The sequence below is a fragment of the Pseudoalteromonas sp. XMcav2-N genome, assembly GCF_024124545.1.
Lineage (GTDB): Bacteria > Pseudomonadota > Gammaproteobacteria > Enterobacterales > Alteromonadaceae > Pseudoalteromonas.
The window spans coordinates 115,343-173,013 of the sequence record NZ_JAMXSF010000010.1; the positions used below are offsets into that span (position 1 = coordinate 115,343).

Annotated in this window: 49 protein-coding genes and 1 pseudogene (2 of these 50 running past the window's edge); 22 read left to right on the forward strand and 28 right to left on the reverse strand. The window is 47.7% G+C overall.

Annotated elements, in window-relative coordinates:
* The 5 genes from NH568_RS14195 to NH568_RS14215 form a co-directional block, all read left to right on the forward strand.
* On the forward strand, positions 1 to 78 hold the 3' portion of the coding sequence (locus NH568_RS14195; protein WP_253048306.1) for an ATP-binding protein. 1,320 nt of this gene lie to the left of the window's left edge; 78 of the gene's 1,398 nt are visible here — the last part of the coding sequence; the start codon falls outside the window, past its left edge; the stop codon is at positions 76 to 78.
* A 402-nt stretch (positions 79 to 480) separates the two neighbouring features.
* Positions 481 to 750, forward strand: a complete 270-nt coding sequence (locus tag NH568_RS14200) for a RebB family R body protein (protein ID WP_253048307.1) — start codon at positions 481 to 483, stop codon at positions 748 to 750.
* Positions 751 to 850: 100 nt separating this feature from the next.
* The gene (locus NH568_RS14205) at positions 851 to 1,855 is read left to right on the forward strand and encodes a hypothetical protein (RefSeq protein ID WP_253048308.1); all 1,005 of its coding nucleotides are present in this window, start codon (positions 851 to 853) and stop codon (positions 1,853 to 1,855) included.
* Positions 1,856 to 1,884: 29 nt separating this feature from the next.
* The gene (locus NH568_RS14210; protein ID WP_253048309.1) at positions 1,885 to 2,676 is read left to right on the forward strand and encodes a hypothetical protein; all 792 of its coding nucleotides are present in this window, start codon (positions 1,885 to 1,887) and stop codon (positions 2,674 to 2,676) included.
* 9 nt (positions 2,677 to 2,685) lie between these two features.
* Positions 2,686 to 3,609, forward strand: a complete 924-nt coding sequence (locus tag NH568_RS14215; RefSeq protein ID WP_253048311.1) for a hypothetical protein — start codon at positions 2,686 to 2,688, stop codon at positions 3,607 to 3,609.
* A gap of 111 nt (positions 3,610 to 3,720) precedes the next feature.
* Here the strand turns inward: NH568_RS14215 and NH568_RS14220 are convergent, their stop codons facing one another.
* The 10 genes from NH568_RS14220 to NH568_RS14265 form a co-directional block, all read right to left on the reverse strand.
* Entirely contained in the window at positions 3,721 to 4,830 is a 1,110-nt protein-coding gene (locus NH568_RS14220) for an FAD-dependent oxidoreductase (RefSeq protein ID WP_253048313.1), read from the reverse strand.
* A gap of 55 nt (positions 4,831 to 4,885) precedes the next feature.
* Positions 4,886 to 7,336, reverse strand: coding sequence for a LodA/GoxA family CTQ-dependent oxidase (locus NH568_RS14225; protein ID WP_253048314.1), 2,451 nt, complete (start codon positions 7,334 to 7,336; stop codon positions 4,886 to 4,888).
* A gap of 47 nt (positions 7,337 to 7,383) precedes the next feature.
* Complete coding sequence (locus NH568_RS14230; RefSeq protein ID WP_253048315.1) at positions 7,384 to 7,764, reverse strand: RidA family protein; 381 nt, start codon at positions 7,762 to 7,764, stop codon at positions 7,384 to 7,386.
* A gap of 281 nt (positions 7,765 to 8,045) precedes the next feature.
* Positions 8,046 to 8,642, reverse strand: a complete 597-nt coding sequence (gene wrbA / locus NH568_RS14235) for an NAD(P)H:quinone oxidoreductase (protein WP_253048317.1) — start codon at positions 8,640 to 8,642, stop codon at positions 8,046 to 8,048.
* A gap of 184 nt (positions 8,643 to 8,826) precedes the next feature.
* Positions 8,827 to 9,141: a DUF3325 domain-containing protein gene (locus NH568_RS14240; protein WP_253048319.1), complete on the reverse strand. Its 315-nt coding sequence runs from the start codon at positions 9,139 to 9,141 to the stop codon at positions 8,827 to 8,829.
* Positions 9,135 to 10,703 (reverse strand): PepSY-associated TM helix domain-containing protein, encoded by a 1,569-nt coding sequence (locus tag NH568_RS14245; protein ID WP_253048321.1) that lies wholly within the window; start codon positions 10,701 to 10,703, stop codon positions 9,135 to 9,137. The genes NH568_RS14240 and NH568_RS14245 overlap by 7 nt, the downstream gene beginning before the upstream one ends.
* Positions 10,700 to 10,996 carry a hypothetical protein gene (locus NH568_RS14250; RefSeq protein WP_156202450.1) on the reverse strand — a complete coding sequence of 99 codons (297 nt, stop codon included), beginning with the start codon at positions 10,994 to 10,996 and terminating at the stop codon, positions 10,700 to 10,702. Before NH568_RS14250 ends, NH568_RS14245 begins: the two co-directional genes overlap by 4 nt.
* A gap of 81 nt (positions 10,997 to 11,077) precedes the next feature.
* Entirely contained in the window at positions 11,078 to 13,195 is a 2,118-nt protein-coding gene (locus NH568_RS14255) for a TonB-dependent receptor (RefSeq protein WP_253048324.1), read from the reverse strand.
* A gap of 114 nt (positions 13,196 to 13,309) precedes the next feature.
* Entirely contained in the window at positions 13,310 to 14,617 is a 1,308-nt protein-coding gene (locus tag NH568_RS14260) for a sensor histidine kinase (RefSeq protein ID WP_253048325.1), read from the reverse strand.
* A gap of 32 nt (positions 14,618 to 14,649) precedes the next feature.
* Positions 14,650 to 15,333, reverse strand: a complete 684-nt coding sequence (locus tag NH568_RS14265; RefSeq protein WP_253048326.1) for a response regulator transcription factor — start codon at positions 15,331 to 15,333, stop codon at positions 14,650 to 14,652.
* A gap of 208 nt (positions 15,334 to 15,541) precedes the next feature.
* On the opposite strand from NH568_RS14265, the gene NH568_RS14270 reads away from it, so the two are divergent.
* The 4 genes from NH568_RS14270 (at position 15,542) to NH568_RS14285 (ending at position 18,574) form a co-directional block, all read left to right on the forward strand.
* Complete coding sequence (locus NH568_RS14270; RefSeq protein ID WP_253048328.1) at positions 15,542 to 15,796, forward strand: RebB family R body protein; 255 nt, start codon at positions 15,542 to 15,544, stop codon at positions 15,794 to 15,796.
* Positions 15,797 to 15,957: 161 nt separating this feature from the next.
* Positions 15,958 to 16,971, forward strand: a complete 1,014-nt coding sequence (locus NH568_RS14275) for a histidine kinase (protein ID WP_253048329.1) — start codon at positions 15,958 to 15,960, stop codon at positions 16,969 to 16,971.
* Positions 16,965 to 17,666 (forward strand): LytTR family DNA-binding domain-containing protein, encoded by a 702-nt coding sequence (locus tag NH568_RS14280; RefSeq protein WP_253048330.1) that lies wholly within the window; start codon positions 16,965 to 16,967, stop codon positions 17,664 to 17,666. The genes NH568_RS14275 and NH568_RS14280 overlap by 7 nt, the downstream gene beginning before the upstream one ends.
* Positions 17,667 to 17,728: 62 nt before the next feature.
* Positions 17,729 to 18,574 (forward strand): acyl-CoA thioester hydrolase/BAAT C-terminal domain-containing protein, encoded by an 846-nt coding sequence (locus NH568_RS14285; RefSeq protein WP_253048331.1) that lies wholly within the window; start codon positions 17,729 to 17,731, stop codon positions 18,572 to 18,574.
* 63 nt (positions 18,575 to 18,637) lie between these two features.
* Here NH568_RS14285 and NH568_RS14290 read toward each other — a convergent pair whose 3' ends face one another.
* Complete coding sequence (locus NH568_RS14290; protein ID WP_253048332.1) at positions 18,638 to 19,771, reverse strand: alpha/beta hydrolase-fold protein; 1,134 nt, start codon at positions 19,769 to 19,771, stop codon at positions 18,638 to 18,640.
* A gap of 236 nt (positions 19,772 to 20,007) precedes the next feature.
* Here NH568_RS14290 and NH568_RS14295 point away from each other — a divergent pair, with 236 nt between their 5' ends.
* Positions 20,008 to 22,008 (forward strand): winged helix-turn-helix domain-containing protein, encoded by a 2,001-nt coding sequence (locus NH568_RS14295; protein ID WP_253048334.1) that lies wholly within the window; start codon positions 20,008 to 20,010, stop codon positions 22,006 to 22,008.
* 72 nt (positions 22,009 to 22,080) lie between these two features.
* Positions 22,081 to 23,928: a peptidase S41 gene (locus tag NH568_RS14300; protein WP_253048335.1), complete on the forward strand. Its 1,848-nt coding sequence runs from the start codon at positions 22,081 to 22,083 to the stop codon at positions 23,926 to 23,928.
* Positions 23,929 to 24,121: 193 nt separating this feature from the next.
* Here NH568_RS14300 and NH568_RS14305 read toward each other — a convergent pair whose 3' ends face one another.
* The 6 genes from NH568_RS14305 to NH568_RS14330 form a co-directional block, all read right to left on the reverse strand.
* Entirely contained in the window at positions 24,122 to 25,339 is a 1,218-nt protein-coding gene (locus NH568_RS14305) for an Nramp family divalent metal transporter (RefSeq protein ID WP_253048336.1), read from the reverse strand.
* A gap of 50 nt (positions 25,340 to 25,389) precedes the next feature.
* A complete protein-coding gene (locus tag NH568_RS14310) occupies positions 25,390 to 27,054 on the reverse strand; it encodes a methyl-accepting chemotaxis protein (protein WP_253048337.1) in 1,665 nt (554 codons plus the stop codon).
* A gap of 27 nt (positions 27,055 to 27,081) precedes the next feature.
* Positions 27,082 to 27,903, reverse strand: a complete 822-nt coding sequence (locus NH568_RS14315) for a transporter substrate-binding domain-containing protein (RefSeq protein ID WP_253048338.1) — start codon at positions 27,901 to 27,903, stop codon at positions 27,082 to 27,084.
* A 95-nt stretch (positions 27,904 to 27,998) separates the two neighbouring features.
* A complete protein-coding gene (locus tag NH568_RS14320; RefSeq protein ID WP_253048339.1) occupies positions 27,999 to 30,629 on the reverse strand; it encodes a TonB-dependent receptor in 2,631 nt (876 codons plus the stop codon).
* A 372-nt stretch (positions 30,630 to 31,001) separates the two neighbouring features.
* Complete coding sequence (locus NH568_RS14325; protein ID WP_253048340.1) at positions 31,002 to 32,870, reverse strand: M6 family metalloprotease domain-containing protein; 1,869 nt, start codon at positions 32,868 to 32,870, stop codon at positions 31,002 to 31,004.
* A 106-nt stretch (positions 32,871 to 32,976) separates the two neighbouring features.
* On the reverse strand, positions 32,977 to 34,032 hold the full coding sequence (locus NH568_RS14330; RefSeq protein WP_253048341.1) for a tetratricopeptide repeat protein: 1,056 nt from the start codon (positions 34,030 to 34,032) through the stop codon (positions 32,977 to 32,979).
* 532 nt (positions 34,033 to 34,564) lie between these two features.
* Here NH568_RS14330 and nudB point away from each other — a divergent pair.
* Positions 34,565 to 35,005: a dihydroneopterin triphosphate diphosphatase gene (nudB, locus tag NH568_RS14335; RefSeq protein WP_253048342.1), complete on the forward strand. Its 441-nt coding sequence runs from the start codon at positions 34,565 to 34,567 to the stop codon at positions 35,003 to 35,005.
* 8 nt (positions 35,006 to 35,013) lie between these two features.
* Here the strand turns inward: nudB and NH568_RS14340 are convergent, their stop codons facing one another.
* Positions 35,014 to 35,634, reverse strand: coding sequence for a class I SAM-dependent methyltransferase (locus tag NH568_RS14340; protein WP_253048343.1), 621 nt, complete (start codon positions 35,632 to 35,634; stop codon positions 35,014 to 35,016).
* A 286-nt stretch (positions 35,635 to 35,920) separates the two neighbouring features.
* Here NH568_RS14340 and NH568_RS14345 point away from each other — a divergent pair, with 286 nt between their 5' ends.
* The 7 genes from NH568_RS14345 to NH568_RS14375 all read left to right on the forward strand — a co-directional run bounded on the left by NH568_RS14345 (position 35,921) and on the right by NH568_RS14375 (position 43,648).
* Entirely contained in the window at positions 35,921 to 37,030 is a 1,110-nt protein-coding gene (locus NH568_RS14345; protein ID WP_253048344.1) for an alanine racemase, read from the forward strand.
* 58 nt (positions 37,031 to 37,088) lie between these two features.
* A complete protein-coding gene (locus NH568_RS14350; RefSeq protein WP_253048346.1) occupies positions 37,089 to 38,048 on the forward strand; it encodes a slipin family protein in 960 nt (319 codons plus the stop codon).
* Positions 38,045 to 38,506 carry an NfeD family protein gene (locus tag NH568_RS14355; RefSeq protein ID WP_253048348.1) on the forward strand — a complete coding sequence of 154 codons (462 nt, stop codon included), beginning with the start codon at positions 38,045 to 38,047 and terminating at the stop codon, positions 38,504 to 38,506. The genes NH568_RS14350 and NH568_RS14355 overlap by 4 nt, the downstream gene beginning before the upstream one ends.
* A 220-nt stretch (positions 38,507 to 38,726) precedes the next feature.
* A complete protein-coding gene (locus tag NH568_RS14360) occupies positions 38,727 to 39,173 on the forward strand; it encodes a GNAT family N-acetyltransferase (RefSeq protein ID WP_253048349.1) in 447 nt (148 codons plus the stop codon).
* Positions 39,174 to 39,299: 126 nt separating this feature from the next.
* The gene (locus tag NH568_RS14365) at positions 39,300 to 41,714 is read left to right on the forward strand and encodes an ATP-binding protein (protein WP_253048350.1); all 2,415 of its coding nucleotides are present in this window, start codon (positions 39,300 to 39,302) and stop codon (positions 41,712 to 41,714) included.
* Positions 41,707 to 42,942 (forward strand): hybrid sensor histidine kinase/response regulator, encoded by a 1,236-nt coding sequence (locus NH568_RS14370; protein ID WP_253048351.1) that lies wholly within the window; start codon positions 41,707 to 41,709, stop codon positions 42,940 to 42,942. The genes NH568_RS14365 and NH568_RS14370 overlap by 8 nt, the downstream gene beginning before the upstream one ends.
* A gap of 238 nt (positions 42,943 to 43,180) precedes the next feature.
* Positions 43,181 to 43,648: a helix-turn-helix domain-containing protein gene (locus NH568_RS14375; protein WP_253048352.1), complete on the forward strand. Its 468-nt coding sequence runs from the start codon at positions 43,181 to 43,183 to the stop codon at positions 43,646 to 43,648.
* A gap of 35 nt (positions 43,649 to 43,683) precedes the next feature.
* On the opposite strand, the gene NH568_RS14380 is transcribed toward NH568_RS14375, so the two are convergent.
* From NH568_RS14380 to NH568_RS14410, 8 genes and pseudogenes are all read right to left on the reverse strand, one after another.
* The gene (locus NH568_RS14380; RefSeq protein WP_253048353.1) at positions 43,684 to 45,945 is read right to left on the reverse strand and encodes an ATP-binding protein; all 2,262 of its coding nucleotides are present in this window, start codon (positions 45,943 to 45,945) and stop codon (positions 43,684 to 43,686) included.
* A 235-nt stretch (positions 45,946 to 46,180) separates the two neighbouring features.
* The gene (locus tag NH568_RS14385; RefSeq protein WP_253048354.1) at positions 46,181 to 46,378 is read right to left on the reverse strand and encodes a transporter associated domain-containing protein; all 198 of its coding nucleotides are present in this window, start codon (positions 46,376 to 46,378) and stop codon (positions 46,181 to 46,183) included.
* A gap of 21 nt (positions 46,379 to 46,399) precedes the next feature.
* Positions 46,400 to 46,678 carry a CBS domain-containing protein gene (locus NH568_RS24205; protein WP_253048355.1) on the reverse strand — a complete coding sequence of 93 codons (279 nt, stop codon included), beginning with the start codon at positions 46,676 to 46,678 and terminating at the stop codon, positions 46,400 to 46,402.
* Between the two features lie 8 nt (positions 46,679 to 46,686).
* Complete coding sequence (locus NH568_RS24010) at positions 46,687 to 46,809, reverse strand: hypothetical protein (RefSeq protein WP_290444251.1); 123 nt, start codon at positions 46,807 to 46,809, stop codon at positions 46,687 to 46,689.
* Between the two features lie 54 nt (positions 46,810 to 46,863).
* Positions 46,864 to 47,442: pseudogene (locus NH568_RS14395) on the reverse strand (CNNM domain-containing protein).
* Positions 47,443 to 47,555: 113 nt separating this feature from the next.
* Positions 47,556 to 48,320, reverse strand: coding sequence for a helix-turn-helix domain-containing protein (locus NH568_RS14400; RefSeq protein ID WP_253048356.1), 765 nt, complete (start codon positions 48,318 to 48,320; stop codon positions 47,556 to 47,558).
* The gene (locus NH568_RS14405; protein ID WP_253048357.1) at positions 48,283 to 48,726 is read right to left on the reverse strand and encodes a carboxymuconolactone decarboxylase family protein; all 444 of its coding nucleotides are present in this window, start codon (positions 48,724 to 48,726) and stop codon (positions 48,283 to 48,285) included. Before NH568_RS14405 ends, NH568_RS14400 begins: the two co-directional genes overlap by 38 nt.
* Before the next feature lie 97 nt (positions 48,727 to 48,823).
* Positions 48,824 to 49,897: an SGNH/GDSL hydrolase family protein gene (locus tag NH568_RS14410; protein WP_253048360.1), complete on the reverse strand. Its 1,074-nt coding sequence runs from the start codon at positions 49,895 to 49,897 to the stop codon at positions 48,824 to 48,826.
* Between the two features lie 238 nt (positions 49,898 to 50,135).
* Between NH568_RS14410 and NH568_RS14415 the strand changes: the two genes are divergently transcribed.
* The 3 genes from NH568_RS14415 to NH568_RS14425 all read left to right on the forward strand — a co-directional run bounded on the left by NH568_RS14415 (position 50,136) and on the right by NH568_RS14425 (position 52,831).
* Positions 50,136 to 50,705 carry a hypothetical protein gene (locus NH568_RS14415; protein WP_253048361.1) on the forward strand — a complete coding sequence of 190 codons (570 nt, stop codon included), beginning with the start codon at positions 50,136 to 50,138 and terminating at the stop codon, positions 50,703 to 50,705.
* Positions 50,706 to 50,792: 87 nt separating this feature from the next.
* Positions 50,793 to 50,987 carry a hypothetical protein gene (locus NH568_RS14420; RefSeq protein WP_253048362.1) on the forward strand — a complete coding sequence of 65 codons (195 nt, stop codon included), beginning with the start codon at positions 50,793 to 50,795 and terminating at the stop codon, positions 50,985 to 50,987.
* Positions 50,988 to 51,232: 245 nt separating this feature from the next.
* Complete coding sequence (locus tag NH568_RS14425; RefSeq protein ID WP_253048363.1) at positions 51,233 to 52,831, forward strand: SUMF1/EgtB/PvdO family nonheme iron enzyme; 1,599 nt, start codon at positions 51,233 to 51,235, stop codon at positions 52,829 to 52,831.
* Between the two features lie 46 nt (positions 52,832 to 52,877).
* On the opposite strand, the gene NH568_RS14430 is transcribed toward NH568_RS14425, so the two are convergent.
* Together NH568_RS14430 and NH568_RS14435 are read right to left on the reverse strand one after the other, a co-directional pair.
* Entirely contained in the window at positions 52,878 to 54,692 is a 1,815-nt protein-coding gene (locus NH568_RS14430) for a winged helix-turn-helix domain-containing protein (RefSeq protein WP_253048364.1), read from the reverse strand.
* 137 nt (positions 54,693 to 54,829) lie between these two features.
* Positions 54,830 to 57,671: the 3' portion of a carboxypeptidase-like regulatory domain-containing protein gene (locus NH568_RS14435; protein ID WP_253048365.1), read on the reverse strand. Its footprint extends 497 nt past the window's final position; 2,842 of the gene's 3,339 nt are visible here — the last part of the coding sequence; the start codon falls outside the window, past its right edge — the gene reads right to left on this strand; its stop codon occupies positions 54,830 to 54,832.

Here is a 57,671-nt window from a genome sequence, read left to right on the forward strand (position 1 = left end):
CGCAAAGAGATACAACTTAAAGATATCAAAGACGGGATAGCCCGCCTGTCAGAGCATCAAACCTCGCTGAGGTGGTAACACGGTGAGCGGCTGTCTCCACATTTGGCAGTACACACGGTGATATCAATATACAATGCCTCTTATGCACTAATCGTAACTTTTACCAAGTTGGTAAAAGCACTCAGGGGTATAGTTAGAAACGCCAACATATGTTGGAAATGTCAATTGAGTTACTAGCCCTGTTGCGTGGAATTATGGAGCCCCGTATCGGGGCTACTTTGTTTCTTTGCCAATGCTTGTCACTGCACCAGATAGAGCAAGTATTAAAAACCGACGATATACTGTTAAAACTGAGCGTCTAAAAAGCCATTAAATATACCACTAGTTCAACAAGTTAAACCAAAACTTCACCGTCACAACACGCTAAATTATTCCTTACTTATTAACGCAAAACAGCAACTAACCATTAAGGAATAAATCATGGCATTTCCAACTTCAGTAAACGACCAAATCACAGATTCTGTTACTCAGGCCAATGTCAAAGTGCTGGGTGATGCGCCTGCTATGTCGATGGGTAATCTGTTTCAGGCTACCTCTCAGGCACTCGCCAATGCAGCGCATAACGCAACCACTGCACAGCAACAAATGGCAGTGACAGCGCAGGCAGCTACAACCATGGGCGTCACAACACTATATTCAATTGACACTGCGTCTACAGGGATTGCAACTACAAAGATCCTGGGTAGTTAACCACTCACCAAACCTGTATTTAGCCTAATGAATTTAGAGGCATTACACTCACTGAAGTGCTGTGCTCCATCAGCACTTCCTCACTCCCGGAGAGAAAATTATGAACGAATTGAACACCGACGGAGCTGCTGTTGACCCGCCTGCCCATCCTGAAAAAAACACAGCTCCACAGTCAACTCACTCAGTTCAAGTGACAGACCCTCAAGTGGACGCAGAGCAAACATGTGACGCTGAAAACGATCTAAAGCATGACAACAAACAGCCTGTTCAGCGTCAGCCAGAAGAAAAGCTCGCTGAGCAAACTCTGCAACGTAACACTTATGACTACATTTATGCATTGGGTCAGGTAGATATCGTCTTCCCCAATGAAGGGATCAAGCGACAATTTCTAAGTGCTGCGACAGAGTTAGGCGTTGACGACAAAGCCTACTATGCCGTGTTCACCAACCTATCTCAGCCAGTTGATAGCCCCTCGAGGAACAGGTACTTGTATCTGGCAGAACAGGTAGACTGGGTATTGTCAATCAAGCAAGCGCACAGCTATGTGTTAAACCCGGCAACACCCGCTGAGTTACAGGCGCTTATTGAAGCATTACAGCCTCCTAAGAATACGCTGGAGACGGTTTATACCTGTGTGATTGGCCATATCACTAGCAGCCATAGCTCGCTGGATTTACCCGAGGTGGTCTGTCAGCAAATTTACCATCACACTTTATCCCAGTTGCACCACACCATTCAAAAAATATCGAGAGCTGAGACCAACGCCATTCAAGATGTCATCAGAGCGCTGGAGGTTGAGCCAAACCCGGGGCGTAGCGATTTCGACAGAGCCAAAAACTTCGTTGCCTTTCGATACCCCGATATCTATGCTCAAACGCATAAAATGAACGCAGGGGCTAATTCACTCCCCAGCGCATCTCTCGTTAGGATCACCTTTAGCCGATTTGATGCGCTGTCCGACCACCGAATTGTGGATATCACACTGACCTATAAAGAAAATACCTCCACCAGGCACCATTATTATTTCTGTCGGGTCGATGTCAGTGGTCTGTATCCCTTTATCAATACAGAAATACAGTCATTCATGCCGCTTCAGACTATGTAGCGACAGATTTTCGGCTAAGGAAACTCACAATGAATACGCCCACTAACCATTCCGCGCCAGTGCAGCGCGTTGCAGAGTATGATAGCGGTGAGCTTATCTATGCAATCGGAAAAATACAGCCCAGCTTCCCTACTTTAAACCTCGAAAAACAATATGAAGCTGCGGCACAGTCAATCAAAGCCAGCCCGGACGACTTTCACACCGTCTTTAATTATCAGGTTAAAACTGATAATCAGCCGCAACTAACATATCGGCCATTTTTGTACCTGGCACAGCAGGCAACCTGGGTACTGACAATTAATCTGATCGATACTTATGTCCTTACCCCCGATACACCCACTCAACTGGATGCACTCATCAATACCACCAGTCAGGCGCAAGCAACCTACATTGTAAATGGCCAAATGACCGGGCTCGATATCCCGTATTACAGCGATGGCACCGCTCTGCCCATGGTCTGTGTCAAGCACCTGATTGACAGTGCAGATATCACAGTGCCAACATTAACCGACGGCCAATTGGCCAGTAGCCAGTTGCCATTACCAGTCCTTAAACCCAATGTGGGTTTGAGCGCTAAAGACAGAGCCAGTAATTATTTCCTGAGTCACTTCTATCAGATTGTGATCACTAACGAACGCACTTTACTGCTTCAGGATGTGCAAGCGATTCATGTTCAGCCTTCAAGTGCAGAACCCGCGCGGCACAGTTTTGAGTTTATCATGACCAGTTCAGAGCGCATGCGTTATGCCTGTAGCATTGATGTCACCAATCAATATCCTTTTGTCTCATCACGGCTTTCGCCGTTTGCAAAAAGTAATTAAGGAGGTCCTATGACTTTAACTATTACCGATCAGCAAAATACGCCGTTACTTCATTCGGATACAGCTCAGCGTATGTTTGCTGCGGATCCCGATATGCAAACACCACGACAACCCGACCAGTACGCCTATGCCGTTGGGTTTATAAACGCAAAGTTCCCCAATCTAAACCTGGAAAAAGAGCTCTACCAGAATAGCCTCCTCGGCAGCAACGAAACCCAGTTACCTATGCTTGAAAACATCAATGATGACATCGCACTGCAACGATTGAATCGAAATAACCAGCTATACCAAACGCTGTTTAAGGGGTTAAATCAGGCTAAAAATCGGTATATTGCTTATAGCATGCAGTGGGTGCTGGACAATCGCTATAATGAACAAATGTATACTCTGCTCATCCCAACGGATGAACTGCTTACACAATGCATTACGGCACTTGGGCGGGCACAAAACGATGAAGCGGCTCAAATGGTGGTTATTGGGCAATTACAACCCTATAACACCATACAGGTACAGGCCATCGTGCCAGTCAGTGCACTCCCCTTTGGTGACGTGTTACACGGAGATAACCACGGCAAAGAGCAATTTCAAAATCTGGTAACAGAGATCACCTCACTCGACATATCCGCAGGTGATACCGATGCAACACGCGCGCTTAATTATACGCTGTACAATAACCCGACTGTTTATCAGCAGTCTTACCACTTGTGCTATCAGAGTCGCCGGGATGGTCCCAACCCCAATGGCTACCAATTGGTGAATGTAGACGTGCAAACCAGTCAAAGTGGCGACAGACTGGTCGCCGATGTGATCTTTGCCTACCAGGGCATTAACACAGGCGCGCTGCAATTCTGGCGTAGCAGGGTTGATGTCACCGGAGAATATCCGTTTATGGTATCATCCTGGGAGCAATACCTGCCAAGCAGCCAACAATAATTGTTTAACTGCCGCGGTCCTCTTCCATGACTAAGAAATATCGTGGCAGGTCAGTTATGCATTCTGTATCAATTGGTGCAGTTCGGGTTACCTGACGTCTTTTCGGCATTACTAGCCAATCACGTTACGGACCTCGGGCTGTTGAATACCTTGCTTACTTCTCCAGAATTCTGAGTCGGGAAAGCGTTGTTCACGACGATAATACCCAAACAGCTCATTGAGATAACTGTTGTAGATTTCAGTCATGGACTTACTGTATAGGTGTAAAGCAGTAGTTTCACCGTTGAGTGCCGCTAATATAGCCTGCGACGCTTTTTCTGCCATATAGATTGCCGTTGTCATACCATGAGAAGACAAAGGATCAAAAGCCATGGCAGCATCACCTGCCAGCAACCAGTTCTTACCATTCAAACGTCCCATTATATGACTACTTGCATTGATGGCTTTTACCGTAAAAGGCTGTTCGGGCAATGCGTTGTAAAAGCATGGCGTGTTGACTGCTATATCATGCCAGTTACGACTATGTTTGAGTTGACTAAAACCGGGAGTATGCTGATTGCAGAAAATTGCCAACATACTTTGCTCTGCATTCAGGCGAGATATCAGCGTCCAGCCGTGCTCAAAGGCCTCGACCACCACAGATGGTGATAATCCCTTCAGATTGAAAGGGCTCGGTACGTTGGCAACAAAAGCCGTCAGTTTGTCGAATGTGTGTCTTGGCAGGTTTAATACTCGGGGCAAGTATCCTTGCCGGCCACTGGCATCGACAATAAACCGACTCTCCAGACTATGTTCAGACCCATCCTGCGCCGATTTTACCCGACAGAACCAGACATCGTCGTGCTCAGAAACCTCAACGACTTTTCCATTAAACAGACACTTCTCAGGTAGTCGTGTCTGAATTTGTGTCGTCAGCACCGATTTATCGACTTTCCAGCCGTGATGGCGGTCACTCAGAGGCGCTTCACGCAGTACCGGCTCTCCCCAAGACGAAATCTGCCCAGAGTGCATAGAGTGCGGCTCCTGCTGGAGTAATTCAAGCAGTCCCAGCCGGTGCATCATGGGCTCTGCGCTGGCAGGCATGCTCTCAGCAAGACGCATAACGGGTGCACTCCGGGGGTCAACGATTACCACTTTCAGACCCTGCCTGAACAATTGCCAGGCAGTGACAGTGCCCGATATCCCGCCACCTACAATAACGCAATCATACTTATTGCTCACACACATATTACTTCCTCAATGATGAGAAGCACCTTAGTGCTTCTCAACGCTACTGCTAGTCCTTGTCGGCTTCGCTGTATGCGACATACACCACATTTGGTATGCCAGACGTCCCTGGATTATCCACCGGCCGGGCCATAACCATCGCCATATTCTTCCACTGGCTGACCATCTGGATCAATCCATTGGTATAACCACCTTCAGCATGGTAGCCCACAAACCCGAGGTCAGCAGTATGCAACCAATCAAGACGTTGCGAAAACTGCTCCAGACGCAAGTGTTCAAAGGTCTCTTGAGACATACCCTGTGCCACGGAGTGTTGCATGCCGTTGATAGTCGGCGCATCCACTGACTGACTGTCTTTAAACTTGTTATATCTGGCCAGTGGCAGGATATGAACAGGCAGGTTTGCTGCCCACCACGAAGGGATTGGGAAGTCTTCCGGCGTATAGACTGCCTGGCAACTCGCGGCATCCGATTGCCAGGGGATCCCCATCCATTTAGTCAGATCGCCAGGGGTGTTTTGCCACAGCCAGGCGGCTTTAGAGTCGGGAATAATTGACTCCGCTACATTCTCCACACTGATGATATGACCAAAATCCTGATACATGTTGGCAGAAGCCAGACCGGCTGGATCTTGTCTCAGTCTGAACTCTCTCAAACCCAGCAAGTTAATCTCAGGTGTGACGCCGCCCTGGTACTGGTTGTTACTGTAAATAAGATCATGACGCATAGGCCAGGTCAGCTCTACGCCAGGATGAAACCCACCACCATACAAGGCATCCAGGGCACCGCGAGCACACAGCAATGCACTGTTTTCAGAGCGCTGGAACACCTCACTGTAGAAGAGCCCTAGTTCATCTATGGTTGCTGCACAGGCTTTCTCAGCATCAGTTACACTGAAGTCACCGTTCGCCCAGTTTTGCAGGTGCTGATACATAAACGGAGGAATTGCAAACCACTGTACCGGGCTGCCAGGATAATCAACGCCATCATTGGGATAAAATGGAATTTGCAATCGGGACGTTGCTGGCTCATTTGCAATATTGGTAGCGTCTTTACTCGGAATAATACGGCTGGTGCTGACCCACTCACTGCTCGACTGGCCCGCGTCTTCAATGTCAACATCCTGATCAAACAGTGGGTTTCTGAACTGTTTGAAAATGCTCTCTCTAAGTGTTTTTTCTGTCGCCGAACTTTCCAGTAAGCGGCCAAAAGCCCCTTCACTGTTAAGTTCACGAATTTGTGTGTTCACTGCGTTGTCAGTAAAGTCCGCCTGATTAACCCATTGCATTCTGTATAGTCGATACAAAATGGGGAAAACATCGCTGAACTGAGTGTTTAACTGAGCCAGTTCTTTTTCTTTCAATGATGCCCCCGACACCATGTCATACATAGTCACCAAAGGCTCTATCTGAGGTGCATAATCCGGAGGTGTGGTCGCAACCCAGGCACTGTCCGATTCACTGTCGATGGTGAAAGTATCGCCATTTTTCAACTCTACCACGGCAGTAACACGGCCATCGCAAATATCATCGAACCAGTTAGAATTATCCGCAAAGTCCGTATTCAATGAAGACGGGGATAGCGCCTGTGAAATGCCATCACCCGCAAAAAAGGTCATTACTCCCTCACGGCTACACTCTATGGTCCCCTGAAGTACATTGTGCCTTTGTGACATATTGAGCAAATCACTCAGGCGGTTTTGCGAGTCGGGTTCATTGGCGGGAAATTTACCACGCAGTGGTACTTGTGTATCCGCTTCGCTCGACACACAACCCTGACTGGCAATGACGAGTTGTCTGCGCAAGCCGTGCGTGATCACATTAGGGTTACGTCTTTTCGCAGTCTGTGCGGGAGCAAGACGGTGTTTACTGACATTCTGGCTCAGGTTACCTGTGCCCTCTGTCATTAACGACAAATCGAGCGCGTTATTATAGTCGTACCAGAACGACTTTTTATTCGCGACCTCAACATGCCACGTTACCTTGTCTCCCGCCTCAAGCTTGAGTTTTTCGGTTGGGTTGCCATTTTCATCACACTGATAAATATAAAAATTCTGAGCCTGCTTTTTCACTGCATGTAAATAGTGGTCGCTCAGGACTTTAAGTATCGCTTTTCTGACTAATGCAATAAACCCATCGGCATCGCTTACCGTTTCCAGTGCCAGGTCGTCCAGCGCACGGATGATTTGTGGTGCAGCTACCATGTGAGACAAACTCAATATCCCCACGACCCTTGCTGTTTTCGCTGACTCCAGTGTTTTTTTACCACTGGCACTAAACGATTGATAAATTTCTTCAAGTTCTTTTCTGGCATCCTGATTTAGCACATTGTCAACCAATGAAACCAATTCTTGCTCGGTGACCAGATACTGAACCTCAGTATCGTACAAATGCGCCCAGGGTACTTCGGGAGTCTGGATCGCCAACGATTTTACCGCAGGTCCGTTACCAACCCGCGCGATACCCAGTGGCGGATAAATTTTGTATTTGCTGTTTGACATGTTAGTTCCTTCGCCTTGTGGACCAAATATAAAGATAGGACACTGCGTTAAGTGCGCTTTTGTGCCACTAGCTCGATTTCAATGAGTGCTTTGTTTTGTTGATGCTTTTGGGTCAATACACCCAATGCCATGGAGCGCGCAGGATAGCTGCCATGCTGTGGACCGAAATATTCTCGGTACACCTGATTGAATTGCTCAAAGTCATCTTCGGTATGCAAAAAACCGTTAACTTTAATCACGTCCTGAAAAGTACACCCGACGCTGGCCAGGGTGACAGTCAGTAACTCAAAAATTGTCTTGGTCTGGTCAACGATATTCTCTGACTGAATATAGCCATTAACCTCAGCATTCTGGCCTGACACAAAGACCAAATCACCAACAACCCGACAGGGTGGATAAAGGGGAGCCTGAACCGCTTCAATAGACATAATTCCTCCTTAAGAAATTGCCGTAGATATGCATGAAAACCGACTGGCAACACATTCAACTGCGAATAGGTCTCAGTCGTAAAAACTGGGCTAAAGTCTAGAGAGAAACTAAAATTATTCCATTACAAGCTGTTACACCTGGAAGATAAACACGGGACCTCAACACATCGAATACAAATTGAATAGCTCAGTATGGCGCGAGACGACGTCTGTGAGTGGGAAAGATTTATATGAGTAAAAACAAAGCGTAATGAAAAAACATTACGCTTTGTTCAATCGCGTTACTTCAATTTCGCGGCGATACCAGCTACGTGTTGACCCTGAAACTTCGCCAACGCAAGCTCTTTGTCAGATGGCTGGCGGCTGCCATCTGCACCCGCAATACAGGCAGCACCGAGTGGCGATCCGCCTCTGACTTCAGAAATATCTGTCAGCTCAGCTGCAGCATAGGGTAAACCCACCACCACCATACCATGATGGAACAGGGTCGTATGAAAAGACTGTATGGTGGTTTCGTTACCGCCACCCGTACCGGTAGAGGTAAACACACTACCGACTTTACCAATCAGCTTACCGGCTGCCCACAAGCCACCCGTTTGATCCAAGAAATTGCGCATTTGCGATGCCATATTGCCAAAGCGTGTTGGTGTGCCGAAAATAATGGCATCATAGTTTTCCAACTCTGCCGGCGCAGCAATCTCAGCGGCCTGATCCAGCTTAACCCCTGCATTTTTAGCCACCTCTTCCGGCATTAACTCAGCAACACGTTTGATTGTCACTTGTACGCCTTCAACTGAACCGGCACCTTCAGCAACGGCTTGTGCCATGGTTTCAATGTGACCATAGCTTGAATAATATAAAACCAGTACTTTCGTCATCTTCGTTTCTCCGTGAGTTGCCGCGGCGTGTCCCGGCAACATATGTTTTAACCAGCTAAGCATGTGTGATCACTTCTTTCGTTAAGTATAGGCACGAGTGCCTGTAGACCATGGTCATGATTACATAGTTGATTAAGAACGTAATTACGTAAAATCTGATAGATTTGTTCTATTTTGGAGAACTTTATAACTTGTAAGCCACTGGCCTACAAATCCAGCGCAGCCATCTGGGACGGTAGGTCAAAACACCAATCACAATAAAGACCACCATAGTTGCACTGCCAAACCAGTATACGAGTCCTCGTGAAACTCCCCAGGAAAAAACACAAACAAACAAAGCGATAAGGTTCAATCCAGTCCCACCGATACGCAACAACCAAAGCTGTTGCCTGGCTGGATGCATAGATAGCCCAATAACCTGACTGTAATGACGATGCATCGCCATGCTGAGCAGCGCAAAACCGAACAACAGCAATATCAGTATTAAAGTGATCAGCATACTAACGGCTCCTTTTTAGCCAAGTGCGATCCTGCATCCTTTTTAGATACAACTGTCGCCGCCAGTCCAAAGCAAACGGCAAATAACCACATACTGAGATCAAAACCGAGCATCAGCCAGTCTGCGTTCAGCAGACTGTTTATGATGCTGTGATGTGTGGTGAGCATATTGACCAGGGGAATAACAAAATAAACAAGGGCTGCGCTCCAAAGCAAAGTTAGCCACTGATTTTGACTCCGATTAATCAAACAAAACAGACAGCACAACACCCATGCAGCAAACAACACATGTATCTCCCAGTCGGCACGGCCTGACATTTCAACAGGAAGTAGCCGGTTACTCAGAAAATAGCAGCCGACTGCAATCGGCAGACCGAGCAAAACACCTCTGTTTAGTCTGGCGATTAGGGATATAAGTAATGGAGGTGTGGCCTCTTTCATCGTCTGCTTTTTTAGCCAGATGATCATTCCGGATGCAATCATCGCAGCGCCAAATAACCCACAGAGGAAATACACCCAGCGCAGATAAATATCAGCAAACAGACCTTCGTGAAGGTGTTCAAGCAGATCATATACCGCAGCAGCCTGTCCTGCTTTGCCAGTCGCTATCTCAACCTCAACCCGCTCTGTACGGGCACGATATTTGAGCAATGAGGCAAACTCAACTCCTTCACTGGTTTCAAACCAGATCTCTATGTGTTCAGTGTCAGTGCCCCTGTCAATGACACCGACAAAGTTGACCGCCTGATCGGTCACTCGCTGTTTTGCATCAGACAGTGCCGTATCTACATTTAACTGAGCTGGCAAAATCTCTGTGGCCAGGGTGGTGTATTCCTCCAGCTGAGAGGCATCATAAAACTGACGATGCATCTGTCTGCCTTCACCATATTGGCTGTCAATGACCTTAGACATGGTCACCCCCATGAGCAACATAACGCCGCTGTAGGTGATCATTAAATGAAACGGCAATGGCAATACACTGAAAACATTGTGAATATCCAGCCAGGAACGCAGGCCTTTGGCGCTTCGAAAAGTAAAAAACTCAGCAAAAATCTTCCTGTGAATGATCACCCCGGTCACCAAACCAATTAGCATGAGCATGCCTGCCAGACTGGTCAGGATATAACCCACCAGCGGCGGCACGTAGTGCAAGTTATAGTGTAGCCGGTACAGGGCTTCTCCACCGCTGGTATCCCGGATAGACGTAATGTCTCCCGTGTTTGGCTCAAGCGGCTTCTCATACCACTGACGACGGACCTGTTTCTCTGGGTCGCCGGGCTGTAACCAAGAGATTTCAATGTAAGGATCCCGCGAGGTAGGCAGGCTCACATACCACTGAGATGCATCATCAGCGTGTTCGCCAAGCTGTGCCATCGCCAAATCAATGGCTTGTTTGTCCAAAATATCATTGCTTGTGACAATTTCGGGCTTCATCCAGCGATCAATCTCGTTTTCGAAGTAACCTAAGCTGCCAGTCACAAAGATAAAATACAATATCCAGGCAAACACCACGCCGCTCCAGGTGTGCAGCCAGCCCATGGACTGTCGAAACCTTGCTTTCATAAGGCCTCCGATACAGAAAGTAAGTGAATAAGGCCATACAGCAAAGCTATTAGGGTCGATACCAGCAAAGTTGCACGCCATGCAGTTCTGACTGTAAATACACTGATCACAACCAGTGTATAAACAACAAAACTCCACATCATACCGGCAACGATGCCATCCACTTTGTTATCCCCGGGTAATTGAGAAATGGCTATGGCGGCGAGGTTAGCAATCGCAAACCCGCCAACCAGGGCAAGTAATACCCGCCAGCCAAGCGCAAAGGCTTGAACAGGCTTTGCTGATAAGCTCATGATATTAAAACCATACTATGAAGAAATAGGCGCCATCTCAGCCACAGTCTAATCAAGTACTATGGCTAAGATGATTTGAGGTTAGAACTGATAGGTTAGTGTCAAACGGATATCACGACCGGCTTCTTTGATACCAACCACGTTTTCATAGCCAGTGATATGACCATAGTCTGCGACACTGCCGTGACTGCGATATGATTCATCGAGCAGGTTCTGAACAGACAAATCCACTTTAAATGCCTCAAACGGCGCATAGCTGATGTAAGCATCAACCAGTTGATAACTTGGCTTGCTGATGGTTTCCAGTTCAGTGACCCAGCCCAGCTCCATAGAGCGATGGAAAACCTCGATATCATTGAGGCTTGCGACATAGTGATAATTCCAGCCCAGTTTAATCTGCTCATTCAGGCGGTAGTTAAAATTAACATTGACCGAATCGCCAACCGCATTCCCCAGCCCGCCATATTCATAGGCAGCCATATCGATACCATTGATTGTAACGGGTTTAGTCGAGTCCGGGGCTGCCGGATCTGGCCAGTTAAATACGGCATTATTCAGTTCAACATCATTGTTGTTGTAGCTGATAATCACATCAAAATTATCCGCCTGATATCCGGCAACCAGCTCAAATCCTTTGCTTTCTAACTCACCGATGTTTTCATAGAAAACGCCTTCTCGGCCTTTAAACTTGTCAAATACCACATCATCTATGGTACTGACATACAGTGACGCTTCCAGCATCCAGGTGCCATCGTTGTATTGCAGACCCAGTTCAGTATTTTCAACCTCTTCAGGGTTCAGGTTTTCATTGGGTGTTAACTCACCGACTGTAAAGGCATCAGCCACCTGCCTGCCACGCAGTGCTTCGGCATAACCCATCGACAGCTTGAGATTTTCAGCAAGTTCGTACACAAGGCCGACGTTTTTACTGAACCCATCCTGTTTTTCCGTTGAAAATGCGTTGCTGGTTGTCACTGGATTGCCATTGGCATCTTTTTCGATAACCCAGACACCATCCACTTTTACCCAGTTTGCATCAATACCATTGTGATCGAGTTCATAACTGTCGTGACGCAAGCCAAAACTCAACAGTAAATCGTCGCGCATTTGCCAGTGATCCTGCACATAGAGCCCAGTCACTGTGCCATCTTCGTCGTAAATGCCGCCAAAATCGCCATAAGACTCAGAGTCTACTTTGTCATTTTTACGCTCGATACCATATGTCACAGTGTGCGTACCAATATCACTGGTATTGCGAATATCGAAGCCGGTCGTTTCAATCGACGCATCCCAGGTATATAACTCACGTTTAAATGATGACCCGGTCTGATAAACCGTGGTTTCTAAATTAATCAAAGCGCTGTGATACCAGGTATGGTTCAGAACCAAAGTTTCGCGCTCCCCCCAGGATGAGAACAGTGGATCGGTTTGTAGCGGTGCCCAGTTGGTTTGCTTACCAAATTTACCTTCTTCTTTGCGGCGCTCAAAACTAACAACCAACTCCTGATTGTCAGTCAGTTGCGTATTAACTTTCACAAAACCCAGGGTCTGATCAGCAGCAGTCCCAGGAATTTCCTGGCCATCACCATCTTCCATGTTCTCCCGGCTAACAGTGACATACGAGGCCAACACACCTATCGAATCGGTGACTTTACCGTATAAAGACACACTTTCTTTGTGACCATCATTGGTAAAATAACTCGCTTTAACTGTACCGCCAAATCGTTCGCTGGCTTTGAGTAAATCATCAGCACTTTTGGTTTTAAAACGAATAGCACCGCCTACGGCGCCTGAACCTGCCGTTGCCTCACCAGCACCCGCTTGCACTTCAACGCTACGCAGCAACTCAGGCTCTATTGCAACACGGCCAATATGGTGGAACAAAGTACTGGTTTGCGGCGCACCATCCACCGTGACATTCACCATGGAATCTTCCAGGCCCCGGACAAAAATCTTTTGTGCAATCCCCAACGAGCCGCCGACCGTAACCGACGGAGTATGGCGAAAAACGTCTTCCAGATCGTTCGCCTGATAATTTTCTAACACCTCAGGCGTGATCTCAGAATTGGTTGTGGCACCAACGACCGCGATCCGCTCTATTTTCTGCTCGTCCGTATCATCGCTAGTCTGCGCAGCATAAACGCTGGTTCCAAAACAGCTCAAAGCAACCGAACAGGCTAAAAGGCTTTTTTTAAACAAATGATTTCTATGTGGGGCAAATGGCATGGTTTACGTCTCAGTCAAACAACAAGTTAAAAGTCTAAATCGGAATTATTGTCATTTAGACTTTTCAGGCAATCACTTTTACAACTGTTACATTTGAGAAATGGGAATCATTATCGTAACCAAAAGACCACCAGTGCTGGGATTATGTGCCGAAATACTGGCCCCTACGCTCGCCAGGTGGCGCTTTGCCAGCGCCAGACCCAGGCCAAAACTGTCATTTTCTGCAAGACGGGCATTCTCAACGCGAAAAAATGGTTCAAACACTTTCTCAAGAAATACCTCCGGGATCCCTGGCCCCTGATCCTGAATTTGAATGCAATACTGCTCAGTTTGCTGTGTCAGCGTGATCTGCACATGCTTTCCCACCGGCGTGTAACGCAGCGCATTGCGAATCACGTTTTCTACGGCAGGACACAAAGCTCGGTGGCAGCTGTTTTGTACAATGGCGTTAGCGGGTGGTTCAAAAACAATACGCCTGTCAGGAAACTCGAACCTGGCATCCTCCACCAGCACATCGAGCAAGTCCACTAAGTCGACGTTTTCTCTTTTTAGCACTGGTTTTTCATTTTCCAACCAGGCCAGTGTCAGTGAATCTTCAACAAGCTTTCGGATCTGAGCGGACTCGCGCGCGATCCGTGCAAGGTGTGTCTGAGCATCATCCACTTCAAAACCCTCTACCGCAATGTCGAGACGAGTAAGCGGCGTGCGTAACTCATGAGACAGATCGGCAATAAGCTGTCGCTGACTGGCGATCAACTCACCAATTTTGGCCGCCATCTGGTCAAAGGTGGCAGCCAGGTGGGCAAACTCATCGTTACGTTTTCCCAAATATCTGCCCAGTCTGACCTTAAAGTTACCCCGACTAAATGCCGATGTGGCACTGTCCAGTTTGCGTAATGGAGTAATAATGTGCTGATAAAGTAATACTGACAGCACAGCTAACACCCCCATCGGGATCAGGACCTGAAGTAAAAACTTGGTGGTTGCCCAGTATGTACCAGGGCGCATCCTGCTGGGTAGCTTTATCAGCAAGCTGGCATTGCTGTGCTCAAAGGGTAATTCCATCACCGGATTTGCGGAAAAATAGAGATGAATTTTCCACTCTATACTGCGCCCAAAATGGTAAGTGCCGACAATGTCTTTGTCTATCGGTTCTCCGGCAAGGTGGATCGCCCTGAAACTAGCGACCGATGCCCAGGTCGATTCTTCCGCCATCAGTTGCGCTAACCAGGCATTCAGTGCCTGAGTATTATTAGCCATGTAGAGTTGCTCAGACTTGATGCGCCACTGCGTCAGCTCTGCACGATCCGCTTTTGCAATCATGCTCATGCTTTCTTCGGTTTTTAATGTCAGAGCATGTAACAGGTAGAAAAATGCCACTAAACCCGTTGCCACAATTAGGCATAATTTCCATAGAAATGTGCGCTTCATTTAAAACAGTACCCCTGGCCATGCACCGTTTGCAGTCGCTCGCCAAACCAGTTGGCATCATTGAGCTTTCTGCGTACCCGGCTTAAATGCATATCCAGACTGCGATCGTATGCGCCAAGCTTTTTGTTCAGTACCGACATATAGAGATCAGCTTTAGGGACTATGGTATTTTGCTGTGACATGAGTGCCCACAGCAGTTTGAACTGGATCGGCGTAAAATCCAGTGGTTTTCCATGCAGCATAATAGACTGTGTATGTAGTGCCAGCGTGAGACCATCCACGGTAATTTCAGACTGAGTGATGGGTGCAGTATTACCGTGACTGCGCTTTAACAGGCGCTCAATTCTCAGCAATAACTCCGTTGCGTTAAACGGCTTTGCTACATAATCATCCGCACCGTGACTGAGGCCCACAATCCGTTCTTCCTCTGCACCTTTAGCGGAAACCATGATCACTGGCTGCTGGCTCGATGCGCGTAGTTTTTGGAGCAAAGTCACCCCATCAAGTTTAGGTAACATTTTATCCAGCAGGATCAGGTGGTGCTGCTGAGTCCTTGCCACTTCAAGTCCGCGTTCACCGTCAAAGCACTGATCGGTGTGGTAGCCCGCCTTGCGCAATAAATCAGCCAGATAGGCGCTTAATGTACTGTCGTCTTCGATTAAGAGTATTTTATGTACCACACAAGGCCCCAAAAGATAGTAATGATAATCAGTTGCAAGTGAGTATCATAAGGACTGCCGCTATAAATGTAAATTGTACTCACATGAGGAATAATGATGTTTGTGCAACTAGCTGATGTACATACTCTGTAATCAGCTGTAATCGAGCTAATTTTAAAGCTGAGCTATAGTCACAAAAATGATAAAGGCCCTAGAAGGAAGCAAACGCATGGCATTTCCTACCGCTGTAAACAGTCAGATCACGGATTCAGTTTCTCAAGTCAATACCAAAGTGCTTGGTGATGCGCCGGCAGTTGCCACGGGTAACTTTATGCTTGCAACAAGCCAGGCGTTGTCTAACGCAGCACATAACGCCAACGTGGCCCAGACATTTCCTATGACCCCTGTCGCCCAAGGCGTCTCAGCGCTGTACGGTATAGATACCGCCAGCACAGGCGCTGCCACCAGCCGGATTTTCCGCTAACAGGTTCCCTCGCTCAGCCATCATGATCCTGGCAAACTATGCTTAGGACTTGATGGCTTTGTGCCATTCAGCCAGCAAAAATGACAATTCACTTGGCTTATTGCTGCACGAGTCTCTATTTAGGGTAAGATGTCCACACGATTTTTACCTGGAAGATTGAGATGTCAGTAGTTTCTTTACAGCGCAATGAGCAGCTCGGCGCATTAACCATTATTGCCATGGTGAGTCTGTCTATTAGCTTTACCGACTGGGCACAACGCGCTGCTGCACTCTCACTTCCTGTTGTTCTTTCGTCCGTCAGTGCCGTTCTCTTTATGTACTGGCTACCCATGATTTTGGGCTATGTACTGATACAAAGGGCAAAAATAACGCACTGGATGCTGCAATTTTTCTCCCTCTATCTGAGCATGGCCGCTGGAGGATGGATATTTGGGGCACTCAGAGCACACTTGCTGGGCATACCTGCCTTTATGCTTAGTGATGCACTTATCATCGCTCTGCCCTGGAGCAGCGCAATACTATTACTGGTAAAATTTTACCTCACCCGAAAGCACTTAAAAGATGAGCAGTTGCTGCGTCAGCAGGCTGAAATAAAAGTACTTCACAGTCAGCTCAACCCACACTTTTTATTTAACAGCTTGAATACTATAGCGGCCTTAGTACAGTCCAGCCCGGGTCAGGCCGAAACGCTGGTGCACAACCTGTCAGCGATACTGCGCTACTCGCTCAAACACGCTATTTCGGACCATCAGTCGTCTGGCGTCGTTTCCTTATCGGATGAATTGTTGATGCTCCATCAGTGGTGTGAAATCGAGCAATGTCGGTTTGGCAATAATCTGCAGGTCGCATTTGACATTGATGAAGCGCTGCTAAGTGCGCCTCTACCCGCCATGGTGTTACAGCCACTTATTGAAAACGCCATAAAACATGGCAACCGGCGGCCTCTGTGCGTGACCATTCATGCGCACTTTGCAGCTGGTCGCCCCACTATCGCTGTTTACGACAATGGCGTCGGCTTTGGGCCAGAGATTTTACTTGGCGGTGTCAAACCGGGCCTTGGACTGGCAATCACCCGGTCAAGACTCGAGCTGGAGGCCAACACTAAGCTGACTCTTTCCAACCAACCAAATGGCGGCGCCAGGGCGCAGTTTGTGTTACAGGAGCTCCCATGCTGAATATTGCGATCATCGAAGATGAACAGCCTGCCTTTGTTAAACTCAAAGCACAGTTAACTCAGTTATGTGACTATCAGCTTGTTTATCACGGTGAGGAACCGGAAAACTTTTTGCGCAGCTTCCGGCAACATTCTATCGATTTGGTTTTTCTTGATATCAACCTGCCAGGGCTCAATGGAATACAACTCAGTCAGGAATTAAAAAATGCAGGCTTTAAAGGCCAGATTATTTTTACCACGGCCTACTGCAAGTTTGCTGTAGATGCTTTTACACTGGGCGCAACTGATTACCTGCTCAAACCCTACACCAACGAACGGCTCGCTCTGGCGCTGTCTCGGGTTCAGGCGCAACTTTCGCCAAATATCGAACCTCTCGTACTGACCAGTAAAGTGGGCGATAAGGTAACACGCGTAGAAGCAAACCAGATAGAAGTCATTAAATTAGAGCATGGCCATGCCATTGCCTACAGCGGCACACAGTCATATCCCATAGACTTAACGCTGGAAGAACTGATGGACACCCTGCCCGATGAGTTTATTCGCATTCACCGCAATGCCATAGTTAACAAACTCAGTATTAGTGCCTTAGAGCGCTGGGTAACCGGAGGTTATCTGATCAGATTAACTCAAAGTGAACAACAAGTGTTCAGTAGCCGCAGTGGGGCCAAACTCCTTCGCCAAAAATTACAGCTTTAACCCTTGAGTAGACCCTGTCCACTCAATTTCATATCTGACAATAATAAACACAGGAAAATTCTATGAAATTTGCAATGCCAATTTTAATGGTAGGGCTGCTTAGTGCCTGCACATCGTCCACCGACCCTGATGTAAAGCATCACTTTATCGAAGACGGTCAGCCTCATCCATTGGTCATTCTGCTCGGTGGCAGCGAGGGCGGAAACACACTGGCTCAGCCACATTTTAAACCGCTCATAGATAGCTTTCATAAGCACGGTATGTCGGTTGCCTCTTTGGCTTATTATGGCACGCCGGGCACACCGCAACGGCAGATCTCACTGCCACTGGATGACATCGCCAGCCGTATTAGCAAACTCGCAGAGCATCCGGGCATTAACAAAAACTGTATTGCCGTGTATGGCTTCTCAAAAGGGGCTGAGTTGGCGCTGCTATTGGCCAGTCATTTTGAGCATATCAACCATGCGGTTGCCGTTATGCCAAGTCACGTTAGCTGGAACGCTGTAAAGACACTGTCTTCTGAGCCGGGCTGGCAGCTTAACGGATCGCCGCTCCCTTACGTTAATGCACCTTTACTTTCCTGGCATATGCAAAAAGGCGTGGTCACCGGAAGTTACACACCCGCATTTTCTGCAGCACTAGACAGGGCTGACACCAAGACGTTGAACGCAGCGCGGATCCCGGTAGAAAAAACTAATGGCCCGGTACTGCTGGTCTCTGCCAGGCAAGATGAAATCTGGCCCTCTCATTATATGGCACAAGAGATCATAGCCTCGCTCAAAAAAGCAGATTTTTCTTATCCATATCAACATCTTGAATTACCAGGCGGCCATTACAGCTTTAACCGCGATGTACAAAATCAGGTTAATCAGTTTTTAACTAAGACTCTGGTCAATGAGTGTCAATAACTGAGTTCTGAATCGACACCAGCCGGTAACTCATCTTATGGGTTTCCGGCTGTTTTTCTCATATCATAATGCTTGTTGGATTTTAGTCTTTTGCTTCTTTAGCCAGGCCAGCTGAGATGCATCATCCACAGACAAGTTTATTGCCTTATTTACTGCTTCTATCGCCAACTGCGGCGAGTCTTTGGCCATCAGCACCCGGCTCAACATGCCGTAAGGCTCGGCAGTGTGTGGATAATAGTCAATCCATTTGTTCACGATGTACTCGGCCTCTTCCAAATACTCTTTAACAACCAGATAATTACTCAACCCCCAAAGTTCATTAAACTCAGGCACCACCTGATAGCCGAGACGGTCAGACAACCCCTGATAGTGCTTATCAAATTGGCGTTTGTCTCCTTTGATCTGCTCACCGGTGATCCACCAGTTACGAAAAACGTAACGCACAGCATCATACAAGCCAATATGTGCTATGGTCATATGATCTTCTGCCTCATAGATATCAGCATGCCAGTTCAGCTTGGGTCCGGCATGTACATCCAGATTCTTTCTCAGGCGAATAAAGTTCGGAATTTGTTGTTCGAATGGTGTATCTCCCTCCGTCGAGATGATGAGCGTTTTATCCAGCTTTAGTCGTTGTGGATGCTGTTCAACAAAAGGCAGGAAATTACTACTCCCCCAGCCCAAAGCCGGTGATAGCGCAATGTAGACATCGAATAACTCTGAAGCCGACAACATACTGTACAAGGTAAATAAGCCGCCCAGAGAGTGCCCGCTGAGTAAATCGAATGAGTTGGTTCGATAGCGCTGTTCAACAAGCGGCATAACCTCAGTGCGAATAAAGGTAAGCAGCTGATGTTGCTCCGGATTAGTGATAACCTGCCCGTTATCCCCGTACGGACTCAAATCCCGACTTCGAGAACGCGTTTCAATCCCTACAACTATCATCTCAGAAATACCACCTTGCAGGTAATGGATCATACTGGCAGCATGCTCTAACTGTGCGCTGGCATCGGTCAGGTAAAGTACCGGATAGCGCCGCGCTTTGTTTTCCCTGCTAAAATAGCCTGTTGGCAAAGAGATATGCACTGTCCGTTGTTGTTTGAACACCTTTGAACTGATCGGTATCTCTATGTCTCTGTCGTTGCTCCAGGATACGCCAGACAAAAGTAACAATAGTACTAAGCAAACTTGCTTCATTTCCATTTACTCCATTGTATTTATTATTAAAAAGCGCTTAAATACTCATCCGCATGAGTACACAAACAGGTGCAATGATGTGAATGCACGAAAGCACCTACTGAGGGCAAATTCCGGTTTGACCATTCACACCGACTGCGTAGCGCAATAGAGCATGAAACACATACAGGGGCGATGCAGTCGCCCTAATTTTTACCTTAGGAATTTCTTAGGTCATATAAATCAATAAGTTAAACATGGAAAAACTCACTAACGCTTTTGCAATAAACGACATAGTCATTGACCCTCTGCGTAATCAGGTGCAGCACCCGGACGGTGTTAACACGCTGGAACCAAAAGCAATGGCCTTATTATGTGTACTTGCTGCAAAGTCCGGTACAGTGGTTGCACAAGAGACCCTGTATGAAGCAGTCTGGCCCGGTCGTGTTTTTTCACCCAGTTCGTTACAACGTCTGATCGCACTGCTAAGAAAGGCGCTCAGGGACAGCAGCAAGTCACCCAAGATCATCTTTACTCATGCCAAACAGGGTTACAGCCTGGAAGCCAGAATTTCACAGCCCAAAACCCGCTCTGAAATACCGTCCAGAGCAATCATATATGCAATCACAGTTTCCCTGTTACTCTCTGTTATTATTACTTATATTTATTCCAAACCAGCGGCATCTATCTCCTCGACCCAACCGTTTACCTTCACTTCTGAGGCTGAGTTTGGAGGTCAGTTTTCGCCTGATGGGGAGGCCATTGCCTTTCTGCGCAAGGGGATTGATAAACAAACTAACCTGATTGTCAGGAAACTTAAAAAGCCGACTCAGGACCTGTACGTAACCGATAATCAGATCCGCGATTTTATATGGCTTACGAACGAGCAACTGATAGTTGCACTGGCAGATTCTGATGGAGTAAAGCTGACAAGATATACGCTAACACAATCTGGCGTTCAATCTCAGCAAAGCCTCCCGACAATCGAGCATCTGAGTGATATTAGCCACCTGCATAAGGGGCCCGGTTCTGCGCTCTATTTTGTTGCACATCAATTACACAATACGTCGTCTTCTGATCAAGTCGGCGGGTTGGGTACTGCGATTGTGCAGCTCAACTTGGTCAGCTTTGAGTTAACGACGCTGATGCCCCTGTCTGAAACACAACGAGTGGTGGATCTGGCCGCTGCTCCTGATGCCCTTTATATTTCATTGTTTGAACATAAATCCAACAGCACACTGGCGAAGATTGAACCTGAGCTCAAAACTGTCACCCCCGTACATTCAGAACTTGATGGGCTCTATAAACTGGCATGGGCTGAGCGCTTGCAAACGCTGGTGTTGCTGGACAGCTTAAAGCCTGAAATATTTACACTCTCAGCCGATAACCAGCTCGTGCCTGTTGAGCATGATTTATCTACAGGCGTCGCCAATGCGGACATTTTTCAGGACAAGCTTCTCAGCACTCAGGTGCGTCAGAATATCAAGGTGTTTAGCAGCCGTAATCCAGACACAGCGCTCATTGACAGTAAGTATGAAGACTACCTTGCCTCAGTGTCACCTGACGGCCGTCGTGTGGTATTTGTTTCGAATCGCAGCGGTTACCCTCAGCTTTATCTGACAGATCACCACACCCACCCCGACGTTATTTTTTCTAACCCTCTCAGAGAAGATTTTATTTCACGCGCTATCTGGCATCCATCAAATAACCGGCTGGTGTTTGCTGCTGACAACAAGGTCTATGAGTATACCCCGGCGACGCGTGAGCTTTCAGAGTTAGCTGTTGGGCAACAGATCAGCAGAGTCGAATACTGGCAAACCTCTGAACAGTCAAAGTCCGAGGTGCTTTACCTTGCCGATGCCGGGCAAGCCAATATAGTGAGCTATGAAATCCACTCCGGTGACGTGAAGTTGCTGCCCGGCTCTGGGCACCTTGTCTATGCAGACTCGGCGTTTCAAGTATATTGGCACGATAATACACTCAGTACATCTGCCGGTCATCGCTGGCAACCCGATAGCGGAAAAATACGCCACGCCTTCTCCGTGGATGAGCGTATTCTGGTACAGATAGCGGCTTCGGATACTCCTCAGCTGCTTGAGTTTAACCACCAGCTCACCCTGCTTACTCAGCGGCCGCTGCCTGATTCAGCCCAGTTTGTGAGCAGTGCTTTCTATACCGGGCAAAACGCCCTTATTTATTATTATTCGCACTGGAAAAACACCGACAGTGACCTGATGCTCTCAAAGATCAATCCCTGAGTGGTGGTTTACATACGTTCAAATTAACGCTAGCTTCGTACCTGATAAAGATAAAAATAAGGAAAATGCATCATGCGACGTCAGCTGTTTTTTATATGTATAAGCCTCTGCCTGGTAGCCTGTGGAGGTGGCGGAAATAGTGAAAATCAAGATACTTCCTCCGAAGTCAGTCGGGGAACACCACCCGATAACACGCGTCTGCCCAGCGCGCCTCAGCCCCGTCCTGCCGTAACATTCAATGAAGCCCTGATAGACGACATAGAAGACTTTGTAACTCTCGCACATTCGGTGCAATATTTTTATCCCTCTGAAGAGGTTAAGGATTCAGACTGGCCGCTTTTTATTGCTGAGAGTATTGTCGAATTAAGTCAGACCAATGAGGATGAACGCTCAGATAAAGGGATTGAGTTACTGCGTCAAATTGCACCGTACATCACAACCGCGCAAAATCAGTTACCTGCATTGGAGCAACAGACTCAGGTTGCAGCCTGGCAGCAAAATGCGCCCTTTTCTCAGGTCACCTATGACAGAAACTTACTGTCGGGCACCTATGCTTCACTAAGTAATCGGGCGTATCTGCCAAGTAACCCATATACAACGCAAGCCTATGATCAGCAAACCTTGTATTTCCCTTTGTACCTGCCTGTGCAGACGCCGTTATCAGGTGAAACATTCTCCCGGTTAGGTCGCTGGCAACTGGAAGAAGCGTTCGCGCAACCGGAAATATGCATGGCTACGGTTTCTGGTATGTGGGCTATGATCCAGCACTTCTGGCCTTACTTTCAACAGGTGGAAGTCAACTGGTCACAGAGTTTAAAACCACTCCTCACAGCCTGTACTGAACCCAGTCATACTCAGCGAGAGTCTCAAATATACACAGAGTTCACAAAACTCAATGACAATCACCTTTCGATCGCGTTGCCGGCTCCTGAACGCCAGCCTTATCGTTACTATATGCCCTTCCTATTCGAACTTGTGGAAGGGAAAGCGGTGATCACCCGGACAGAAGAAAAAAATACGTCAAATATTGAGATAGGCGACGAAATCATCTCAATTGATGGAGAACCTGTTCATGCTTATCTGCAAAGCCGCGCAACCACTTCACTGCGAAATCAATTACACCGGCTTAACTGGGTAGCACGAAAGCACCTGTATCAAAAATCTGATGCGCCCATTGTGTATCAGCTCAAAAAACCAGATGGCAGCGAGGTTCAGCAAACTGTCACACCGATACAGCTTGAAGGCTTACTCTCGTTCAACGGCATGCGATACGTACCAACGAGCAGCGATATACTTGAGCACCTGGGTGATAGTATTTATCGGGTCAATGTCTACAATGTCGAACAACAAGCCCTTGGAGACCTGAAAGCCCAGTTGAGTGATGCCAAAGCGGTGGTACTAGATTTACGGCAATACCCAACCAGCTGGCGTGGTTGGCAAGGCGTGCTGAGTTGGTTTATCCAACGTGATGCCATTAACAACACACTCACCTATTTTTGGCAGGGCGCCCCAGATCAGAGCGACACTCTCGTACAAAACCTGTCACAGACTATTCGTGTCGATAGCAACTCTTTAAACATTCCAGCGATAGTTCTGGCTTCACGGGAAAGCCAGAGTCAAAATGAGCATGCTTTGGTATTTGCGCGAAGCGGTGGCCTGAAAGTACTCGGCGAACCGACATCCGGTATTAATGGAGAGATCTTTGAAGCTGACTTTTTTAACTTCTCACATCAGCTGGCTCTGGAGCACATCTTTGTATTCACCAATATGCTCGCTAACCGCCTCAATGGTGATCCCCTTATAAACGTGGGCGTTGAAATAGACATGCTGGTCCCCAGAACTATTGACAGTGTAAGAGCACAGCAAGATAACCAACTGGAAGCCGCCGTGACATACTTAAAAGCACAGCTTGCCCAATAATTTTGCAACAGAAGCCGACAGCATCGTATATCTTTGCCATGTATTTAAAGAGGTTACAGGCAAAAATGCGATACTGTCGCGCTAGCATTAAGCGGCCTTTTAATCATCACAATGATGATTACTATGGGCGCACAAAAAATGAGAGGTTTAAACCGCGTGCAATTATAACGGTTCAAACAAAAGTTATTGGGTGTTAAATCCAGCCCAGTGACTTTCCTATTAATCGAATGCCCAGCATTGCAGTGAAAATCAGCACTGAAAACCCGAGAATATTTGAAACTTGCGTATTTGAGTATTGCCCTAACATCCGCGTATTATTCATAACATAGAGCAGGAAGCCTGCAATAACCGGCAGCAATAGTCCGTTAGCAAACTGGGCAAGTAAAATGATCTCTATGGGTTTTATATTAGCCATGGAAAGCACTGCCCCAATCCCTATAATAGTCACACTGATCAGACGAAATGCTTTGCCATCCACCTCAGTGTTCAACTGCAGCAGCTCAGATACCACGTAACTGGTTGCCAATGGCGCGGTTATCACACTGCTCAACCCCGCAGCAAAAAGCCCAACGCCCAGCAGGTATTTAGACAAACTTCCAAACAAGGGCTCAAACACCTTGGCCATATCCACGGCGTTATTGACGCTCAGGCCAAGCGTAAAAATGCTGGCTGCAGCCGTTGACGTCACCAATATCGCAATCAGGCCACCCAGACCAATTGAAATTGCGGTATCAGTACGCGCTTGAGGAATATCGTTAGGATCCGACCAATGCGTTTTTGCCGCTGACGCATGTAAAAATAAATTATAGGGCACCACCGTTGTTCCGATCAGCGCGATGACTGTAAGTAAAGACCCTTCAGGTAACTGAGGTGTCACCAATCCTTTGAACAACGCTGTCAGATCTGGGCCCACCAAAAAGAAAGTGATCACAAATGCCAGCGCCATAATCGAGACCAGCGCGATGAGAATGCGCTCAATTTGCTTATAGGTTCCGAGCATTAAAATCACCGCACCAAGGGCAGTTAAAGCAATAATTGATCCTCTGAATACCCACTTACCTGGGGTAGAAATAGCCTCAATACCCAGCGCAGCGCCCACCAAATTACCCGCTTCATAGGCGGCGTTGCCAATACAGATAGCCACAATAATCAAAGCAAAGAGCGGCCATTTCCAGACAGATTCTCGTAACGACTCATGGATCACCTCGCCCAATCCTTTTTGTGTCACGATTCCCACCCGAGCCGACATTTCCTGCAAAATAATCGTTGCTATGGTTGCAAACACCAATGCCCACAGCAAAGCATATCCAAATTGAGCGCCAGCCAACGTACAGGCGGTAATTGTGCCGGGTCCGATAAAGGCTGCGGTCACAATCACACCTGGCCCCAGGTTTTGTATTTTCTTTAGCATGGTTCACGCTTTCCTGACAGGTACTTTGGTATCCACTTAACTCACCTCACTTAAATTTTGAAACGATTCACGATGGCTGCCAGCTCTGCCGCTTTTTCGCTAAGATTGGTGCTGATCGCTAAGTTTTCGGTACCGATTGAGACAGACTCTTTACTGTGCTGCGAAATGGACTCCGTCCGCTCCGATATTTCTTTGTCTACGATGTTTTGCTCTTTCGTCGCATCGGCAATGTGTTCATTCACATTCATAATTTCATTGATAAACAGCACTATCTGCTTGAGCGACTCGGCTGCAGATGCAGCCTTGTCAACGGTGATAGCACTGCAGCTTTTGCTCGAATCCATGGCACGCACCGCTTCTTTTGAGCCGTCTGTCAGCGTGTTAATCACACTCAGGATCTGAGCTGCACTTTTTTGTGTCCGGGTAGCCAGCTCTCTCACTTCATCGGCAACCACGGCAAACCCTCTCCCCTGCTCTCCCGCGCGTGCCGCTTCAATGGCTGCATTCAGCGCCAGCAGGTTGGTCTGCTCAGCAATTTCCTGAATGATAGATAAAGATCCAGAGATCCCCTGAACATCCCCTTCCAGTTTAGAGATAACACCACTGGCTTCATCCAGCTTTTGCGCTAAAGTATTCACCGAGTTCATCGCTTCATCAACAGAGTGACGGGTATCTTTGGCGCTGCCATCGGCATTTTTAGCTGAGTTTGCTGCCTCGTTAGCATTGCGCGAGATTTCTTCTGCCGATGCTGTTAACTGCGTCATTGCCGTCGCAATCAGCTCGGTTTCTGACTGCTGGCGAAGCAAAATGGAATTGATATTTCCGGAGGCCGAAGAGATTTGCTGGGTTTCATCAACAACCTCATTGGTCAGCTTCGCAACCTTTTTGATTAATTCGTGAAGCTGTCCTAAGAAAATATTAAAATCCCGACTCAGACTGTCAAACTCAGGAACGGTAAAATCCGGAATGCGTACCGTTAAATCGGCATCTCTTGCCGCGTAAATATGGATGGTGTCTTCAAACTTAGATAAGGGTACTGTAATGCTCTTACTGATGATCAGGCCCAGGGCTGCAACGCCAACGGATACTACTAGCGTGAACAACAAGATATTGGTAATGCTCTCGTAAAGCTGGATTTCATTCTTATCTCGCATTGACTTAACCAATGCATCGACATCATCGGTATAAAAGCCCGTGCCCACGACCATGTCCCATTTGGCAATATAGATACTATAAGCCAGCTTGGGCAGAGGCTCAGTCTGACCCAGCTTGGGAAAATAGTAAACGGAGTAGCCATCACCTGTTTTTGCAGAATTAATAATATCCCGTACCAGATAATTGCCTCTTTTGTCTTGTAAATCGATAAAGTTTTTACCAATTCCCTGATCGCTGTCCCCCTGCATAACCCGCGTACCGTCGGGTTTAAAGCCAAACAAATAGCCACTGCCACTGAACTTAATGTTCTTAAGGAGTGCAATGGCATCTGATTGTGGATGGTCGCCTTGCATCAAAGGAGTTAATGCTGATTTGGCAATTTCCAGATACGCTTTGAGCTCAACGCGTTTCATCCGCATCATCTCTTTACGGCTCAGGTCAACCTGCACCTCATTGAGTTTTTTGGCCTCAAGATAAGTAATCAGGGTCACAACCGATGAGATGATGATCACAGGGATCAATGACAACAAGATGAGCCTAGATTTTATTTTGAGTTTCATGCTGTTCGGCCTCTTTATTGCGCTGCTCTAGGAGCGCTCTTCGACGTCTTTGCCGGTTTGCGGCGACGTATCGTATATGGATTCTTCCTTGTTGTAGTGTTTAAGATACTCCCGCAGGATTTTATCGTACGTCCCGTCTTTTTTAATTTCCCGCAGAGTTTGCTCAACTTCCAGCCTGGTTTTATCCAGGGCTTTGGCCATGGAAAATGCGATAAAGCTCGGTATCTCGTAGCGATAGCTGGGGACTTCAGCAACTAGCTCTTCAATACCAAGCTGCTTGATGATCTCAAGCGCTCCCAGTTTGTTGATTATCACCACCTCAACACGGCCGGCAAGCAGCAGCTCAAAGCTCCTGCGACCTGTATCTGTCGTCACCACACTCTCAAATACGCCGGTGCGGATGGCCTTATCGATCTCAGATCCATAGCTTACTTTATGCATCACACCTATCCGGTAAGGTGCCAGAGAGTTGAGCCGACCATCAAAGTGAATATTATTTTTCCTCAGGGTAAACAGCGCAATAGACTGTTCTATCAATATTTCGTCCGCGTAATCTAAAAACTTGAGTCGTTGCGGAGTTTTATAGATAGTGAAAATACCATCGTAGCGGCCCGTTTCGACTTCTCTGATGGCCCTGCCCCAGGGTAAAATTTCAATCGTATAGGGCTGCTCCATGCGTTTGAACACTTCCCGTACCAGTTCAACGGCAATACCACTGGGGCCATTTTTCCCCTGAAACTCATAGGGCGGGTATTCCAGCGTCACGAGTTTGATTACACGCTCCTCGGGTAGGCTGGCCCCCAGCAAACACAACAATGCAACGAAGTGAAGTAACACCCGACAGGCCATAGTTATTCCGTCTCCCGTCGCGCGGTTTGTATCACCCAACCAGCAACTGAGTAGTGAGACCGATACAGTGACTTATGTAAACACCTGGCCATAGTTCAAAAACTCAGCTGAATCTTAATGTATGCCCGACGCCCTCTTGGGTCGCCGGTTCTGGGGTCATAGCTGCCCGCAATACTCACAAAGGGTGGATCCTCGTCAGTTGCATTGACGACTCCTGCAATAAGCCGGGTTTCGGAGTCATCTCTGATAACCTCGCCAAGATTGACACTGTATTGCAAATCAAAGGTATTGAAAGAGCCAATAGACTCCCCGCTGACGTCGTTTTCATAGCTGGCAACATGACGCAGGTATACGTTGGCACTGTGCTCACCATCAGACCAGTTAAGACCTATGCTTCCCCTTAACCGTGGAGCCGGATTGCCCACCGTATTGCGGTTGAGTTTACCCAGTCCATCACTGGTATTCCCGGACGCATCCATCAAATCGTAGCTCAGCAAATAGGTGGCTTTAAGTTGTGGCCTGAAATCCCCCATATCGGAGCGATAAAGGGTGGTGGCGCTGATGTCCAAACCAGAAGTATCAATGGCCTCAGCATTGATGAATTTGGTATTGACGATGGAAATAGTACCGGCAGAGGTGCGGATCACCCGGCTTGGGTCATTAGGGTTGGCATTGACCACTGCCTGGTGACTCTCTCGTGTTAGCACATCCTCAAAAGAAAAGTCCCAATAGTCAACATCCACAGACAACTCATCAGCAGAGAATGTCAAGCCAAGATTAACCGCCTGTGAGGTTTCCGGTACTAAGTCGGGGTCTCCCACTGTTCTATTGCCGCCAAAGGTTGTGGACCCGTCCTCAGGATCAGTTATATTGGCAAAGTTTGTCTGTACGCCCTGAAGTTGATGCACAGAAGGCGCTCTGAAAGAGGTACTATAGGTTCCCCTGAACGAAAACATATCATTGGCCAGCCACAAGAAGGAGACCTTTGGATTGGTAGTGTCACCGCCAAACTCGCCATAATCTTCGTAGCGTACAGCTGCACCTATTTCTAAGTCGAGTGTCACTGGCACAAGGACTTCAGCAAACAGCGCTTTTACGTCACGTTCCCCATAAAAATTCTGGTTGCCAATCAAAAAAGCAAAGCTATCTTGCTGAGTGAAGGAGTCGTAGACATTATTGATAGATTCATCGCGATACTGCATGCCAAGCGCGTAACCTACATCTCCCCCGCCCACTTCAAACAAAGATTCGCCGGTTATGACCAGTTCATAGACACGCATTTCTGATTCAGCGTCGCCTATATAGTCACCGATGATGTAGTCTCTCAGTCGCTCATTGTCAGGGTCGTTCGGATCAAAAGGATTGAAGTAGAAACACTCCCCCAGCCCAGCCTGAGAGGCTCCGTTGCATTTAGTCCCCCCGAAACCATGCAAGGCAGCCTGGAAGTTATCTGTGATCACATCTCTGGGGTTCAGTATGGCGTCGTTTGCCGCGGCAACAAACGAAAACTGCCAGTAAATACCCTCGGTTAATTCACCATCTCCGCCCATCGCCAAGCGCGATGTAGTATGGTCGTAGTAATTGATTTCGGTCGGTTTCCCCACACCATAGGGGCGACCTCTGAAGAAAATATCTTCGCCGTAGGGGTTATCGGGGTGACTGGCCAGCACGCTGGGCGCATTAAGTACGGGAAAGCTGGGCGACACTTCCCGGGTTATTTTATTTCTTGCATAACCAAACTCAGCCCATAAGCGTGTTGTATCGCTCCAGTCCCAGGATGCACGAGCGTAAGCTTGCAATCTGTCTTCGTTCGGCACTGCGGTGATCTGCGGGCCAAAATCAAACAAGCAAAACGAGTTGCCATTCGACCCTTCGGAGAAAATCCCACCATTTTGCACACAGTTTGGATCTGCAACCGTCAGGCCGTTGGGATTGTTCTCGTCCGCAAGAGAAGGAATAACAAAACTACCCGGGTTGCCAAAACTACTGGTGGCGGGCTGTAACCAATCTACTTCGTCGAGTAATAAGCTGGAACGCTCAAGAAAACTGACGGCAAAAAGCATGTGACCGGTGTCGCCAACATAACCCCCATGGGCAAAGTCTATTTTGGTGTCCTCCTGATCTCCATCGCTCCAGCGTGTCCGATACTCATACTGGATCTCAGTGCCTTCCATATCATCACGGGTGATAAAATTCACAACCCCGGCAACCGCATCAGAGCCGTAAATAGCAGATGCGCCATCTTTGAGTATTTCAACTCGTTTGATCGCCAGGGTTGGCACCAGGGAGGCGGTATCAACAAAGCTTGCCCCCTGATCGGTTACCACTGCGGATGTGACCTGCCTGATACCGTTTAGCAGCACCAGCGTAGAAGATACACCCAGCCCCCGGAGATTGACGTTCGAGGTGCCCGCGGTGAAGTTTTGCGACAAATTATCTGAGTTGTTTTGCGAGCCTGCATTAAACGGCAATACTTCGATGAGATCTCTGACATTATTGGCGCCAATATCCGTCAGGTCACTCAGCTCAGTACTTGATATAGGAGATGCGCTCTCTGACTGAACAGAGCGTTTAATCCGCGAGCCCGTTACTGTGATGGTCTCGATGGCGCTTTGCTCATTGCTTTGGGTATCGGTGGGTGTTTCAGCCACGACCAGAGCCGGACAGAGTAGTATAGGCAGAGCCCGCAATAGCAAAGATGGGGCTCTGAGCGAGGAGTTGCACATGATTTCACCTTGTTCTATCTGACGGTAAAGTTCTCAAGTGCTATATATCCCTGGAGTACGACAGCTACCAAATCGCTGACATGTCTCGCCAGTGTAAGGCTTTCGCTCTGCTGCTAGCAGCGATACAAGTGTCTTAGTAATACAAGTAAAACACTTACATCAGATAAGTAGTCAGAAGTACTCGCCCAGGATATGGCAAAACACTAGACACGAAGTGGTATCGCTCCTACAGCATTTTATATTGCTGTGTTAAGCATAGCCTGAGATTTCAAAGTCATGGTAAAACTATGCGGTTTTTTTACCCAATATGGCCGACTAAGCGCGGACGTGCCTGGCCAGTTTTCCCAGGCACGTCTAATTACCTCTTTTCGTCTATTTACTCACACGAAGTGTGTAGCTGCCCGCGCCTGAGTAGGAATAGACCACAAAACGATAATAACCAGATGATGCACTGTAATTGATCGACTCCGTGGAAGTGGGTGATTCGGAAATGGCAACCTGTTGCCAACGGCCATTGAGCCACTTCTCTATTTTTAAATCAAAATCAGCACTCGCCGGACCACTTAACGACAAGCCTATGGTGCCACCGCCATACTGAAACCAGGTGCCATTTGGTTCAATCGCACTTTGCTTATCGCTCAAAGTGCCTGTGTAAGTATCCGGTTCAGGTTGTGTGGACGACTCGATTGTGAAAGAGATGGTTTGTGCCGGATCGGAAATATCGCGGATCCTGAGTCCGGAATCACTGCCGTTCCACCACAGCGCATTGGTACCACGAGACGTTTGTGCATTAGGTAAAGCCTGGGTAAATTCTCCTGCTACATCGAATAGGTCGCTGCCATCACCACGATTGCGTTTGTATTCCGGGTCCCGATTGCCGTCACCATGCTCCATCTGAATGTACGGATACCATTCATTGGAGTTGCTGCCACGAATGTCGACATGCCACACAGCCAGTCCCTGATCGAGTTGTTCTGAGTTTTGCCCCGACTTGTGTATAGCTTCGATGTAAAACGCTTCGTTACTGTTGGCCGGATTCGTCCATTTATAAGAAGTGCCGCTGTCTGAGGTATGACTTAGCCGGCCAGATGGTGCATTGGCGTTAATCGCGGGGTTTAATTCTGTTACTGTGTCCCAGCCAGCAATGGCTCTGAAATGCGCCACTGGCGGCGTTGGTTTATAGCGATTGGTTGTTCCAATGGCGCCGTATCCCATCACACCAAAACTGGCAACGGATCCTTCAGAGCTACCATCGTAATCATACAAGTCTGGCCAGTTGGTAATTAAGTGACCCGATTCATGAACAAACGTGCCGATCGCCAGGCTGGCGCGCATATCTGTGATCTGGTAGCGATCAGTACAGACGCCATCGGCACAAAAACGCGGACTGAGTCTGGCCATGTGGGGCCACAACCCCTTCGACCAGGCGCTGTCCGAGTTACCGGCATAGAAGATATTCAGGCCACGAATTTGATTACTGCTGTTGGTGGTCAGCTGAAAAAAATCAAACCCTTGCTGATATTCGAGCCATTGTAATGCTTCATTGATCAGCTCCTGAGAACGAACCGTCGAGCTCAGGCTGGAATCGGCATAATACGCTTTGTTCTTTTTCGCGGTGTAATACTGTGTCACCGTGTTGGTGTAATCCAGCTTATCGCCTGATACAGATCGAAAGTAGCCCCTCACCGACTGCGCATTACCAAACTCATTGTAATTCAAATCGTTTAAAAAGCGCTCTACCTGCGCTTTGGAAATGCTACCCCGTTCATCCGGAAAATCGATGATGATCGTCAGCCCCTTCACCTGACCGCTGATCTCTTCGCCCCCCTGCGTACGGATCGTGGATGAACGAGAGAGCTTATCGCTGCCCAGCATTTGCGCGCGTTTTGATGCCACTAACGCAGCTTTCGCGGCGTCACTGAGGCCTGTCTGTGGTTCACTGACAGTAAGGCGATGAACAGAGTGCAGTTCCTCAACTAGGTGACCAGTTGAAACCAGCGTTGCGCCATCCGCACTGACCTTAGCATAAGCCATGCCTTTTAGTGATGCATCGTAAACAGCCAGGCGACCGTCCGCGGTCCGTTGCTCTGCGTAGTAATCATTACCTTGCAGATACAGGGTCACAGTCTGACCATTTGGTTGAGTGAATTCGTAACGTGTGTTGTTGTAGGGGATTGCGGCCTGAACCAGTGTGGTCATAGTGACCGCACTGATAGCCAATAAAGCGTGTAGTGTTCGCATAATTAAGTTCCTTTACATGTGTAATAGCCCCTCTCATATCAGGTTTGATATGAAATTGGGAACTTAATTATTAACCATATTTTTACAACTTATCAAATTTAAATTTTTATTGCCAAAACGCTGCCGCCCTATTTCGGCCGGGTGTACTTTCAACCTGACCACACCAACGTCGCAACGAAATCCTTGCTGTAACTGGTTTATCATTTTGCTGGGGTTGCTGTTTTGCCTTTGCAGCAGACCAGGCATCCGCAATGGCTTTATTTGCCAGTAACTGAACATAAAGATCGATAGAAGGTGTTAATTCTGAATTGATTAGTGTCGGCATTGAGGCCATTAATTTTTCCCGCATATCCGATTGCAGTACCCGTGATTCAACCACAGTGTCGAATACCGCCAGTTGCCACCGATAGAAGTCATTAAAAACAGCCTGCCCACTGGCATTTATCTGAGTCGCGACGGATGTTTTAAAGCGCATAAACCCACCCCAGTCACGTAAATGAATTTGTGTATTCAGTAAATTCAGGCCCGTACCAGCGGCATGACCAAATTGTTCAGTTTCTGAGTGAAATAAAAATGCCCGGATATACATCAACTGGGCATTTCGATAACTATTGCTATCAAAATACAAATTACCCAGGTTGTTTTTGATGTTGGCAATGATCTCTCTGTCTTCTGAAAGCATCATCGCGTCTTTGAGTATGCCTGTGGCTTTTTTATGCTGACCTGTAAAGCGATAAACCACCGCCAAATTGTTCGCAATCCGAGCGTACTGCTTATCATCTGTTACATAATTCAACGCACACTCATTGAGCAGCTGCGCATACTGGTAGTCGTGCATACGCCTGTGATATACGGCCAAAGAGCCAATAACATGAATGTGTTCTCCATGCAGATAGCTTTGCCACTGATCTTTACTCAGTTGGTTAATTATACCGGACACAGATGTTGAGTCATGTGACCGCACACTCGACTCGAGTCCGGCAAGATAAACTTGTAATAGCCCTTTACTGGGCTCCTCAGGCAGCTTGTCATACACCTCTCGAAACAAAGCGACCGCCCGCGTTGGGTTTTTGCCATTCAGGTCTTTTAGTTGGTTTAACGTTTTGAACAACTCCGCAGGAGTTAAAGTGACGGCAGCGGAAAACAACAAGCTTGTGAGCATAAATCAGTGACACCTAATTGCAATCTTATTAAGCATGGTACAGATACAATTAATATACCAGAGGACACACCGAACTCTGATTGGCTATCATTAATGCAATTCGGTCAAAAAACGCCCCAAAATACACACAAAAAAAACACAAATGTTAACAATGAAAGAAAGCGTCATTTTTACCTGAATCACACACAAAACAGGAAGATCATAATTTTACTGATAAAAAATAGACAAAAACACACAATATAAAAATATTAATATGAAATATCTCATTTATGTGTTTACATTTGGAAAACACTGCGATAGCATGAAGTCGTTCCTTAGGGCATGGCTTATCACACGAGTCATTCCAAATGAACTCCCGAGAAGTAGAGCTTACCAACAAGGATGTTGGTTTATTGGGTATTTCCTGGCACAGTTTTGTTGCTATTGGAGGTTGGGCAGGATGTTTCCTGCCTTTTTTTTTGCCTGTAACCTTGTACTTGCCAAACTGACTTACTTTTGGGTAAATTTAGTAAAAATAGTACAGCGGCCACTTATGACACTCAGACTACCTCACTCCGTTCTTGTCGTCATTTATACTACTCACAACGAATTTTTACTGCTACAACGCGCAGATGATCCCGGTTTCTGGCAATCTGTGACGGGTGGCGTTGATCCCGGAGAGTTGCCGATTGAAACGGCTTACAGAGAGTTACTGGAAGAAACAGGCATTGATGCAAAGGCGCTTGGGGTCACAATCAAAGATCACCAAAAGTGCAATCAGTACACCATCAGAGAACAGTGGCGGCACCGATATGTCGCAGGTGCGACTGTTAACACTGAGTACGTATTCAGTGTCTGTGTGCCGAGTGGTTGCGAGGTACGGCTTGCGCCAGAAGAGCATCTGGCTTACCGCTGGCTCACCCAGCAACAAGCAGCCGAGCAAGCCTGGTCAACCAGTAACAGCCAGGAGATTTTAGCAATTGAACGGGTTTAATTTATCTATTAAGCAGGTTTAAATAGCAGCGTCTGCCAGGTGACAGAGGCTCTGCCCTGTGCATCCTCTTCCGGTTCAGTTACCTCAAGACAATGCAAGTCTGCCTTTTGTGCAATATCAAGAATATACTCAACCGAGCAATTTTGCATGCCGCGCACTTTCAGTGCTTCCTCATCATCACAATGGCGCAGTTTAATAGCCAGCAAACCATGCTGGTTCAGCAAAGTGCGTAAGGTCAGCATTGCCTGCTGGCCGGAACTGGACTGCAAATAGTTAAACACCGAACTGACCAAAATCACATCGAAGGCAGCATGGTTCTTACGTACTTTGTACAAACAGGGCAACTCATCCTGATACCAGTTAACCGGCATATCGCGGGTGTAAGCTTGCCCTAAACGGTTTAACGAACATACGGGCTCTACCGCAACCACTTCTGCATTTTCTGCCTGCTCAGCAAAAAACCGGGCATCTCTGCCAGCGCCGGCACCGATATCCAGGAACTTCAGACCTGTTTCAGACATCAATGGCGTCACAAATTTTAGCCAAGAGGCATGTAGCAGCTCAAAGCGATATGATTGATACACTTTGGCGAGTTGTAATGCATTGTCTTCATAATATTGCATAGGCATAGATGCTAGGCTCCAACCATTTTTAATTGTTCCTGATACAACGCCATCATAGACAATAATAAAGGCACAATTATGACATTTTGGTTAAATATGGCCTTGGTTCAGTCAAGATTAACGCTTTGATTTAGTGACAAAAACGTATACATTGGTTGCCATATGAAGGGGTTAGTTCCGCGTATTCTTCGCGACTATTCGCATGTAACCAGAATGATTGAGAGCACGCCAGGATTCCCCCATTTTTGCAGCCTGTTACCTGCGTCAGGGATCCATTACACCAGGAGTTTTTATGTCACTAGATTCTTTACAGACCCCGTGTCTATTGCTGGATAAGCAAAAGCTACTGAACAATATCAATCGGCTAAATAAACAGCTAGCGCGCTTTGATGTGACCTCGCGGCCACACCTCAAAACCCTGAAGTCGGTAGATGCCGCTCGGTATATGCTAAGTGATCTGTCGGCGCCCTGTACAGTTTCGACGCTGCAAGAAGCAAGACAGTTTGCTCAGGCAGGTTGCAAAGATATCACTTATGCAGTGGGGATCAGTGAACACAAATTGCCTGAGATACTGGACCTGCAAAACCAGGGCATCACTATGCACATTCTTATGGACAGCTTCGAACAGGCGCAATTTGTCCATGCTTTTTGTCGGGAAAATGATTGCCAGTTTAGCTGCCTGATCGAGATTGACTGTGACGGCAAACGGGCCGGCATAAAACCGGATGATCCCCAACTCATTGCCATTGCTAAAATTCTGCAAAGCGCTGGACTATTTAGTGGTGTCCTGACCCATGCCGGCGGTGCATATGACTGCCGCAGCCTGGACGAAATCAGAGCAATGGCACAGCAAGAACAAGCAGCCGTGCGCGATGCAGCCAGTAAACTGGAAAGGCAGCAAATCAGCTGTGACGTTATTAGCGTAGGCTCCACACCCACAGCACTGTTGGGTGAAGGGTTTGCACAAATCACCGAAGTGCGAGCTGGCGTTTACGCTAGTATGGATCTTGTTATGGCTGACCTTGGCGTATGCCAGTCAGAGGATATCGCCTTAAGCGTCCTTACCCGGGTGATTGGTCATAATCAGGAAAAGAACTGGCTGATCCTGGACGCGGGCTGGATGGCCTTATCACGCGACCCTGGTCTGGCGTCACAGCCAGGCGGTTACGGTCAGGTATGTAATGAAACCGGGCACGTTTTACCCGGGCTGTATGTCAACAGTGCCAATCAGGAGCATGGTATCGTCGTGTTACCAAACACACTCAGCACCCACGACTTTGCCATTGGCACCTTACTGCGCATATTGCCAAATCACGCCTGTGCCACCGCCGCGCAACATGCAGGCTATCAGGTGATTTCGGATGATGAAATAGACTACTGGCCACGTTTTGGCGGCTGGTAATGGTCCACATTCAGCATTGTTGCTATAGTACAGACACGGAAATAAAGAAGGAATAAACATGGACCCTATCACGCTCATTCTCGACTACCTCCTCACCGTTGAGGCGTTCTTACTGATTTTTATCATCTTTGTACTCAAAGGCAGCATCAAGTTTGTGCCGCAAAACCGCGCCTGGATCATAGAAAGGTTTGGTAAATACCAGTCAACCAAAGAAGCTGGTTTGAACTTTATTGTGCCTTTTATCGATCAGGTCTCTGCCGACCGCAGCCTTAAAGAGCAAGCCGTCGATGTGCCTTCACAGTCTGCCATTACCCGCGACAACATCTCTTTGATTGTGGATGGTGTGCTGTACTTTCGGGTGCTGGACCCCTACAAAGCCACCTATGGCGTCGACGATTACATCTTCGCGGTCACGCAGCTGGCGCAAACCACCATGCGTAGTGAGCTGGGCAAAATGGAGCTGGATAAAACCTTTGAAGAGCGTGATATGCTCAATACCAATATTGTCTCTGCCATCAATGCCGCATCCGACCCCTGGGGCATTCAGGTGCTCAGATATGAAATCAAAGACATAGTGCCACCCAACTCAGTAATGGAAGCCATGGAAGCGCAAATGAAAGCTGAGCGGGTTAAGCGTGCGCAGATCTTGGAATCGGAAGGCGACAGACAGGCCGCCATCAACGTGGCTGAGGGTAAGAAGCAAGCCCAGGTATTGGCCGCAGAAGCTGAAAAAGCCGAGCAGATCCTCAAAGCAGAAGGTGAAGCAAAAGCCATTATCGCTGTTGCGGAAGCGCAAGCAGATGCACTGAGAAAAGTCGGTGAAGCCGCCAACACCGAAGAAGGCCAAAAAGCCATTCAGCTCGACCTTGCCAGTAAAGCCATTGTTGCCAAAGAGGCCATTGCCCGCGAGTCATCCGTGGTCTTGTTGCCTGAAAGCGGCACCGATCCCAGCTCTTTGGTGGCACAGGGCATGTCGATCATCAACAGCCTGAATAAAAAGCAAAAGGAGCAGTCGTGACCCTGATTGTTGAACATCTGAGCCAGATCCTGATTGTACTCGGGCTGCTGGCTTTAATCATAGAAGTAGCCGTACTGGGCTTCGCCACCTTTGTACTGTTTTTCCTCGGCCTGTCACTCGTCCTGAGTGGTCTGATGATGTCAGTGGGCTTACTGGACGCAACGCTCATGAATGCATTGTGGGTCAATGCGGTATTAACAGCGGCTCTGGCAGCTGTACTGTGGCAACCGCTCAAGCGTATGCAAGCCAAAACAGAGAGCACAGAAGTAAACAGCGACTTTGCCGACATCACCTTGGTACTCAGTGATGACCTCAACGAGCAAAGCCAGCTCACCCATGCCTACTCCGGGATCACCTGGCAGCTAAAAAGCGAAACGCCTATTGCAAAAGGCACCACAGTCAAAGTGGTCAAGAAAAGTGTTGGGGTGCTGTGGGTAGAGGCGCTCGGTGACGAGTGACAGAAACACCTTTTCGCAGCGCTAGGAAGTGAAGTCAGAGATGACCGGTAAGCCAGCTACAGGCAATATTTCGCTCGGTGTTTGTATTGCTTAGTTCAAAGCCTGCATTGTTGATTCTGTAGAGATGCGGTAGATTTGATCACTGGGATAGACATTTTAAAATCGATCTCTGCATCACCATTACCCCCAAAAATATCACAACTAAATAACATGGAATAACATGCACGTAAGACCCGCAGAACAAAAGGATTTAGATATTCTCAGTCAGATTTGTATGGAATCATTTGATTGTGCGCTGGCCAATACCTTACCAGCAGCAGGTCGGGATACTTTTAAGGCAATCGCCACCCCTGCTGCGATTGCGGCGCGGCTGGCGGAAGACAACCAAGTTTTGGTGGCTGAAATTGCAGGCAAGCCTGTTGGTATGCTTGAGCTAAAGGCGGGTCGTCATATCGCCATGTTGTTTGTTGCACCGGCTCATCAACATAAAGGGGTTGGCAAAGCCCTGATTAATGTGGCATTTGAACTGGCCACGGAGCAGAGCGTAACGGTTTCGGCTTCGCTGTCATCGGTGGGGGCTTATCAAAAGTATGGTTTTGAGTTGGCCGGAGAGGTTGCCGAGTCTGGCGGCCTGGTTTATCGGCCTATGGAAGCCTCGCTGCCCTAGCTGCTTTTATAATCCTTCAAATGCTTGCATTCAGGGTGCCTCAGCCGTGATAAATGCGCCAATCAGTGGTCGTTTTTATTGATCATTCACTACACTGTAAGTTCGTTACGTGAAGTGAGATGTAATATGTTTGACGATGACACGCTCCTGTTTGGCTCTGATGATGAACCTGAAGAGTTACCCAGCCTGCCCCCCTGGAAAATCCTGTTGGTTGATGATGAAGAAGACATCCATCAGATTTCAAGGCTGGTACTTGAGCAGATGGAACTGGATGGCCGCGGCGTGACTTTTCTGAATGCTTACAGTGGTACTCAGGCACAGCAGCTATTGGCTGAACATGACGACATTGCTCTGATTTTACTCGACGTGGTGATGGAAACCGCAGAGGCCGGACTGGACTTTGCAAAATATGTTCGTGAGCAAGCTCAGAATCACAAAGTTCGGATCATATTGCGCACCGGCCAGCCAGGTATGGCGCCAGAATCTGACATTACCCGGGAATACGATGTTAATGACTACAAAACCAAAACTGAGCTTACCAGCAGTAAATTAAAAGCGTCGGTGCTGGTTGCACTACGCACTTATCAGCATCTGGACAAAACCCAGCAAGTCCAGTCCGGACTGGACAAAATCATCACCTGTACCAATGCCCTTTTGAGCGACTCTGAGCTGGTTGAATTTGAACTTAGGGTGTTTCAGACACTCACGGAAACTTTGCCACTTAGCCAGCAATTTGAACCTGCCCCAATGAGTGTATTTATTGTTGAGCTGGATCACACCAGAGAAAGCTTTGAGCAGATCCTGCCTCAGGAAGACATTGCGCTGGCCATGCCAGAGCCAATCCGGCAGCAATTTATGGCGCAATACAGTGCTCAAGAGAGCGCCCATTCAGAGCGCAGTGCCATTTTGGACAATTACGCCCTGCTATTTCTGGGTGATAAAGCCGATGGTACGCCCATCTTTGCGATAGCCTGTTACACCAACCAGATAGAAGAGCAAGAAGCGCAACTGCTGCTGAATCTGGGTCATAATCTGGGCATTGCCTGGCGTAACACCCTGCTTCAGGAAAGGCTCAGCAACAATAATATTGAGCTTGAGGGGTTGGTCGAAGAGCGTACGGCTGAATTGCAATCGGCAAGAGAGCGCGCAGAGCAAGCCAATCTGGCAAAAAGCATGTTTTTATCGAACATGAGCCACGAGATCCGCACCCCGCTCAATGCGGTGCTTGGCTTTGCCCAATTACTCGAACGAGCCAATGATTTAAGCACCAGCCACAAAGGCACCATGAACAAAATTATCCGCGCGGGCAATCACCTGCTGGACATTATTAACGACGTGCTGGACATTTCAAAAATAGAAGCGGGTTCAAGTAAGCTCAACCCCGTTGATTTTGAACTGAATTCACTGCTTGAAGACTTGGGGAGTATGTTCAAGCTCAAGTGCGAGCAAAAGCAGCTTACCTGGCAACTAGACAGTACGCTTAATGCACCGACAGGGGTTCATGGCGACCAGGGTAAACTACGCCAGGTGCTGATCAATTTGCTTGGTAATGCCGTAAAGTTTACTGATCAGGGGACCATTAAACTGAGCTACACCCAGCCAGAACCGGGGTTACACCACTTCGAGGTGCAAGACACCGGACCGGGGATCGTACAAGAAGATCTGCAAAACCTCTTTACTAGCTTTACGCAAGGCAGTGCCGGTGTTGAAAAAGGCGGTACTGGTCTGGGTCTGTGTATCTCGTCGAAGCAAGTTGAAATGATGGGCGGTAAGCTGAATGTGCAATCTGAACCCGGCAAAGGCAGTTGTTTTTCATTTACTTTGCCACTGCAACAGACACAGGTGGCTACCAACAACGCCCAGAGAAGAAATTTGCAGCAATTAAGTGTTCGTGCCGACAAACAATTGAGCGCCTTATGCGTAGACGATGTTGCCTATAATCGGGAGATACTTGGCCAGACACTGGCAGCCTGTGGTATTGACGTAGATTACGCTGAGGATGGCAAACAAGCCATCGAACTCATTCAGCAAAAGAACTTTGATATTGTGTTTCTGGATCTGCTCATGCCCGTTATGCGCGGCGATGAAGCCGTTGTTATCATTCGAAAGGACCTTGGTTTATCTGAGCTAAAATGCGTCGCTATTTCAGCATTCAGCTTACACCATGAGGTACAACATTACCTCAGTATTGGCTTTGACCTGTTTATTGGTAAGCCCTACACAATCGAGCAAATCTTCGACTCCTTGTTGTCGTTCTTCCCTGAACACTTTGAAAGTACTGAACTGGCGGAATCAGCAAACTCTGATAATGAGCCGTCAAATGAGATCCAGCCTGCCAATTTTTCGCTACCCGCGGAACAACGCGCGCAATTGATCCAATATGCTCAGGTCAATAACAGCTCGCGCATCAAACAAGCCCTGAAAGAAATTGAGTCTCAGCAGCCAAATAACAGGCAGCTTGCGCAATACTTGGCTAAATTTATAAGTAGGTTTGATATGTCAGGCTTTATTGCGGCGCTCGACGAGGTGCAAGATGGATGATGATCCGGTTTCACTGAACATTTGCAGAATTTTGATTGTTGATGACAAGGCTGAAAACCTTGAACTTCTGACCAACTTTTTAGAACCCGAGGGGTACGAGGTCGCATTTGCCACTTCAGGCAAAGAAGCAATTAATATTGCCACCATTTTCCTTCCCCACTTAATCTTACTCGACGTCATGATGCCCGGCATAGACGGGTTTGAAACCTGCCGCCGGCTAAAGTCACTGGGCAAAGTGAAAGAGATCCCGGTTATCTTTGTCACCGGCAAAAGCGAATTAAGTGACATCGTTGAAGCCTTTAGTGTCGGCGCGGTCGATTACGTCACAAAACCCATTCGCCAAGAAGAATTACTGGCCCGCGTATCTACTCATCTGCAATTACAGGCATTGATCAATTTACGTGATGAGCTTATTTCCACGCTAAGGGATAAGACGCTGGAGCTGGAGAAACTCTCAAAGCTCAAAGAGCAACAACTGGAGACCTCGCAACATTTTAGCCATATTGGTGAGCTGGTTGGAGAGCTCACCCATGAGCTGGGTACCCCTTTAAGCGTGGTGCGTACCGCAGTGTCACATCTGAATGAAAAACAGCAAGAACTTGGCCAGCAGTTACAAAAGCAAACCCTGGCAAAGCAGGATCTGCAAACCTTTATTGATAACACGGCCCAAAGCTGTGAGATAGTGCTATCCAGTATGGATAATGTGATGCACCTGATAGACAGCTTTAAGAACATAGTGGTGGGCGAGTTCAGTGGTACTATTTCACAGTGCAACTTACACGACTACCTGCACAATATTCAATACGTCCTGACGCCTAAGTTAAAACGTACTCCCCACACAGTTTCTATTAACTGCCCGCAAACACTCCACATTGTGTCAGATACCGGAGCCTTGTCTCAGGTGTTGATCAACCTGATCAATAACGCACTGATACACGCATTTGAAGAACAAACCGCTGGCACTGTAGATATTCATGTAGAGCACCTGGATGGCAATGTTGCCCTGAGCATAAAAGACAATGGTAAAGGGATTGAATGTGAACAGACCAGCAAAGTCTTTGATAAATACTACACAACCCGGGTAGGCACAGGCGGCAGTGGGCTGGGTTTGTATATAGTGAAAAAACTAGTCGAAACTCGCTTGAAAGGCAGTATTGCGTTATCCAGTGAGCCCGGAGAAGGCACAGTATTTCATATTATACTGCCACAGGAGTTGAAAACTAGCTAATGCCAGACAGTTATCTACTTATAGTCTGCCAAGCCTTTGAGATGTCGGTGTGCCTAACCCCCAGATAGTATTATGCTGCGAGGGTGGTTTTCGCAATTTTGTGGTTCAGAGAAAGTGCGTTACCCTTCATCTAACATATTGAAATATATACTTTGTCATTCTGGTGTCGTTACGCTGACGTACACTATCGTCGAGGATAGGCGTAAAACAAGTGACAGAGCAGCAAACAGGAAAAATAATGATTATCAGGAAACTCAGATTACAACGCGGTTGGTCGCAGGAACAGCTGGCAACGCTTAGCGGATTGAGTATTCGTACTATTCAGCGAATTGAGCGAGGTCAGAGTCCCAGTCTGGAGTCATTAAAATCGTTAGCTGCTGTTTTTGAAACTGATGTTGCAGATCTCAAAGAGGAGCCGAATGATATGAACCATGAAACCATATCCCATCAGGAACAACGTGTCATAGAGCAGGTACGCGCCATAAAAGATTTTTACTCGCACTTAATCACCTATGTTCTAGTCAACGCCGTACTGTTTGGCATAAACATTTTCACCAGCCCAGAGTATATCTGGGCCTGGTGGCCAGCACTCGGCTGGGGAATAGGACTGCTCAGTCACTGGGCGAGCGCGTTTGAGGTCTTTGACTTGTTTGGGGCGCAATGGGAAAAGCGCCAGATAGAGAAACGCCTGGGGCGGAAGCTATAAATAGAGACAAACAGAGTTCTTTCGCCGCTAAGCACCTACTTCGTTTGGCCTGCGGCTTTGTCCACCAGCATTTTGAGCATCTCAGCTTGCAGGACATCGGCCTGAATGGGTTTACTGACATAACCACTCATACCGCAGGCCAGACACGTTTTACGCTCCCCTTGCATGGCATTGGCAGTCAGCGCGATAATGGGCAGGTCACGACAAGCCTCCAGCTCCGGGCTGCTGCGGATATGCCGGGTTGCTTCATAGCCATCCATTACGGGCATCTGGCAGTCCATCAACACTAAATCCGGTAGGGCATGCTCTGGCATGGCTTTGAGCATATCCACAGCTTGTTTTCCGGACTCCGCCAGTTGTACTTCTACCTCCCAACTTGCCAGCATTTTACTGGCAACCACCTGATTGATTGGGTTATCTTCTGCAAGCAACACACGTAAGCCACGTAGGGGAGACTCCCCGACTACTGGCTTGGGTAGCTTAGAACCAGAATTACCTGAAAACATCTGGACCATATCTTTGGCGGTAACCGGTGGATACACGACCGTTATCTGATGCTGAGCAAATACCGGTTCGTGCTGTGTATCACATTGCATATTGCAAATAGCGAGGATTTTTCGACTCCCCGATAAGACCCTGAGCGCTTCCAGCTGTTTCTCCTGATACGCAGGTTCAGTCATATCCAAAATCAACACATCGTGGCTGATATCGCCAGCAAGGGGTAACATCAACACCTTTGCCTGACAACCCAACACCTCAAGCTGCCGGCAGACAATTTGTGTTAATCTGGGTTGCTGTGACAACACCGCAACACGCGCCCCTTGTGGTGCAATATCCCTGCCCCACAGCCCGCCTTTTTGCGCCTCAACCTCAAAATGAAAACGAAAATGGGCGCCGGGCTCGGTGCTTTCAACCAGCTCAATATCTCCGTTCATCAACTTGCAAAGTTGCTTAACAATAGCAAGCCCCAATCCAGTGCCGCCATATTTACGGGTTGTCGAGGCATCACATTGACTGAAAGAACTAAACAGTTTGTGCCTGGCTTCGGGTTTAATGCCAATGCCAGAATCAATGACATCGCATTGTAACGCAGTGACCGAATTTTGGGTGACTGACAGTTCCACCTCGTCACACCTCAAAATCAGCTGAAGCGTACCTGTGTCAGTAAATTTAACAGCATTACTTAGCAGGTTGGTCAGGATTTGCCGCGCCCTGACCGGATCCAGACGAACAAAACGATGTTTCAGAGCGTGGCAATCTACCAGCAAAGTGAGCTGCTTTTGATCCAGCGTAATCGCAAACGACTTCACCACTGAATCAACCAGCTCATAGAGATCAACAGACTCGACATTAATCTCCAGTTTGCCCGATTCAATTTTAGAGAAGTCCAGAATATCGTTGATCACGCCCAGTAACGAATGGGCGCTGGCGTCAGCCAGTTTGGCGTATTGTTTCTGCTGTGCATCCTGGTCGTGACTGAGCAATAAGTTCAGACACCCAATCACACCATTGATTGGTGTGCGGATCTCATGACTCATATTGGCCAAAAATTCAGACTTCATTTTGGAGTGCTGCTCTGCACGTTGCTTTGCCTGCTGCAGTGCCTGATTCGACTCTATCAATTGATGCTGAATTTCACGGTTTTTGGCATTGCGATATTCCCCGGTCATGATCGCAAACGCAAAATTAAACACCAGCTGACTCATAAACAAGGAAATCACAAATAATTGCGCTTTCAATGTCTGATCTTGCTGAAGGCTACTGGTTGCGGGGTCTGACAAAACATCAAACGCTTTACCCAGAGCAAACAGCGTGACAAACCCCAGGCTCAGGCTGATCAGTACAAATGACACCGAATAGCGAGGCCGACCGAAACGATACAGACAAGCCCAGATCCACCCTGATGTGATGGTAAGCGTGAGCATACCTAAGATCAGCCGTGACGCGTAATTTGAAACGACGTAAGTGAAAATACAGTGAATGAGCAAAAATGCCCCGTAATAGCAGGCAATCTGGCGCAGCGGTACAACTTGTTCGCAGGCATGGTAACAGCCAATGAGCACCAAAATCAGGGCAGCCTGACCAAACAAATTGGGTAACAGATAACGAACACTCAGTGGCAGCTCGTTTTGCACCCCAAACAGGATCATGCAAAGTGCCAGGCAGATTGGTGACAACGCCCAGTATAGCGTGGCTTTTACATCGCGGTTGGCCAGCCACAAAAACACTAAGGCCAGTGCGGAGGCAACCACCCCTGCACCCGCCATAAGCAACAAAGAAGGCGTAGATAATTGCACTGGCTGCTCGATAGGGAGCCAGTATAAATGTGCAGCTCTCCTAAAATTAACGGTTATTCAAAACTCTAGAAGACAGATGCAGGCTTGTAAAGTGAGTGAAAGTGCCCGGCTGAAATACTGTCTGGCACTTTGATTTGAAACACTGATTTAAAACACAATGCACTACACTACCTTTCCACCTTTCGGCGTGAAGTTGACTTGAAGGTGCCAATCGCGGGTGCCAATCATGGCAGGTTTAACTACGGCTCACTTCAATCTGCTTGATGGCCAGGCCCTGTATCTCTGTCACTTTAAAGGTAAAGCCCTCAATTTCTATTGTTTCGCCCTGATGCGGAAAATGTCGGCAGTGATGGATCAGATACCCCGCCAGCGTCTCTATTGCGTCAACGGGCATAAACTCATGCTCAACCACCGACAGCTGGAAATCTTTCATCGACATGTCACCTTGCACCAGTCAGCGTGACGCATCTTTTTGCCGAAACTGAGCTTCTATCGCTTCGCTGTCTTTGAGCGCAATAAAGTTTAGAATGCTGGACAATGTCACCATACCCACCACAGTCGCAAACTCATTGATCACCACCGCAGTATTGCAAGGATGTGCTTTTAGCGCGTTCAGTGCATCCGATAAGCTCAGTGTATCGAGCAGGATAACCGGCCGTAAAAAAGCCTCCTGCTGTGCATCGAGCAGGGGTCGGCCTGCAATCAGATTACTTAACAGCTGCTTCGCCTCCACGGCCGCAATCACCTGATCCAGCTAGCATCACAGAGTAAATACTGCTGAAAACTGTGGCTTTGAATTTGTTTTGCCAGCGCTTTTTCATCGTCATGGATATTGAGCCATTCGACGGCATCACGATTGATCATTGCCTGAGTAATGCTGGTCTGGTCCAGATCCAGTACATTGCCGATAATATTGTGCTAATGTGCCCCCAACTCTCCCTGCTCAGCACTTTGGTCAACCACTGCAAACAAGTCATCCCGGGTGATCAGTTCATCGCGCTGATTGGGCAATTTAAATGCGCGAATAATCACATCCGCCATCAGGTTAAATAGCCAAATCACAGGTTTAAACAGCCAAACGCTTGCCAGCATCAGGCTGGTAAAGCGCATTGCAATAGATTCGGGGATCACCATGGCAACCCGCTTAGGCAGCAGATCGGCAAACAACACAAACATGGCCGTGATCAGCAAAAAAGACAGCACCGTTGAAACCTGCAACAAAATCGTATGATATTGCGCCACATCAGCAACAAACAGACCCAAAATGGCTTACGATGCCTGATAGATGTAGGGCGTAAATATCGACTCGCCAATCATACCGGCAACAATGGCCAGGGCGTTCAGTACCACCTGAACAGCCGCAAAAAACTGGTGTGCGTTGGCCTGTAAATACATCACTTTTTTGGCGCGGAGATCGCCCAGATCCAGTCTGCTTTGCAGTTTTACTTTACGCGCAGCAGCCAGAGATATTTCGCATAAAGCAAACACAGCGCTCATTATTATGAGCAAAAAAACCCATATAAGGTCCAATTACACACCTGACGGTTAAACGGAATTCGAGCGCGATATATACGCCCAATCGGCGTTGCTGGCAATAAAAAAATCGCTATTTACACAAATAATTGGCGGGCATATTTACCTGGGGTGATGCGCAGAATGTCTTTAAACTCCCGGGTAAGGTGCGCCTGATCAGAAAACCCGCAAGCCAATGCTAATTGTGCCAGATTTGTCATGGGGTTATCTCTGAGTTTTTGCTGCGCATTGCGGATCCGATAAATACGAGCAAGATATTTGGGAGTCAGCTCTGACTGTTCTTTTACCTGACGCTCAAGCTGGCGCATACACAGGGGTACAGCACGATAAGCGTCTTCAAGCGGATTTAATTGCATCAGCTGATTAATCAGCTGATAAGTGTATTGCAGGTCACAGCTTAAGTTCGGCACTGAGGCAGCAAAAGTGTCCAGCCATTGCTGCAGAGTATGCAGTTCCGGCGCTTGTGTGAGCTGCTCAGCCAGCGCACATAATCCGGATGTCGATAACACTGGATGAACTGCTTCCTGAAGTGCCTTGAATCTCGCTGGGAATAAGCGGATCCCGGCAAATTCGGCTCCGGCGCTGTAACTGAGTTCTGCAGATTGTTTTGAAGGGGCCTGAATATGAAAAGGCGCAGATATTTTATGCTCATCCAGCGTCAACTCACCTTTGAGTAAAAATAAAACGCCCTGAGCACCATCGCAGGGTAACCAGCGAGTACCCGCCTGCGTGGCACGTGCAAACCACACGGCCTGCACGTATCGCCCTGTTTCGCCGTCCGGTTGATGGCGCTGTAAAATTAGCTCACTGTTCATCTGGGTCAGGTTTAAACATTTTGACAACTCGGTTCCAGGCATTAATAGCATTGATAGCAATCGTCAGAGTAACCAGGGCATCGTCACTGAACACGTCTGACAATTGTGCATACAGAGTATCCTCAATGGGTTGGAGGTTTGTCAATTGCTCGCATAAAGTGAGTGCCAGTCGCTCCTGCGTTGTAAAGCCTGACATATCTCGCCAGGCGTTTAGTGCGATGATCCGTTTGGCGCATTCCCCCAGCTCCATCGCTTGGCGACTGTGCATGGCAATACAGTAGCCACACTGGTTTAGCTGAGACGCTCTGAGTTTAACCAGCTCCCAAAGTTTTGTATCCAAGTGACGCGTTACTTCCTCATTCAGTAATTGTTCCTGAACAAACAGGTGTTGCATCAGTTTAGGGGCACATTGTAAATAATTGGCTCTTTTCATGGCCTTTTCCTGTTGTGTCTTTCATGGCGGTCAGATTACCTGCTCGCATTACAACAGGATTGAAAAAAAACGACTTTATCGCCTGAGTATCCGGCAATCAGAGCAGGTCGTGTTGTTTGATAAAATCGACCAGTCCGGATGCAATATCCTTATGTTCCTGCGCCGTAGGATGCCAGATACAGCCTTCCAGAGGAGAAACAAAGGTATTGGCATACACATGTTCGATCCCTTCGCTGGCCAACTGTTTCAATGCTGTGTCCGTCGCCGGAATGATAAAATCGTAGGGGTAAGCGGGTCGGGGCATAACCACTATGGCCACTTCCGGATAACGACTGCGCAAAGAGTGAACGAACTCGACCATGGCTTCCTCCCAGGCAGCTTTTACCTCTTCAATGGTTTGCCATGGCTCATGGGGTTGAGGGTCGGTACTAAAATCATTGGTGCCAAACTCAAGTACGATTAACTCGGGGTACCTTTCCTGATAGGGCAATTCATCGCCAAACACCGCTGATATTTTATCTACATAATCGACCAGTGTATGATGCGACTGGTTGCCATTCCAGTTGCGAATTAAGCCTAAACCGGAATATGAAACCTGCGTAAAGGAGCTACTTAATTGCTGCGCAGCCAGATAAGGGAAAGCCAGCCGGGCGTTGCTGGTATCATTGATCTCCTGCCAGGTGCACTGCCTTTTGGTAGATTCACTGCCAAAGCCGGCACTAATCGAATCGCCTATAAAGAGAATATGTGGTTGCACCTCCCAGGTACCTTCGAGCCGGCCATCTACCTCAAAACTAAGAAGTTTGCTGCGCGCCTCGTAGTGCTCCCAGCGCTTGACCACTTCAATGTGCACGCGTTTTGGCTGTGGTTGCTCAAACAATATAAAGCTTTGCACCTCTCCGGTTTGCGCCGTAGCTATCTTTTTATGTAACTTGCCGTCAACCAGAATGTCGAACTGCTCGCCGTGGCCCATTAAGTTAACTGCCAAGGATTTACCCACCAGCTGAGTATGAATGGCTGTGCCTGGCCAGTTGAATTCAACACTGCCGTCTTGATAGTTTTTATGAATGCGGCCTTCATAGACCAACGCATGATGGGTAGCGGGCAGAATATTGGCAAAACAACTCAGGCTAACACTCAGCCCCAGTAAAATGAATATTAAGCGAGACATAGCAAGTTCCTTTTTTGTTAAAAAAGTAAACCTAGTGTTTAAACCCTAACTCCACAAGCCGATTAAATTGAAATTTTCTAAACTCGTCAGCCTCTGGACTCGAAAAGAAAATACAGACCGCTACCACACTCAAAAACCAATACCAAATAATGACAAATTTAGTACACCCCCTCTTTTATTCCTATGCAAAAGGCAATATAGTTACCAGAAGGTAAATTTAAAAACAAAGTCAATTAACATGTTTTCAATTGCTCGGGCAACGATAATATCAGTGCTGTTACTCGGTGGCTGCAGCCAGACTTATACACCGCAATCACACTCAACCAATGTGGTCCCCGGCTGCGAGATGCCACAACTTGAACATCCCGGTTTGCAATTACTTGCTGATCAGACTGTTCCGCCGGGCATCATTCTGGATAGCGGCCAGGGTGGGCTGTGTAATGCGCAAAACTATCAGGCTGTTCAGGACCTGGTCATTTGGCGTGCCTGGAACAGTACCTACGAAGGATCGAAACTGGGCAAATGGTGGTCACTGGAAAAGCCGACCGGACCGATTTCTCTGTATCGCGCTGAATTCAATATTTGCCCCAAATACTCACCACTGGACATGCTGGTGCGTTGTACACTCAAAGCCGGTACTGAGGTGGTCATTGGCCCGGGCCAGAGCGCACAATGCAGCGAGTATTTTACCTATCCTCAGTCAGATACCAACCAGCTTTATGTTGCCAATGCCGAGCTGGCGACGATGAACTGCATCACTTTCTCCGGGCAATTCTCCTGGCATGAAGCAGACATGAAGGAACAATAGGTTTACTCCCTGCAGCATCTTTTTTGTGTTGCAGGGGTCCACGATGAAGCGTTCAATGCGCTTCCTAACACGACAAAGGAAATGAAAATGAAACTCTCGTTAAACAAAAAAAAGATTAAGTCACTGTCTCAAAACAACACTTTATCAGCACAGCAAACCCCTCTGGTCGGCGGTGCAGTAGCAACTGGGTTTCCAAACTGTCCCAATACCAACTTTTGTAATTCAATCAATGCCTGCTGGACTTTCAAAGACAATCGTCCGGATTGTATTATCTGGGGCTAATTGATTGCGCCAGTATAATTTTTCTGTCCGCCCTTTTAACTCCACATGCAACGCATAGTGAGCATAAAAAGGCTCGGATAAAAAACATTGCGGCGACGTTTTTTCGCCGCATCATTATTAATTAACCACATGATATTTATACTTATATATTCTATTCAACTTCTCATTGGCTAACTATCAGAAATAAAATAGGACTCTCATCACGCTCACCCTTAGTGTCTGTGTAAACATTGAGAGGAGATCCTATGACTTTACCAATTCACGCTCTGTTACTGAGCACCGTTTCAGCCTCAACTCAGGTGACACCGATTGAACCAGCTCTCGTCCCTGTTGTTGATAAAGACCAGCAGATAAACCTGCAGATGGGCAAATATGAAGTCACGGTTGCAGAATTTTCCCATTTTGTTGAAGCAACAGATTATCAGGTGCCGAAAAAGTGTATGCTCTTTACCTCAACACGCTGGCCTGATCCTGACTCCCCGGGTAACTGGGATAACCCTGAATTGACTCACAACCCCTACCGCCCTGTTGTTTGCATAGGTCTACCTGGTGCGATGGCCTATGCACAGTGGTTGTCTGAACAAACCGGTAAACCCTACCGGTTGCCCACTCTAAAGGAATGGCGACTGGCCGCCTCTGCACGGACCACAAGCCGCTCTCCATTTGGTGAGGACTGGCAGCAAACACAGATCTGTAAGTATGAGAATACCGAAGATCTCGCAAACCTGGCAGGGATGCAGATTGACCATCAACACCGTTACCGGAGCAGTGCAAACTGTAACGATGGTGCTGTTTATCACACGGTCGTAGGCATGTATCGCCCCAACCCACTGGGCCTGTACGATATGATGGGCAATGTGAAGGAGCTACTGCAAAGCTGCCAGCGCTGGGATAACAAGAATCCAAAACAATGCACGCATTTTGATGTTGCGGGTGAAGGCTGGCACTGGCAAACGCGTGGCGTCTTCAATGCAGACACCATTGCGGCTGATTTTTATGGCAGTATAGAGGGATTTCGTTTAGTACTTGAACAACCAGCCGAAGGAAGTGAGAGACCATTCAATGAGGTATTTGCCAGGGAGCTTGCTGATGCACAGCGCCAGCAACGACTCGCACACCAACAACTCAGGCAGCTTCCACCTGCCCCTACAGGCGTGCGCGCTGTTCGTAATCAAAACAATCTGGTCACTATTAGCTGGCAGGGACTTGCTGATCAATCCGCCCGGTACTCTGTGTTCCGAAGTTACGTTGACCCGAACGGCCAGCTCAGTCGAAAACAAACACAGGTAGCCAAAGACCTGAGTCTGGGACAGTTTACGGATCAGCTGCCCGGAGCAGGACAAGCAAGCTACACAGTTGCTGCAACGACAAGCTCTGGCCAGGGGCCCTTCAGTATGCAAGTAGAAACCGGGAGTCATATTATCTTTGAGACTGGACAGCGCATTGAGGCTGAGCACTATGTGACGCAAGAGCACGTTTACCTGATTGATCATAAAGAGAAAAACCAGCAAAGCCTGGCATTCAATGATAACCCCTATCATTACCCAACTGGTGATAAACCTTTATTACCCGCATGGAGCAGTTATCAGTTTAAGAGCCCCAAACAACAAGACGTCGAACTGCAGATGCGACTCAGAGCCGATGAGGGAACCCAAATCGAGATTTGGCAGGGACATCATCTGGTCGCACGAGTCACAGGTATGACACCTGATACATTGGATATAATCAAAGTACCAGCAAAACTGATAGCCTCCGATGCACCAATAGAAGTACGGGCAGGCACGCAAACCTGGTTTATGGTTGACTGGTTACAATTTAATCCGTTAGCCAGCTTGGAGCAGTAATTCGAGTTCTTAAATAGACGTATCAAACAGTGCCACATTGGGGCAATTATAAAGCCGCCAGCTCTCGTTCTGAGATTTGCTGGTGGCGCAGCCAGTCAGCCCCGGTATTCGCTTTCAGATACGCCAGATAATACAGTTTCTCTTCCTGAGTGCTGGAACTAGCGCGGTAGAGCCTTAGCGCGGCTGTCTGTGCACTTTGGCCATCAAAACGCTGCTGAGCCAGTGTAAATGCACGTTTCAGCACCGTCATCATATGCGCCTCTTGCGCCTGTGCGGCATGAATCTGAGCCTTTAATAGCAATGCCCTGGGATTCTGTGACTCTGGCTGGATCAAGGCATGTGCTGCTTCGTAATCACCCCGCGCCAGTGCATACTCCACTAACAGTGCCATCGCCTCATCCTGAACCCAATAGTTTTTGCCCGTACGAGGTAGCGCTACAACCTGCTTCAGATAAGGCTCAGCATCGCTGTCGTTGCCACTAAATATGGCAAAATGGTAGAGCACGATTGCCTGATTGCTCTTGTCCAGTTCATGTGCTGTCAGAACGGACTGAGCCAGATTAAGATGATGGTACTGTTTTTCTACCTGTCCGGTTTTCTTAGCCAATATGGAATACAATATGTGCAGCTCAAATCGACGCAAGCCATCAACACCATCTGTCATGATTTCTGTTAATGCCTGATCCAATACCTGGTTCATCAATGACCAGTTACCCAGCTCATAGCTAAGCCAGGCCTGTGTCGTCACATAGCGGTGCTTTAGCGGCTCAAGCTGAGTATCATGCAGCACCGCTGACATATCCCGTAAACTTGCCGTAGCCAGCACATGTTGGCTACGCATTTTATAAACCTTCCCCTTGTGCCAGTGAGCCAGTGCCACATAGGGCTTGTGCTGATGGCCATTGAATTGCTCAATCAGACGATCCAGATAGGTGATCGCCAAATCAAATTGTCCCTGTTCAATATAATAACGGCCGGCAGCAAGAATAAGCTCAGGGTCATCCGGTGCCTGTCGGCTCATAGAGAGTACAACCAACTCATGTGTCGTGACATGATTATCCGCAAACAGTCCCAGCGATTTCAGAGTAGTCAGACGTCGGGTCAGGCTTGCTGCTAACTCACTCTCATCCAGTGCATAAACATAGCCTTCCCAGGCTCTGCCTGGCCTGGCGATGCCATAATGTATAAAAACACCACTTGATTCCGGATAAAGCTTGCCCCACATCTGCCAGCTTTTCTGGCCTTCCGACCATAGCAACTCAGGTGTTTCAAATGCTTGCTCTATACTCACTTCACCCGACTCTTGCTGGACCTGATTCAGTCCAGACATATCAATCGCCTGCTCAGCTATGTCAGAAAATGACAAGATGCCAGCCTCTGAGTCACCCATGTGCAAAATGGTGAATTGCGCTTCCACTGACGGCTTCTTGTAGTTATACAGACTCGCTGTTACATAAACAGACAAGCAAACAAGCAACACTGCTATTCCCCACCAGAGAGGCTCTCTGCGACTGGTAACAAAGTCGGTTTCCATGGGTGTCTTAGTAACAGGCTTCTCAATGGGGGTCTCAGTAACAGGCCACTGCCATTGATACCCCAGGCGAGCGTAGGTGTGTATTGCATCGTCACCCAATATGCTTCTGAGCTGGCTAATGGTCTGAAAGATGACCTGTTCAGATACCACAGTCTCACCCCAGACTTCATCCAGGATCTGCGTTTTGCTGACTATCTCTTTATGATGGGTCAGTAGCAGGTGGAGTAATAAGGCTTGTTTGGGCTTGAGCGGCACGCGATATTCTGTTTGATACAGTGCCATACGGGTCAAATCAAATCGGTAGTCTGCAAAATAGATATCGGACATAAACCGTGTACAAAACAGTGAGTGAGATTAACCCAATATCTTGCAACATATTATCAGCGAATGCAGCCTTGCAATTGTAACAATAAATCTATACAGGTTCAGGCCGGGCGAAAAATGCCCGGCCTGTATTTGTGTATTTACTTCTGGTTAAGGGCAGCGACGACCTGCATGATATCTTTGAGGTCTATTTCTCCATCCTCATTCAGGTCAAATCGTTGTTCAAATTGCGTGTCTCCTGAAGTGGCAGACCATCCGCTCACTATCGCTGATACATCATCAGCCGACAACTCACTGTCTCCACTAAAATCATATGGGCTAACTTCTTTCAAAACAAAAACCTGTTGCTCACTGAGTATGGTTTTATCCTTGCTGAGCATCACCACTACAGTCACAGATGTATCACCCGGGGCAGAAACATCCCACAGATAACGGCCTTGTGAAAACTCTATACCCGTCGCAATTTCGGTCGTCGTTCCTTCAACCTGATAAGCAATATCTACAGTGTCAGAATCCGCGATATGAAGACCTGACCAATTGATACTGACCTGCTGCTCCGTACCTATGGCATTTTCAACATTGAGCAGTAAGACAGGCACAGCTACACCAAGTTGTTTGACTTCCTGGCTTGCTTCAGTCAAATTCACCGCATCGTCTGAAGTTTCGAATTGATAAGAAGCGTGACTAAAACTCAGTTTATACGAGCCTTTGGCTAAGTTCGCGAAACTAAACACCCCTTTATCATCAGTAAGCTGACGAGCAATTTCTATCTGGCTCAAGCCCACCCCGTTAGTAAGTACAACCTCAACACCGGCAATGCCCATTTCATTGCCATCATGTACCTGACCATGCAAGGTCGCCTGGTGTGTGTCTACGTAGATGCTGTTTGGCTCAGAGGTAGAATCCTCAGCCACCGAGTATACATTGTAGTAATACTGAGTATTTGCCGATGCGCTATCTACAAACTCAGATGCCAGCCCGGTAAATATCGTACTACCATCTGTGATGGAAGTCGGCAGGCTGCCCGTGGTTCTGGTGACAACGACTTCTTTGAGGTTACCACCTTGCGGATTTTGCCAGCTCAATGAGACAACCGCGCCATTTACAATCGCCTTAAGCGACGACACCTGTGCCACGACAAAACTGCTCTCCTGAGCATAAGTTGGCGCTTGCGCAACGCCATTGACACTGATGTTTGCATCCGTGTTTTGTTGCCCTACGGTCAGTAATACGGTTGCACTATCCTCATTGCTCTGCGCGACCACATCTTCATAGTTCAGCACCAAAACTTTGCCGTTGGTCTGCGGAATGGTCACATAGACTTCTACTTCAGGATATTGAGGGTATTTTTCAACCTCAATGCTGTAAGTATCAGACAAAGGCAGAATAAACTCAGTCACCAGCTCTGAGTTTTTCAAATACGCTTGCGCCGTATCTGGCTCATCAAGAATTGGCGATAGCAACACCGCACTTTGGTCGCTCTGGTGGTTTACCCCCACCAATTTGCCACCCGCAATCAGAACGGTGATGTGTTGTGGGTGTTCCAGCTCAACCACACTAACAGGCGTATCTTCCTCTTCATTCAAAGTATCTTGCGACCGTTCACTGGCGCCAGGCTGACCATAGATACGTAGCTGATCCGTGACGTCCGTATAGGCACCAAATTGCGCATAACTCGATGCGTTGTAGTAGTTTGTTAACTTAAAGTCTCCATGTTTATCATAAGGTTCCGTGCCATCATCTGGCGCTCCGGAGAATATAAAATGCTTCAAAGTCAAGGAGTCAGTGAACTCCATCATGGTATATTCGCCCGGGAAGTTATTGTCATGAGTGATATACAAAGACACATCGTTATACTGGATCAACCCGGCTGCCAGAATAGAATGCCCACCGCCCCTTTTTGGACGATTAATGGTAAAGCGCAAACTGGCGATTTTATTTTCCATAAAGTGGGGCGAATAAAACGCATTCATTGCCGAGATGCCCGGGAATATGGTTCTCGGATGAGAGCCTATCCAAGCGTCACCTTTAAAAGCCGACTGTGATAAAAAGTAAAAGCCAATTTTGGACAAACCATGAAATGCATCTGCGGCATCCGACTTAACATCATAACTGCCAACGGCCTTCACATAAGGCTTAGGTGATTCCGTGTTGCGGTTGTCCCAATGATTCTGGAAAGTAGAAATCAGCTGTGCCCGTGTCAGCGTGGCATCAATGTTAGCTCCCCAGGCGACGCTCTCACTGGCATTGTTATAATTAGCAATAGCCGACGCAGCCATACCATGGCACACGCCCAGAAAACGCCGGTCTAGCCTGTCAAAGCCTTGTGTATAGTCTTTGAGGCGATAATAACCAATGACATCATAGGCTTTGCGTTTATTCGCCGGTGCCAGAAAGCTTGAAAATGAACGAGCAACTTTACGCATAAAGCCCAGATAAGATAACTGATCCGGTGTACAACGATCGAATTTCCAGCACAAGAAAGAAGAAAGAGATACATCTTTGACCTCTGTTAGCATGAACTTATTCCAGTCGCCGTTTTGGAATGAAAAGCCATCCGTTGAGACGTTAAATGCGGTGGTATACACATTGAGGCTGTTCACATCCTCTATCGTTTCACACTCCTCAGATTTACATACCGACACCTGAGCATTGCTGAGGTTGTACGGTGCCTCAGCCAAAGAAAAGTCTAGTCTGAAGGTCTTTTTATCTGTGTTAACGTTGCAGTTTTCAGCGGTGACTTTTAAGTTACTGTCTTGCGCATGAAACTGATAATTACAGACACCCTCCAGTGTCGCGCCGTTGAGCGCCTCCAGATCTTTGAAATAAATAGAAAATTGATTGGCAGTCAAAGCGCCCGGAGAAAGGATCACTTTGTCCAGATTAAATGTGTGATCAAACGCAGCTTCAATGAGATTAAACGCGACGTTGTCTATGGCATACCCCGCGTCTTCCTGAGCAATAATCTCAATCCGAAACGAG

What these genes read in the sequence shown, in the direction of transcription:
- NH568_RS14295 (WP_253048334.1), top strand. Translation starts at nt 20,008, where the DNA reads ATGGAAAAACTCACTAACGCTTTTGCAATAAACGACATAGTCATTGAC.
- NH568_RS14330 (WP_253048341.1), bottom strand. Translation starts at nt 34,032, where the DNA reads ATGCTCACAAGCTTGTTGTTTTCCGCTGCCGTCACTTTAACTCCTGCG.
- NH568_RS14430 (WP_253048364.1), bottom strand. Translation starts at nt 54,692, where the DNA reads ATGTCCGATATCTATTTTGCAGACTACCGATTTGATTTGACCCGTATG.
- NH568_RS14340 (WP_253048343.1), bottom strand. Translation starts at nt 35,634, where the DNA reads ATGCCTATGCAATATTATGAAGACAATGCATTACAACTCGCCAAAGTG.
- NH568_RS14225 (WP_253048314.1), bottom strand. Translation starts at nt 7,336, where the DNA reads ATGTCAAACAGCAAATACAAAATTTATCCGCCACTGGGTATCGCGCGG.
- NH568_RS14360 (WP_253048349.1), top strand. Translation starts at nt 38,727, where the DNA reads ATGCACGTAAGACCCGCAGAACAAAAGGATTTAGATATTCTCAGTCAG.
- NH568_RS14285 (WP_253048331.1), top strand. Translation starts at nt 17,729, where the DNA reads ATGAAATTTGCAATGCCAATTTTAATGGTAGGGCTGCTTAGTGCCTGC.
- NH568_RS14405 (WP_253048357.1), bottom strand. Translation starts at nt 48,726, where the DNA reads ATGAAAAGAGCCAATTATTTACAATGTGCCCCTAAACTGATGCAACAC.
- NH568_RS14320 (WP_253048339.1), bottom strand. Translation starts at nt 30,629, where the DNA reads ATGTGCAACTCCTCGCTCAGAGCCCCATCTTTGCTATTGCGGGCTCTG.
- NH568_RS14370 (WP_253048351.1), top strand. Translation starts at nt 41,707, where the DNA reads ATGGATGATGATCCGGTTTCACTGAACATTTGCAGAATTTTGATTGTT.
- NH568_RS24010 (WP_290444251.1), bottom strand. Translation starts at nt 46,809, where the DNA reads ATGATCAATCGTGATGCCGTCGAATGGCTCAATATCCATGACGATGAA.
- NH568_RS14375 (WP_253048352.1), top strand. Translation starts at nt 43,181, where the DNA reads ATGATTATCAGGAAACTCAGATTACAACGCGGTTGGTCGCAGGAACAG.
- NH568_RS14275 (WP_253048329.1), top strand. Translation starts at nt 15,958, where the DNA reads ATGTCAGTAGTTTCTTTACAGCGCAATGAGCAGCTCGGCGCATTAACC.
- NH568_RS14210 (WP_253048309.1), top strand. Translation starts at nt 1,885, where the DNA reads ATGAATACGCCCACTAACCATTCCGCGCCAGTGCAGCGCGTTGCAGAG.
- NH568_RS14410 (WP_253048360.1), bottom strand. Translation starts at nt 49,897, where the DNA reads ATGTCTCGCTTAATATTCATTTTACTGGGGCTGAGTGTTAGCCTGAGT.
- NH568_RS14240 (WP_253048319.1), bottom strand. Translation starts at nt 9,141, where the DNA reads ATGCTGATCACTTTAATACTGATATTGCTGTTGTTCGGTTTTGCGCTG.
- NH568_RS14420 (WP_253048362.1), top strand. Translation starts at nt 50,793, where the DNA reads ATGAAACTCTCGTTAAACAAAAAAAAGATTAAGTCACTGTCTCAAAAC.
- NH568_RS14300 (WP_253048335.1), top strand. Translation starts at nt 22,081, where the DNA reads ATGCGACGTCAGCTGTTTTTTATATGTATAAGCCTCTGCCTGGTAGCC.
- NH568_RS14310 (WP_253048337.1), bottom strand. Translation starts at nt 27,054, where the DNA reads ATGAAACTCAAAATAAAATCTAGGCTCATCTTGTTGTCATTGATCCCT.
- wrbA (WP_253048317.1), bottom strand. Translation starts at nt 8,642, where the DNA reads ATGACGAAAGTACTGGTTTTATATTATTCAAGCTATGGTCACATTGAA.
- NH568_RS14365 (WP_253048350.1), top strand. Translation starts at nt 39,300, where the DNA reads ATGTTTGACGATGACACGCTCCTGTTTGGCTCTGATGATGAACCTGAA.
- nudB (WP_253048342.1), top strand. Translation starts at nt 34,565, where the DNA reads ATGACACTCAGACTACCTCACTCCGTTCTTGTCGTCATTTATACTACT.
- NH568_RS14305 (WP_253048336.1), bottom strand. Translation starts at nt 25,339, where the DNA reads ATGCTAAAGAAAATACAAAACCTGGGGCCAGGTGTGATTGTGACCGCA.
- NH568_RS14280 (WP_253048330.1), top strand. Translation starts at nt 16,965, where the DNA reads ATGCTGAATATTGCGATCATCGAAGATGAACAGCCTGCCTTTGTTAAA.
- NH568_RS14230 (WP_253048315.1), bottom strand. Translation starts at nt 7,764, where the DNA reads ATGTCTATTGAAGCGGTTCAGGCTCCCCTTTATCCACCCTGTCGGGTT.
- NH568_RS14200 (WP_253048307.1), top strand. Translation starts at nt 481, where the DNA reads ATGGCATTTCCAACTTCAGTAAACGACCAAATCACAGATTCTGTTACT.
- NH568_RS14415 (WP_253048361.1), top strand. Translation starts at nt 50,136, where the DNA reads ATGTTTTCAATTGCTCGGGCAACGATAATATCAGTGCTGTTACTCGGT.
- NH568_RS14345 (WP_253048344.1), top strand. Translation starts at nt 35,921, where the DNA reads ATGTCACTAGATTCTTTACAGACCCCGTGTCTATTGCTGGATAAGCAA.
- NH568_RS14325 (WP_253048340.1), bottom strand. Translation starts at nt 32,870, where the DNA reads ATGCGAACACTACACGCTTTATTGGCTATCAGTGCGGTCACTATGACC.
- NH568_RS14245 (WP_253048321.1), bottom strand. Translation starts at nt 10,703, where the DNA reads ATGAAAGCAAGGTTTCGACAGTCCATGGGCTGGCTGCACACCTGGAGC.
- NH568_RS14385 (WP_253048354.1), bottom strand. Translation starts at nt 46,378, where the DNA reads ATGAAAGATTTCCAGCTGTCGGTGGTTGAGCATGAGTTTATGCCCGTT.
- NH568_RS14215 (WP_253048311.1), top strand. Translation starts at nt 2,686, where the DNA reads ATGACTTTAACTATTACCGATCAGCAAAATACGCCGTTACTTCATTCG.
- NH568_RS14205 (WP_253048308.1), top strand. Translation starts at nt 851, where the DNA reads ATGAACGAATTGAACACCGACGGAGCTGCTGTTGACCCGCCTGCCCAT.
- NH568_RS14270 (WP_253048328.1), top strand. Translation starts at nt 15,542, where the DNA reads ATGGCATTTCCTACCGCTGTAAACAGTCAGATCACGGATTCAGTTTCT.
- NH568_RS14315 (WP_253048338.1), bottom strand. Translation starts at nt 27,903, where the DNA reads ATGGCCTGTCGGGTGTTACTTCACTTCGTTGCATTGTTGTGTTTGCTG.
- NH568_RS14290 (WP_253048332.1), bottom strand. Translation starts at nt 19,771, where the DNA reads ATGAAGCAAGTTTGCTTAGTACTATTGTTACTTTTGTCTGGCGTATCC.
- NH568_RS14250 (WP_156202450.1), bottom strand. Translation starts at nt 10,996, where the DNA reads ATGAGCTTATCAGCAAAGCCTGTTCAAGCCTTTGCGCTTGGCTGGCGG.
- NH568_RS14425 (WP_253048363.1), top strand. Translation starts at nt 51,233, where the DNA reads ATGACTTTACCAATTCACGCTCTGTTACTGAGCACCGTTTCAGCCTCA.
- NH568_RS14350 (WP_253048346.1), top strand. Translation starts at nt 37,089, where the DNA reads ATGGACCCTATCACGCTCATTCTCGACTACCTCCTCACCGTTGAGGCG.